Annotated in this window: 70 protein-coding genes, 1 tRNA gene and 1 other RNA gene (1 of these 72 only partly in view); 53 read left to right on the top strand and 19 right to left on the bottom strand. The window is 64.7% G+C overall.

The genetic code is table 11. From position 1 onward, the window contains the following. From BM052_RS09930 to BM052_RS09945, 4 genes are all read left to right on the top strand, one after another. Positions 1–424: the 3' portion of a phage major tail tube protein gene (locus tag BM052_RS09930; protein WP_091146200.1), read on the top strand. The gene continues 86 nt to the left of window position 1, outside the view; the window shows 424 of its 510 coding nt (coding positions 87–510); the start codon falls outside the window, past its left edge; it ends in the stop codon at positions 422–424. A 143-nt stretch (positions 425–567) separates the two neighbouring features. Further along, positions 568–858, top strand: coding sequence for a phage tail assembly protein (locus BM052_RS09935; protein ID WP_091146202.1), 291 nt, complete (start codon positions 568–570; stop codon positions 856–858). An 8-nt stretch (positions 859–866) separates the two neighbouring features. Beyond that, a complete protein-coding gene (locus BM052_RS20420; RefSeq protein ID WP_091146205.1) occupies positions 867–1,004 on the top strand; it encodes a GpE family phage tail protein in 138 nt (45 codons plus the stop codon). Further along, positions 941–3,292: a phage tail length tape measure family protein gene (locus tag BM052_RS09945; protein ID WP_143084801.1), complete on the top strand. Its 2,352-nt coding sequence runs from the start codon at positions 941–943 to the stop codon at positions 3,290–3,292. Before BM052_RS20420 ends, BM052_RS09945 begins: the two co-directional genes overlap by 64 nt. Here the strand turns inward: BM052_RS09945 and BM052_RS09950 are convergent. Both BM052_RS09950 and BM052_RS09955 read right to left on the bottom strand, forming a co-directional pair. Next, positions 3,289–4,125: a phage antirepressor N-terminal domain-containing protein gene (locus BM052_RS09950; RefSeq protein WP_091146211.1), complete on the bottom strand. Its 837-nt coding sequence runs from the start codon at positions 4,123–4,125 to the stop codon at positions 3,289–3,291. The two genes, BM052_RS09945 and BM052_RS09950, sit on opposite strands and share 4 nt — an antisense overlap. A 15-nt stretch (positions 4,126–4,140) precedes the next feature. Further along, positions 4,141–4,431, bottom strand: a complete 291-nt coding sequence (locus BM052_RS09955; protein ID WP_143084802.1) for a hypothetical protein — start codon at positions 4,429–4,431, stop codon at positions 4,141–4,143. 120 nt (positions 4,432–4,551) lie between these two features. On the opposite strand from BM052_RS09955, the gene BM052_RS19895 reads away from it, so the two are divergent. The 3 genes from BM052_RS19895 to BM052_RS09965 all read left to right on the top strand — a co-directional run bounded on the left by BM052_RS19895 (position 4,552) and on the right by BM052_RS09965 (position 6,221). Beyond that, positions 4,552–4,704, top strand: coding sequence for a hypothetical protein (locus BM052_RS19895; protein WP_177198418.1), 153 nt, complete (start codon positions 4,552–4,554; stop codon positions 4,702–4,704). A 73-nt stretch (positions 4,705–4,777) separates the two neighbouring features. After that, positions 4,778–5,179: a phage tail protein gene (locus BM052_RS09960; RefSeq protein WP_091146215.1), complete on the top strand. Its 402-nt coding sequence runs from the start codon at positions 4,778–4,780 to the stop codon at positions 5,177–5,179. 49 nt (positions 5,180–5,228) lie between these two features. Next, positions 5,229–6,221, top strand: coding sequence for a contractile injection system protein, VgrG/Pvc8 family (locus BM052_RS09965; RefSeq protein WP_091146217.1), 993 nt, complete (start codon positions 5,229–5,231; stop codon positions 6,219–6,221). A gap of 48 nt (positions 6,222–6,269) precedes the next feature. Here the strand turns inward: BM052_RS09965 and BM052_RS20260 are convergent, their stop codons facing one another. The 4 genes from BM052_RS20260 to BM052_RS09985 form a co-directional block, all read right to left on the bottom strand. Then, the gene (locus BM052_RS20260; protein ID WP_255406065.1) at positions 6,270–6,869 is read right to left on the bottom strand and encodes an excalibur calcium-binding domain-containing protein; all 600 of its coding nucleotides are present in this window, start codon (positions 6,867–6,869) and stop codon (positions 6,270–6,272) included. Further along, complete coding sequence (locus tag BM052_RS09975) at positions 6,845–7,174, bottom strand: hypothetical protein (RefSeq protein ID WP_091146220.1); 330 nt, start codon at positions 7,172–7,174, stop codon at positions 6,845–6,847. Before BM052_RS09975 ends, BM052_RS20260 begins: the two co-directional genes overlap by 25 nt. Positions 7,175–7,348: 174 nt before the next feature. After that, positions 7,349–7,813 (bottom strand): SHOCT domain-containing protein, encoded by a 465-nt coding sequence (locus BM052_RS09980; protein WP_091146222.1) that lies wholly within the window; start codon positions 7,811–7,813, stop codon positions 7,349–7,351. A 32-nt stretch (positions 7,814–7,845) separates the two neighbouring features. Further along, positions 7,846–8,547 (bottom strand): XRE family transcriptional regulator, encoded by a 702-nt coding sequence (locus BM052_RS09985; RefSeq protein ID WP_091146225.1) that lies wholly within the window; start codon positions 8,545–8,547, stop codon positions 7,846–7,848. A 47-nt stretch (positions 8,548–8,594) separates the two neighbouring features. Here BM052_RS09985 and BM052_RS09990 point away from each other — a divergent pair, with 47 nt between their 5' ends. The 26 genes from BM052_RS09990 (at position 8,595) to BM052_RS10100 (ending at position 21,612) form a co-directional block, all read left to right on the top strand. After that, positions 8,595–8,933, top strand: a complete 339-nt coding sequence (locus BM052_RS09990; protein ID WP_091146228.1) for a transcriptional regulator — start codon at positions 8,595–8,597, stop codon at positions 8,931–8,933. Continuing rightward, complete coding sequence (locus BM052_RS09995; RefSeq protein WP_091146230.1) at positions 8,930–9,385, top strand: hypothetical protein; 456 nt, start codon at positions 8,930–8,932, stop codon at positions 9,383–9,385. Before BM052_RS09990 ends, BM052_RS09995 begins: the two co-directional genes overlap by 4 nt. Further along, a complete protein-coding gene (locus tag BM052_RS10000; RefSeq protein ID WP_091146232.1) occupies positions 9,382–9,753 on the top strand; it encodes an ogr/Delta-like zinc finger family protein in 372 nt (123 codons plus the stop codon). Before BM052_RS09995 ends, BM052_RS10000 begins: the two co-directional genes overlap by 4 nt. A gap of 68 nt (positions 9,754–9,821) precedes the next feature. After that, on the top strand, positions 9,822–10,061 hold the full coding sequence (locus BM052_RS10005; protein ID WP_091146235.1) for a hypothetical protein: 240 nt from the start codon (positions 9,822–9,824) through the stop codon (positions 10,059–10,061). After that, positions 10,058–12,691 carry a toprim domain-containing protein gene (locus BM052_RS10010; RefSeq protein ID WP_091146237.1) on the top strand — a complete coding sequence of 878 codons (2,634 nt, stop codon included), beginning with the start codon at positions 10,058–10,060 and terminating at the stop codon, positions 12,689–12,691. The genes BM052_RS10005 and BM052_RS10010 overlap by 4 nt, the downstream gene beginning before the upstream one ends. Further along, complete coding sequence (locus BM052_RS10015; protein ID WP_091146240.1) at positions 12,688–13,254, top strand: hypothetical protein; 567 nt, start codon at positions 12,688–12,690, stop codon at positions 13,252–13,254. The genes BM052_RS10010 and BM052_RS10015 overlap by 4 nt, the downstream gene beginning before the upstream one ends. After that, on the top strand, positions 13,254–13,439 hold the full coding sequence (locus tag BM052_RS10020) for a hypothetical protein (protein ID WP_091146243.1): 186 nt from the start codon (positions 13,254–13,256) through the stop codon (positions 13,437–13,439). The genes BM052_RS10015 and BM052_RS10020 overlap by 1 nt, the downstream gene beginning before the upstream one ends. 271 nt (positions 13,440–13,710) lie before the next feature. Continuing rightward, on the top strand, positions 13,711–13,989 hold the full coding sequence (locus BM052_RS10025; RefSeq protein ID WP_091146245.1) for a hypothetical protein: 279 nt from the start codon (positions 13,711–13,713) through the stop codon (positions 13,987–13,989). After that, positions 13,986–14,165 carry a hypothetical protein gene (locus tag BM052_RS10030; protein ID WP_091146247.1) on the top strand — a complete coding sequence of 60 codons (180 nt, stop codon included), beginning with the start codon at positions 13,986–13,988 and terminating at the stop codon, positions 14,163–14,165. Before BM052_RS10025 ends, BM052_RS10030 begins: the two co-directional genes overlap by 4 nt. A gap of 3 nt (positions 14,166–14,168) precedes the next feature. Beyond that, positions 14,169–14,510: a hypothetical protein gene (locus tag BM052_RS19460; RefSeq protein WP_143084803.1), complete on the top strand. Its 342-nt coding sequence runs from the start codon at positions 14,169–14,171 to the stop codon at positions 14,508–14,510. A gap of 23 nt (positions 14,511–14,533) precedes the next feature. Further along, positions 14,534–14,785: a hypothetical protein gene (locus BM052_RS10035; protein ID WP_143084804.1), complete on the top strand. Its 252-nt coding sequence runs from the start codon at positions 14,534–14,536 to the stop codon at positions 14,783–14,785. After that, positions 14,782–15,096, top strand: a complete 315-nt coding sequence (locus BM052_RS10040; protein WP_143084805.1) for a hypothetical protein — start codon at positions 14,782–14,784, stop codon at positions 15,094–15,096. The genes BM052_RS10035 and BM052_RS10040 overlap by 4 nt, the downstream gene beginning before the upstream one ends. A 71-nt stretch (positions 15,097–15,167) precedes the next feature. After that, the gene (locus BM052_RS10045) at positions 15,168–15,455 is read left to right on the top strand and encodes a hypothetical protein (protein WP_143084806.1); all 288 of its coding nucleotides are present in this window, start codon (positions 15,168–15,170) and stop codon (positions 15,453–15,455) included. Then, positions 15,452–15,952 carry an ASCH domain-containing protein gene (locus tag BM052_RS10050; protein ID WP_091146254.1) on the top strand — a complete coding sequence of 167 codons (501 nt, stop codon included), beginning with the start codon at positions 15,452–15,454 and terminating at the stop codon, positions 15,950–15,952. The genes BM052_RS10045 and BM052_RS10050 overlap by 4 nt, the downstream gene beginning before the upstream one ends. Next, entirely contained in the window at positions 15,949–16,305 is a 357-nt protein-coding gene (locus tag BM052_RS10055; protein WP_091146255.1) for a hypothetical protein, read from the top strand. Before BM052_RS10050 ends, BM052_RS10055 begins: the two co-directional genes overlap by 4 nt. Next, positions 16,305–16,508, top strand: a complete 204-nt coding sequence (locus tag BM052_RS10060) for a hypothetical protein (RefSeq protein WP_091146257.1) — start codon at positions 16,305–16,307, stop codon at positions 16,506–16,508. The genes BM052_RS10055 and BM052_RS10060 overlap by 1 nt, the downstream gene beginning before the upstream one ends. Continuing rightward, on the top strand, positions 16,501–16,674 hold the full coding sequence (locus BM052_RS19900) for a hypothetical protein (RefSeq protein WP_177198419.1): 174 nt from the start codon (positions 16,501–16,503) through the stop codon (positions 16,672–16,674). Before BM052_RS10060 ends, BM052_RS19900 begins: the two co-directional genes overlap by 8 nt. Next, positions 16,667–17,275, top strand: a complete 609-nt coding sequence (locus BM052_RS10065; protein WP_091146258.1) for a DUF1643 domain-containing protein — start codon at positions 16,667–16,669, stop codon at positions 17,273–17,275. Before BM052_RS19900 ends, BM052_RS10065 begins: the two co-directional genes overlap by 8 nt. Then, positions 17,272–17,481, top strand: a complete 210-nt coding sequence (locus BM052_RS10070; protein ID WP_091146260.1) for a hypothetical protein — start codon at positions 17,272–17,274, stop codon at positions 17,479–17,481. Before BM052_RS10065 ends, BM052_RS10070 begins: the two co-directional genes overlap by 4 nt. Further along, the gene (locus BM052_RS10075; RefSeq protein WP_091146262.1) at positions 17,478–17,768 is read left to right on the top strand and encodes a DNA cytosine methyltransferase; all 291 of its coding nucleotides are present in this window, start codon (positions 17,478–17,480) and stop codon (positions 17,766–17,768) included. The genes BM052_RS10070 and BM052_RS10075 overlap by 4 nt, the downstream gene beginning before the upstream one ends. 77 nt (positions 17,769–17,845) lie before the next feature. After that, positions 17,846–18,646, top strand: coding sequence for a hypothetical protein (locus tag BM052_RS19905; protein WP_177198420.1), 801 nt, complete (start codon positions 17,846–17,848; stop codon positions 18,644–18,646). A gap of 10 nt (positions 18,647–18,656) precedes the next feature. After that, entirely contained in the window at positions 18,657–18,854 is a 198-nt protein-coding gene (locus BM052_RS10085) for a hypothetical protein (protein WP_091146263.1), read from the top strand. After that, positions 18,851–19,582 carry a DNA methyltransferase gene (locus BM052_RS10090; protein ID WP_091146265.1) on the top strand — a complete coding sequence of 244 codons (732 nt, stop codon included), beginning with the start codon at positions 18,851–18,853 and terminating at the stop codon, positions 19,580–19,582. Before BM052_RS10085 ends, BM052_RS10090 begins: the two co-directional genes overlap by 4 nt. Then, positions 19,579–20,430: a DNA adenine methylase gene (locus tag BM052_RS10095; protein ID WP_091146266.1), complete on the top strand. Its 852-nt coding sequence runs from the start codon at positions 19,579–19,581 to the stop codon at positions 20,428–20,430. The genes BM052_RS10090 and BM052_RS10095 overlap by 4 nt, the downstream gene beginning before the upstream one ends. Next, a complete protein-coding gene (locus BM052_RS19465; RefSeq protein ID WP_143084807.1) occupies positions 20,427–20,630 on the top strand; it encodes a hypothetical protein in 204 nt (67 codons plus the stop codon). The genes BM052_RS10095 and BM052_RS19465 overlap by 4 nt, the downstream gene beginning before the upstream one ends. Next, complete coding sequence (locus BM052_RS10100; RefSeq protein ID WP_255406066.1) at positions 20,605–21,612, top strand: tyrosine-type recombinase/integrase; 1,008 nt, start codon at positions 20,605–20,607, stop codon at positions 21,610–21,612. Before BM052_RS19465 ends, BM052_RS10100 begins: the two co-directional genes overlap by 26 nt. Before the next feature lie 90 nt (positions 21,613–21,702). Here the strand turns inward: BM052_RS10100 and BM052_RS10105 are convergent. From BM052_RS10105 to grxC, 4 genes are all read right to left on the bottom strand, one after another. Continuing rightward, positions 21,703–21,779, bottom strand: a tRNA-Arg gene (locus BM052_RS10105). 76 nt (positions 21,780–21,855) lie between these two features. After that, positions 21,856–22,374: a DUF1178 family protein gene (locus BM052_RS10110; RefSeq protein WP_091146270.1), complete on the bottom strand. Its 519-nt coding sequence runs from the start codon at positions 22,372–22,374 to the stop codon at positions 21,856–21,858. 8 nt (positions 22,375–22,382) lie between these two features. Continuing rightward, the gene (locus BM052_RS10115) at positions 22,383–23,198 is read right to left on the bottom strand and encodes a carbon-nitrogen hydrolase family protein (RefSeq protein WP_091146271.1); all 816 of its coding nucleotides are present in this window, start codon (positions 23,196–23,198) and stop codon (positions 22,383–22,385) included. A 5-nt stretch (positions 23,199–23,203) separates the two neighbouring features. Continuing rightward, entirely contained in the window at positions 23,204–23,467 is a 264-nt protein-coding gene (gene grxC, locus BM052_RS10120; RefSeq protein WP_091146273.1) for a glutaredoxin 3, read from the bottom strand. A gap of 195 nt (positions 23,468–23,662) precedes the next feature. Between grxC and BM052_RS10125 the strand changes: the two genes are divergently transcribed. The 3 genes from BM052_RS10125 (at position 23,663) to BM052_RS10135 (ending at position 26,651) form a co-directional block, all read left to right on the top strand. Further along, positions 23,663–24,133 carry an Hsp20 family protein gene (locus BM052_RS10125; protein ID WP_091146275.1) on the top strand — a complete coding sequence of 157 codons (471 nt, stop codon included), beginning with the start codon at positions 23,663–23,665 and terminating at the stop codon, positions 24,131–24,133. Between the two features lie 236 nt (positions 24,134–24,369). Continuing rightward, a complete protein-coding gene (locus BM052_RS10130; protein ID WP_091146276.1) occupies positions 24,370–26,247 on the top strand; it encodes a methyl-accepting chemotaxis protein in 1,878 nt (625 codons plus the stop codon). Positions 26,248–26,312: 65 nt separating this feature from the next. Further along, the gene (locus BM052_RS10135) at positions 26,313–26,651 is read left to right on the top strand and encodes an energy transducer TonB (protein WP_091146278.1); all 339 of its coding nucleotides are present in this window, start codon (positions 26,313–26,315) and stop codon (positions 26,649–26,651) included. 71 nt (positions 26,652–26,722) lie between these two features. Here BM052_RS10135 and BM052_RS10140 read toward each other — a convergent pair whose 3' ends face one another. The 3 genes from BM052_RS10140 to tpiA form a co-directional block, all read right to left on the bottom strand. Continuing rightward, entirely contained in the window at positions 26,723–28,351 is a 1,629-nt protein-coding gene (locus BM052_RS10140) for a CTP synthase (RefSeq protein WP_091146279.1), read from the bottom strand. A 130-nt stretch (positions 28,352–28,481) separates the two neighbouring features. Continuing rightward, positions 28,482–28,898, bottom strand: coding sequence for a preprotein translocase subunit SecG (gene secG / locus BM052_RS10145; RefSeq protein WP_091146281.1), 417 nt, complete (start codon positions 28,896–28,898; stop codon positions 28,482–28,484). Between the two features lie 156 nt (positions 28,899–29,054). After that, complete coding sequence (gene tpiA, locus BM052_RS10150; protein WP_091146282.1) at positions 29,055–29,813, bottom strand: triose-phosphate isomerase; 759 nt, start codon at positions 29,811–29,813, stop codon at positions 29,055–29,057. Between the two features lie 289 nt (positions 29,814–30,102). On the opposite strand from tpiA, the gene BM052_RS10155 reads away from it, so the two are divergent. From BM052_RS10155 to lexA, 9 genes are all read left to right on the top strand, one after another. After that, positions 30,103–32,046 (top strand): peptidylprolyl isomerase, encoded by a 1,944-nt coding sequence (locus BM052_RS10155; RefSeq protein WP_091146285.1) that lies wholly within the window; start codon positions 30,103–30,105, stop codon positions 32,044–32,046. 15 nt (positions 32,047–32,061) lie between these two features. Then, positions 32,062–33,573, top strand: coding sequence for an anthranilate synthase component I family protein (locus BM052_RS10160; protein ID WP_091146287.1), 1,512 nt, complete (start codon positions 32,062–32,064; stop codon positions 33,571–33,573). After that, positions 33,570–34,349 carry a phosphodiester glycosidase family protein gene (locus BM052_RS10165; RefSeq protein WP_255406067.1) on the top strand — a complete coding sequence of 260 codons (780 nt, stop codon included), beginning with the start codon at positions 33,570–33,572 and terminating at the stop codon, positions 34,347–34,349. Before BM052_RS10160 ends, BM052_RS10165 begins: the two co-directional genes overlap by 4 nt. Next, positions 34,346–34,942: an anthranilate synthase component II gene (locus BM052_RS10170; protein ID WP_091146288.1), complete on the top strand. Its 597-nt coding sequence runs from the start codon at positions 34,346–34,348 to the stop codon at positions 34,940–34,942. The genes BM052_RS10165 and BM052_RS10170 overlap by 4 nt, the downstream gene beginning before the upstream one ends. A 10-nt stretch (positions 34,943–34,952) precedes the next feature. Next, entirely contained in the window at positions 34,953–35,945 is a 993-nt protein-coding gene (gene trpD, locus BM052_RS10175) for an anthranilate phosphoribosyltransferase (RefSeq protein ID WP_091146290.1), read from the top strand. A 35-nt stretch (positions 35,946–35,980) separates the two neighbouring features. Further along, the gene (trpC, locus tag BM052_RS10180) at positions 35,981–36,769 is read left to right on the top strand and encodes an indole-3-glycerol phosphate synthase TrpC (protein ID WP_091146291.1); all 789 of its coding nucleotides are present in this window, start codon (positions 35,981–35,983) and stop codon (positions 36,767–36,769) included. A 94-nt stretch (positions 36,770–36,863) separates the two neighbouring features. Then, positions 36,864–37,346, top strand: a complete 483-nt coding sequence (gene moaC, locus BM052_RS10185; protein WP_091146520.1) for a cyclic pyranopterin monophosphate synthase MoaC — start codon at positions 36,864–36,866, stop codon at positions 37,344–37,346. Then, complete coding sequence (locus BM052_RS10190; protein WP_091146293.1) at positions 37,346–38,566, top strand: molybdopterin molybdotransferase MoeA; 1,221 nt, start codon at positions 37,346–37,348, stop codon at positions 38,564–38,566. The genes moaC and BM052_RS10190 overlap by 1 nt, the downstream gene beginning before the upstream one ends. Positions 38,567–38,650: 84 nt before the next feature. Further along, positions 38,651–39,334, top strand: a complete 684-nt coding sequence (lexA, locus tag BM052_RS10195; RefSeq protein WP_091146521.1) for a transcriptional repressor LexA — start codon at positions 38,651–38,653, stop codon at positions 39,332–39,334. 99 nt (positions 39,335–39,433) lie between these two features. Here the strand turns inward: lexA and BM052_RS19910 are convergent, their stop codons facing one another. Both BM052_RS19910 and BM052_RS10205 read right to left on the bottom strand, forming a co-directional pair. Then, entirely contained in the window at positions 39,434–39,601 is a 168-nt protein-coding gene (locus BM052_RS19910) for a hypothetical protein (protein ID WP_177198415.1), read from the bottom strand. 369 nt (positions 39,602–39,970) lie between these two features. Further along, the gene (locus BM052_RS10205; RefSeq protein ID WP_091146297.1) at positions 39,971–40,783 is read right to left on the bottom strand and encodes a transglutaminase-like domain-containing protein; all 813 of its coding nucleotides are present in this window, start codon (positions 40,781–40,783) and stop codon (positions 39,971–39,973) included. 305 nt (positions 40,784–41,088) lie between these two features. On the opposite strand from BM052_RS10205, the gene BM052_RS10210 reads away from it, so the two are divergent. Both BM052_RS10210 and BM052_RS10215 read left to right on the top strand, forming a co-directional pair. Further along, positions 41,089–41,295 carry a cold-shock protein gene (locus BM052_RS10210; protein WP_091146298.1) on the top strand — a complete coding sequence of 69 codons (207 nt, stop codon included), beginning with the start codon at positions 41,089–41,091 and terminating at the stop codon, positions 41,293–41,295. Between the two features lie 187 nt (positions 41,296–41,482). Then, the gene (locus BM052_RS10215) at positions 41,483–41,626 is read left to right on the top strand and encodes a hypothetical protein (protein ID WP_255406068.1); all 144 of its coding nucleotides are present in this window, start codon (positions 41,483–41,485) and stop codon (positions 41,624–41,626) included. A gap of 251 nt (positions 41,627–41,877) precedes the next feature. On the opposite strand, the gene rnpB is transcribed toward BM052_RS10215, so the two are convergent. The 4 genes from rnpB to BM052_RS10235 form a co-directional block, all read right to left on the bottom strand. Beyond that, an RNA gene (gene rnpB, locus BM052_RS10220) (RNase P RNA component class A) lies at positions 41,878–42,344 on the bottom strand. Between the two features lie 6 nt (positions 42,345–42,350). Then, the gene (locus BM052_RS10225) at positions 42,351–43,055 is read right to left on the bottom strand and encodes an N-acetylmuramoyl-L-alanine amidase (RefSeq protein WP_091146301.1); all 705 of its coding nucleotides are present in this window, start codon (positions 43,053–43,055) and stop codon (positions 42,351–42,353) included. 34 nt (positions 43,056–43,089) lie between these two features. Further along, the gene (locus BM052_RS10230; protein WP_091146302.1) at positions 43,090–43,731 is read right to left on the bottom strand and encodes a histidine phosphotransferase family protein; all 642 of its coding nucleotides are present in this window, start codon (positions 43,729–43,731) and stop codon (positions 43,090–43,092) included. A gap of 56 nt (positions 43,732–43,787) precedes the next feature. Further along, positions 43,788–44,216, bottom strand: coding sequence for a M67 family metallopeptidase (locus BM052_RS10235; protein WP_091146304.1), 429 nt, complete (start codon positions 44,214–44,216; stop codon positions 43,788–43,790). A gap of 18 nt (positions 44,217–44,234) precedes the next feature. Between BM052_RS10235 and BM052_RS10240 the strand changes: the two genes are divergently transcribed. From BM052_RS10240 to mtgA, 6 genes are all read left to right on the top strand, one after another. Further along, the gene (locus BM052_RS10240; RefSeq protein WP_091146307.1) at positions 44,235–45,179 is read left to right on the top strand and encodes an RluA family pseudouridine synthase; all 945 of its coding nucleotides are present in this window, start codon (positions 44,235–44,237) and stop codon (positions 45,177–45,179) included. Between the two features lie 96 nt (positions 45,180–45,275). Continuing rightward, positions 45,276–46,181: an RNA polymerase sigma factor RpoH gene (gene rpoH / locus BM052_RS10245; RefSeq protein ID WP_091146309.1), complete on the top strand. Its 906-nt coding sequence runs from the start codon at positions 45,276–45,278 to the stop codon at positions 46,179–46,181. Positions 46,182–46,477: 296 nt separating this feature from the next. Next, on the top strand, positions 46,478–48,904 hold the full coding sequence (locus tag BM052_RS10250) for a TonB-dependent receptor (protein ID WP_091146311.1): 2,427 nt from the start codon (positions 46,478–46,480) through the stop codon (positions 48,902–48,904). 417 nt (positions 48,905–49,321) lie between these two features. Further along, positions 49,322–51,481: a catalase/peroxidase HPI gene (gene katG, locus BM052_RS10255; RefSeq protein ID WP_255406078.1), complete on the top strand. Its 2,160-nt coding sequence runs from the start codon at positions 49,322–49,324 to the stop codon at positions 51,479–51,481. A 75-nt stretch (positions 51,482–51,556) separates the two neighbouring features. Then, positions 51,557–51,934: a c-type cytochrome gene (locus BM052_RS10260; RefSeq protein ID WP_255406069.1), complete on the top strand. Its 378-nt coding sequence runs from the start codon at positions 51,557–51,559 to the stop codon at positions 51,932–51,934. A 66-nt stretch (positions 51,935–52,000) separates the two neighbouring features. Continuing rightward, positions 52,001–52,666 carry a monofunctional biosynthetic peptidoglycan transglycosylase gene (gene mtgA, locus BM052_RS10265; RefSeq protein WP_091146314.1) on the top strand — a complete coding sequence of 222 codons (666 nt, stop codon included), beginning with the start codon at positions 52,001–52,003 and terminating at the stop codon, positions 52,664–52,666. The last annotated feature ends 73 nt before the right edge of the window (positions 52,667–52,739 follow it).

Raw genomic sequence — 52,739 nt, forward strand, 5'->3', positions numbered from 1 at the left:
CAAGCTTGCCTTCGCCAGCGAGGAATGGCGCGGCGGCGGCATGCTCGGCCCGGTCAAGCTGGACAAGGGCCTGGAAGCGATGGAGGCCACCATTACCATGGGCAGCCACACCGCCTACCTGATCCGCCAGTTCGGCACCACCGACGTCGAAGGCACGCGCCTGCGCCTGGTCGCCGCCTACCGCGCCGATGACGGCGGCGCCGCCCAGGCGGTGGAAATCTACCTGGGCGGCCGGTTCTCGGAAATCGACCTGGGCAAGTCCAAGCCGGGCGACGATACCGAGCACAAGTACACCGCCCAGCTCAACTACTACCGCCGCGTGGTCGACGGCAGGACAGAGGCGGAAATCGACATGCTCGGCGGCCTGTTCATGATCGACGGCGTCGATCGCTATGCGGAGATCATGTCCATCCTCACCGGCTGACATCCCACTGCGGCCACCCAACCCGGCGAGCGGTCCAAACGCGGGGCGCCGCCCGCCGTCCGGGCTGGGGAGGACGGTTTCTTACCTCGGCCGATCCTCCCCGGCCCATCATTCCCAGCCCCGCCACCAGAGGAGCCCCGCACATGACCGACCAGCCAGAAATCCCGCTAGACGAACCGATCAAGCGCGGTGAAACCGAAATCATATCCGTCAGGCTTCGTCGGCCCAGGAGTGGTGAACTGCGCGGCTTATCCATGCTTGATCTCATGCAGATGAAGGTCGATTCCGTGCACGAACTACTGCCGCGCATCACGGTGCCGCCACTGACCGAACTGGAAGTGCGGGACGTTTGCCTGGCGGATTTCCTGAAGCTTTCGACCGAGATCGCCAGTTTTTTTCTGCCGAAGGACAGCCCGGAATCCCCGGACGAATAGAAGATGCCATGGCCACGATCGCGGCTGTCTTTCACTGGGAGCCACAGGTCATGGATGACATGACGCTGTCCGAAATGATCGATTGGTATGGCTTGGCCGTCGATCGGTGGAACCAGATGTGGGGGCGACGATCGGAGGGGCCATGAGTGACCGCACTGTCAAGCTGACCGTCGCCTTCCAGGCCATCGACAAGCTCGGCGCCACCATCAAAAGGTTGGCGGCAGGTTCGAAGGGGCTTGCTCGCGATATGGTGGCACTGAAACGCGAGGCCAAAAGCCTTGAATACAGCCGGGATGCCATCGGCAAGGTCGGCCAACTCGGCGCCGGGATCAGTGAAAATCACAAGGCACTGGATGTGATGCGGCGGCGCATGCGCGAACTGAAGACGGAGATCGATCAGTCGAAGAAGCCGGTCGGCGCACTTTGGAGCGAATATAGAAAGCTGGAGAATCAGGAGATCAAACTTTCCACCACCACGTCGAAACAGGCGCAGAAACTGAAAGTCTACCAGGACCAGCTTCGATCTGCCGGTGTCGATGTGAACCGCCTCGCCGACGAAGAGCAGCGCCTCAATCGGGAAATCGCCGCTAACACCACGCGCCTGCAACAGAACGAACGCATGCTGAAGCGCAAGCAGCGTATGGAAACCATGCGCGACCGATCGAGCAAGGTGGCGGACTTCGCAGGCGGTGCCGCAACCAGGCTTTCCGTCGGCGTGACGGCACCAGTCCTCGCTTTTGCCGGTGCGTCCGTGAATGCCGCGCGGGAAAGCAATGCCGCAACCGCCCAGGTGCGCGCCGGCATCGAAAGCATGGGCAAGGCATCCGGGCACACTTTCAAGCAATTGCAGGACCAGGCGGGTGCGCTAATGCGCACGTCGCTTTTCGATGACGACGAAATCCTGGGCGGCGTCACCGCCAACCTCGTGACGTTCGGGAGCATCAGCGGCAAGGTATTCGATCGCGCGCAGCAAGCGGTGATCGATTATTCGGCGCGGACCGGGAAGGATCTTCAAGGCTCCACGATCATGTTCGGAAAGGCGCTTAACGATCCGATCAAAGGTCTTTCAGCCCTGAGCCGCGTGGGTATCCAGTTCACCACCCAGCAAAAGGCCATGATCAAATCCATGGTTGCCGCCGGGAATATTGCCGGCGCGCAGAATCTGGTACTCAATGAACTCGAACGCGAATATCGCGGGTCCGCCAAAGCTGCGCGCGACGCAGATCCCGGAAAGGCGATGGCGCTCAGCTTCGGCGAGTTCGAGGAAGCAATCGGCGGACGGCTGCTGCCCCGCCTGATTCCCTTGATCGACAAACTGACGGCTCTGATGGATGCCTTCGGCAATCTATCGCCGGGGATGCAGGATTTCATCATCAAGGGCGCGCTGATCGCAGCAGCGCTTGGCCCGGTTCTGGGCATAGTCAGCGGGCTTGCCACTGTCTTTTCGCTGGTCGCGGGGGCAGCAGCAGCCTTGGGCGTGGGCCTGCTGCCGATGATCGCGATCGTGGCCGCCGTTGCGGCTGTGGTAGGCGGCGCCGCCTACCTGATCTACAGCAACTGGGATACCATCAAGGCGAAATTCGAGCCCCTCATCGACGCCATCTCGGGCGCCTTCGCGAAACTCGCCGACTTCTTCGCCAACGGCAAGCTCGCCGGCCCGATCGCCGCGCTGGTGAACATCTTCAAGCAGGCGTTCGGCGGCGTGATGATGGCCGTGATCGATACTTTCGTCGGCGTCGTGACCGCCGCGTTCGGTATCATCGGCGGCGTCATCGACGTGGTCGCAGGCCTGCTCACCGGGAACTGGTCGCAGGCATGGAACGGCGTGAAGGCAATCTTCTCTGGCGGGGTCGCGGCGATCGTGGCGATCTTCACTGGCGGCGTCAGGGCTTTGTGGTCGATCCTGTCCGGGGCCGCCAACGCGCTCTCCGCCGTGGGCGCCGCCATCATGAACGGCATCTGGAACGGCATCATGGCAGGATGGGGCAAGGTGAAAAGCCTCGTCAGTTCGCTCGCCAGCTCGCTTCCCGAATGGCTCAAGGGACCGCTCGGCATCAAGAGTCCATCGCGCATTTTCATGGCGCTGGGCGGCCACATAGCCGATGGGCTCGGCGCCGGCATCGATAAGGGTCGCGCGCATCCCATCCGCGCGGTCGGGCGCATGGCGGCCGGCGTCATGGCCGCCGGCGCGGTCTCTCTCGCGCCCGTGCATGCGGCAGCGGCGGCTCCTCCTCCTCCTCCGCTTGCGCCGATGCAATCGGCGGCACTGGCGGGGCCATCGCGCATGCCGGGAATGCCTGCCGCCGGACCGATCACCATCAACATCTACCCTGCGCCGGGCATGGATGTGAAGGAACTTGCCCGCGAAGTCCGGCGAGAACTGGAGCGCACGCAGGCCAGTCAGGCACGTTCAAGCTTTTCGGACGGTCACTAGGCCGGATGAAATCCGGGCAGTTTGGCGCGGTCGAAGATCCAGCAGTGACGGAATTTATCGTCGCGGCAATTGACCGCGGTGGTTTCGAGATAGGCATGGTGCTTCGGCAGCGCCTTCCATAGCCGCCGGTTCGGCGGGACCTCTATCCCCGCATCGCGTAGCATCTTGCCAGTTTCGGGAAGCGAGATTGCCAGCAGGTCATCGCGCCGATGATGCTTGAACTCCACGCCACCCGCCTGCAATTCCAGCAGGGCCGCGAAGAACGCCTCGGCGATTTCCAAATCGTCTGGGGCCGGGGCACCGAAAGCCGGGAGGGGCGGAACCGGAAAATCGAACCGCGCTCCAAGCTGGCTCAGCAGCCTGTGAAACATTTCCCGGATTTCGGCCCGATCCTCTGCCTTGATGCAGGAAACAAGGCGCGTGATTTCATTCGTCGGCAGCATTGCCGGCGTCGCAAAGCGCGGATTAATCGCCGCGCCCTTTATCCAGTAGTCATGCAGCACCCGGTAGCATTCGCGCTGATAGACGATCAGCGACTCCATGACTTCTGGCTTGGTTCGCGAAGCGGTGATTCCAAACAGAAACCCATTCAGATGACTGATCGGCAGGGTCATAACCTCCCGATTTTGGATTTCACCGGGCACCTGCATGGTCGTTATGACCACGCAGGTCGACAGGATGGCGTCGCGCATGATCCGCTTGCGTTGAGATGACCAGTCTATCCCGATCGCCTCGCATACCGGTTTCAATGCTACATGTAATTCGCCATTGATTTCTACGGCCGTGAGATCAGTCCCATGAAACGGGATCATAAGATATCGGTTGTCGGTCATCGAATCGTCTCCGGCTCAGTCGTCACGCTTATGCGCCATGGCCTCGTTGGCGAAGGGTGTGCCGGAGAGCACCTGCTTGCCGAGGCGAGCGTAGGAGTAGGAGCGCAGAACGGCGGCGACCTGATCGCCGGAAAGGTCGAAGTTGGCAGTCCCGCCCTGATCCATGTCATAGGCAAAGGCGGTGGCCTCCATCGCGGCGAACAGGTCTTTGAGGACCATCTCCGCATTCTCGCTCAGCACATAGCCGCGCGTCTTGAATTGCGTGGCGGCATCGGGGCGGGTATTGTCAGTGGCAGCACGAGGCATGGCTTGCTCCATGGTTCGGGTTAGGGCCGGGAAGAGGTTGCCGCCTCTTCCCGGCCTGATATCACTGATATCATTATCGCTGGTTGCCGACAAGTGAAAAGTGATATAACTGATATCACCATGGCTGCCGAACCGAAATCAGAACGCTTCATTTTTTCCGCGTCCAAGGCCTTTTTTGAAAGGGTCGATCACTGGCGCGCAAAGCAACCCGATATCCCCTCCCGCGCCGAAGCTATCCGCCGTCTCGTGGAAAAATCCCTCGATCAACCCTGATCGCCTGTAACACCGGGCTCTACTCGTGGCCCCGGTTGACGGGCCCTGCGCTCTGCGCAGGATCGGCGGTGCCATGGCATCGATTCCCCCCAGCCCCACCCAGCTGCTGTCGCTCGGCATGTTCCTGTTCGCGATGGACAGCTTCCTCTATTCCGACCTCCAGCGCCGCATGGCCTGGCGGCACGAGCAGAGCGACCGGTTCGGCGCGCGGCCCGCCAGCCAGTTCGTCGGCCCGGGGGACGATACCGTGACGATCGCCGGTCTGATCGTGCCCGAAGTCGCCGGCTCTTATTCGGCCATCGATCGCCTGGTGGAAATGGCGAACACCGGGGACAACTGGCCGCTGGTGGACGGGCAGGGCCAGGTTCTCGGCCATTACCGGATAGAGGGGCTGGACAGCACCCATCGCGGCGTCATGGCCGGCGGCGTGCCCCGCGCGGTCGATTTCTCGATGGAGCTGAAGCGGGTGGACTGATGATGTTTGTTCATGGTTTCCCGACGCTTTCGGCCGCAAGGCCGCAACCATGACCGCGAATATCGCAGGCGTCCGCCTGACGCTCGACGGCAAGGACCTGGCGGACAAGGTCAACCCGCGCCTGCTCGAACTCACCCTGACGGAGAAGCGCGGCGGCGAGGCCGACGAGCTGAGCCTGACCCTGCAGAACGCGGACGGCAGCCTGGCCATGCCCGATCCCGGCAAGGTGATCGCCCTGGCGCTGGGCTGGGCCCAGGGCGACGATGTGACCGCCGGTCTCGTCGACAAGGGCCGCTACACCGTGGATGAGGTGGAGGCCTCCGGCCCGCCGGACCAGATCCAGATCCGCGCCCGCTCGGCCGATCTCTCCGGCTCCTACCGCAAGCGCCGCACCCATGCCTGGAAGGACACCACGCTGGGCGCCGTCCTGTCCGAAATCGCCGGCCGCAACGCCGTGTCGGCCCAGGTCCACCCCGATCTGGCGGGCAAGGAAATCAAGGCGCTGGACCAGCACGGCAAGAGCGACATGGCCCTGGTGCGGGATCTGGGCAGCCGGTACGATGCGCTGGCGACATGGAAGGACCGCAAGCTGATCTTCATGCCGGTGGGCAGCGCCACCACCGCCGGCGGCAAGGCGATCCCCGCGCTCACCCTCACCCGCACCCAGGGCTGGACCTGGCGCTTCACCCGCGCCGAGCGGGAAGAGAACGACGGGGTGGAGGCCGAATGGCACGATCAGCAGGCCGGACGCCGAAAAAAGCACAGCACCGGCGGCAAGAACCCGAAGAAACTGAAACGCGTCTACGCCAGCGAGGCCGACGCCAGGCAGGCCGCCGAGGCCGAAAAGAAGAAGCGAGCCCGCGGCGGCTACAAGTTCGAATACGAACTGGCCCTGGCCGATTGCACCATCCAGCCCAACCGGAAGGTCACGCTCTCCGGGTGGAACAGCAGGATAGACGCCATCAAATGGCTGGTCGAAAGCGTCGAAACCACGCTGGGCGCGAACGGCCTAAGACAGAGGGTGACGCTGGAAAGCGCATAGGCAGGCTCAGGATGAACTGCCGATCTTCGATCGACAGTCGAGACACCGCTACTCGCAGGCCACCCCGTCTCCATCGCGATCGAGCCGGGGTGCATAGCCAGGCTCGCCGCGCCGCAGCGGTGCCGCTCCGGCGGCGCGGGCTTCGCGGCAACTCGCGAAATGGGATGGCGCGGCCTTGCGCCGGGGCGGATTGGCGTGCGTGCGGGCCTTCCGGATGGGCGCGGCCCGTGCCGTCGGGGCAGCTTCCACCGCGACCTGTGCCGCCGGCACGATCGCCGCCAGCGCGGCCTGCCTGGCGTGTTCGCGGGCCATCTCTTCCCGCGCCTGGTCCTCCCGCGCCCTGGCGGCGGCTTCCTCCCGCGCCACTACCGCCGCACGGGCCTCCTCGGCCTGGCGCCGCTCTTCCGGAAAGGCCTTGGCGTGCATGCGCTGGATCTGCTCGCCCAGCGGCAAGCCGGAACACAGCGGCCGGCCCTGCAACGCGCTGGTATCGATATAGACCGCGCCGGAGCGAACTTCATCGCCGAACGCCTGCTCGATTTCCGCGTCGCTCAGGCATGCGGTCTTGGCCATGACGGCGGACGGCGCGATGGCCAGTGCGATAGCGATCAGGCCAGCGCGCATCAATCCGCCGCGACGCGGCTGCAAAACGCGCCCCCTTGTCGGGTCGTGCAATAATCGGCGATTATGTCATCGTTCGAAGGAGACCACCAGCCAAGGTCGGTTCCGCCGGCCAGGATCGCGTCGCCATCCATACCCATATGGACCGCATGCCGCAGCTCCATCGCGTCGTAGGAAAGGTGCATGACCCTGCCGTCTGTGGAGGCGTCGGCCTGGGCCCGTGGAGCGTAGACCATGAAGTTGATCGCCTTGAATGGTCCCTTCACCGGAGGACGTCCCCCGATCATGTCGGCGCCGACTTGTTTCACCGCAGCGCCGGCCGCCTCGATCAACCGTCCATCTCGGGCGTAACCATCGATCCTCACGGCTAGATTGAGCACGCTTTGCCCGCCAGGCGTGAAGGAACCCTCCGGCTTCACAGACCAGGAAGGTACGCCTTGCGAACCGCATCCTGAAAGCAGCATTGCCCCTACCAGCGCTATTCGCTTCATCCCCAATCCCTCACATCAAATCCGGCTGAGGAGTTCGGCCTTTTTGGCCTCGAACTCGCCCTCCGAAATCATGCCGGCTTCCCGCAATTCGCCTAGCTTCCTGATGGCAGTGAGCGGATCCGTGTCCGGTGCTGATGGGGTGATGCTCGACGATTGGCGACTGGCCGCAAGCCTGCTCTCGATTTCCCTCTGCACCATCTCGAATGCGCCAATCTGCTTCTTGGCGAACATCACCGTGTTCTCATCCTTGGTTGCATCAATGATGCCGCCGCGTCCCTCAATGCCGCCAGGAAGCGTGATCTGGAAATAGCCGGCCGTCAAAAGGCTCGGTCTGCGAAGCTGGATCGCCGCGATCGAGGTATAGGGAATACGTTTGTCTCCCTTGAAACCCTGCAAGATCAGCGTGCCCAGGCCTCGCTTGCGAATGACCAGCACCTGGTCGAACAGCTCGATTTCCCCATTTGTCCCAATCGCCTTCATGATCGCCCCCTTTTTGCACAGACATGGTCAGGTCACATCTTGCGCACAACCGCCACCACCCGGCCGAGTATGTGCAGTTCGTCGTCATAGGCCACTTCGTCTGACACTTCGACCTTATCCGACATGATTTTAATCCCGCCGTCCTTGGTTGGGCGCAGGCGTTTGACGCTGCCCATGCCGCAATATGAAACCGCCCATATCTGCTCCGCCATGCGCGGCGTGCGCTGGGCGGCGTCGATGATGAGAATATCGCTGTCGAGGATCGTGGGTGTCATCGAATCGCCCAGACCGCGTGCGCAGTAAATCTGCGAAGCCGGGCTATCCGTGAACATGCGCAGCCACGAACGTGAGAACTTCCGGCGCACCGTCTTGACCGGAACATCCTCTATGAACGTAAAGCCGAGGCCGAAAGCGAGATCAATTTCGTCGATCTCCACATCGTCGATATTCGGAAGCGGACGCGCGTCCTCGCCTTCCGAAGCTTGACGTTCCGGGCTTTCGACTTCGCCTTTGAGGTATTCCGCGGTCGTATCGAGCGCAGCGGCCATGACGTCCATAGCCCGCGTCGTCTTGGTTTCGCCGCGCAACAGTCGGGCGATAGATGGCTGCGTTACACCAATCTTTCCAGCAAGTTGCGACTGGTTGACCCCGGCCCGCCGCATTGCGGCTTGCAAGCGTGCTGGCACGATTTCCCACATGGGGCGCACGTTATACCTGCGCGTATATGCGTTCATCCAACTTTTCCGTTGATTAATATGTGGAAGAGTTTATACGGTCACGTATGAACACAATTACGCGTTACGAGGCGTTGCGCAAAGTGAGGTCCTGCTTTGAAACCGAGCAGGCGATGGCGGACGCTTTCGACATCTCTCAGCCGACTGTCTGGCGCTGGCTCAACCAGTCGAGGCAGATGCCGCCGCAGCACGTGCTGCTCGCGGAAAAATTGACCGGCGTCTCTCGTCATCTACTTCGCCCCGATATCTACCCAATCGAACCCGAGGCGTCCTCCCGCTGGTCCGGCGTCGATCGCTGCGCCGGTGTCCGCGCCAACGGGATAGACCGCCGCGCCGCGCCCGTCGCTTTCAATACATCGACCGGACCGAAGGGGGCGGCGGCATGACCAAGCGCCGCGAACCCCTGACCTACCACCGCACCCTCACCGATATCGCGCACCTGATCGGGTGGGATCGCTGCGCCGCGATCTGCGGCGTTTCGGAACGGGCGGTACGCTATTGGTCCGATCCCGACTGCGAGACCGAAATCCGCCTGATCGACGCCGAGCGGCTAGACCGCGCCTATCTGGAGCACGGCGGCGATCATGCGCCGTTCCACCGGCTCCACGCGCTGCGGCTCGATATCGCCGGGCGCGACGGGCCTGACCGCGACCTGGCGCGCGTCGCCGGCAAGGCGGCCAAGGAAACCGGCGAAGCCGTCGCCGCGCTGATCGGCGCCAGCGGCCGCCGCGATCCCCGCGCCATCCGCAAGGCGCGCGAGGAAGTCCACGAAGCGATCGAGAGCCTGACCGATGGCCTGGCCACCCTCGATCGCGCCGAGCAGGGGGAACAGTCATGAGCGGCGAAGGCCTGATCCACGGCGCGCGCCTGATAGAGGCGCCGCTGCAGTTCCAGCTCAAGTCCGGCCACGGCAAAAGCCTCAGCCGCGCGCTGGTGATCTGCCCCAAGTGCGACGGGCCCTGCTTCATCCGCGATTCGCAGCGGAAATCGGAACAGGTCAAGCACCTCATCTGTCATTGCACCAATACCGGGTGCGGCCATACATTTCTGGCCGAACTGGCCTTTGTCCATTCGTTCAACCCCGGCCTGATCGACCGGCCCGACCTGGGGCTGAAAGTCTGCCCGCGCGATCAGGTGCCGCACATCCTGCCGCCCTGCCGCGACGGGCCGGACGATGAAAACCAGATGAGCATGTTCGGCGGCTGAACGCCGCCGATCCCACCGCCAACCACAACCGAACTGAAAACGGCCGCGATCCGGCCGAGGGGGACGCTTTGCCTGACAAAAGCCCAACTATCGTCACCCATCTGCCCGAACGCTGCGATTGCTGCGGCCTGCCCTGGCGCATCCTGTTCACCGCCTTCGTCAACGGCGCGGGCTGGCGCCGCCTCTGCGGCCATTGCAGCGATCCCGATCGCGGGGCGCCGCGCGCGTATCTCGGACCATATCCGATCACCAGCCACCCGGCGAAAAAACCGCGGCTCCATATCGTCGGCGGAGCGGGCACCCGGTGAACCTCGAAGCCGAAATACTCAAGGGTCTCCAGGACAAGTTCGGTTTCCGCAAGACCGGGGGCGAGTGGTTGCAGGAAGGCAAGTGCCCTGACTGCAAGAACCTTTCCGTCTTCTGCGCCGCAAAGGACCCGAAAATCGTCCGCTGCGGCAAGGGCAAGTGCGGGTCCGAATGGACCGTCCGCGCGCTGCTGCCCAACCTGTTCGAGGACTGGTCCCGCCGCTTCCCCGCCACCGACCAGAACCCCAACGCCGCCGCCGACGGATATCTCAGCCACGAACGCGGGCTGGACCTGCAATTGCTGCGCGGCGCCTATACCCAGGAATTGTTCCGCGACGGCAAGACCGGCCACACGTCCGCCACCGTCCGCTTCAAGGTGGGCGACACCTGGTGGGAACGCATCATCGACAAGCCGGGCCGGTTCGCGAAGAAGGCCCATTTCCAGTACGGCGGCAAACCCGGCGGCCACTGCTGGATGCCGCCCAAATTGACGATCGAGGACTTCGGCGCCGCCGAGGATATCTGGATCGCGGAGGGTATCTTCAACGCCCAGGCGCTCCACCAGGGCGCCCGCCTGCTCGCCGTCTCGGCGATGTCCTGCAATTACTGGCCCGAACATTTCCTGGAATTGCTGCGCGCCGAGCTGCAGCGCATCAAGCGCCCCACCCGGCCCCGCCTGGTCTTCGCCTTCGATCCGGGCGAGGCCGGCCCCAAATGGGCCAGACGCTTCGTCCGGCAGGCGCGCGACGAAGGCTGGCCCGCCACCGCCGCCCAGGTCCGCCCCGATGGCGAGGGCACCAGCAAGGACTGGAACGACCTGCTGCTGGATCACCAATCGTGGAAGGGCGATGCGGAAAAGGCCCCGCTCGGCCCGGAAAAGCTGGAAGAATACTTGTGGAACGGCGCCGTCACCATCGCCGAAACGCGGCACGAAAAAGCCGAATTGATCTACCAGCGCAAGAAATTTCCCGCGTTCGACTTTCGTCACGGCAACCGGCTGTGGTGGTGCAAAGTCACATACGACGAAGACGTGCAGCCGAACTTCAACGTCGACGAGCTCGCCAACTGCGCCTTCCGCTTCCTCTATACCGAGCGGGACGAGGTGGAGGACATCACCAATTATTTCCTGCAAATCGATTTCCCGGCGCGCGCCACGGTCAAGGCGCGGTTCTCTTCCAATGCCATCGCCAAGGCGGGCGAGTTCGACAACCGCCTGCATGCCTTCACCGGGATGTGGCTGGGCACGCAGGAACAGCTCAACCGGATCAAGAAGCCGCAGATGGGCGGGCTCAAGGAAGTCACGCCGGTCAAGGCGACCGGATATTCGGAACCGCATCGGGCATGGCTGCTGGGTGATATCGCCGTCCGCGACGGGGAACTGAAAAAGCTCAACGCCGACAAGTTCTTCGATTTCGGCAAGCAGGCGGTCAAGCTCTACAGCGAAGAGCGGATGCTCTCCATCCACTACGATCCGGACAAGCTGGACTTCGATTGGCTGCCCGATCTCTGGACCGCCTATGGCCCCAAAGGCCTGGTCGCTCTGGCATTCTTCATGATGTCGCTGTTCGCGGTGCAAATCCGGGGTCGCGACGGATCGCTGGGTTTCCTGGAAATCACCGGCATGCCGGGATCGGGCAAGACGACCCTGGTTGTCTTCCTGTGGAAGCTGCTGGGCCGCAACAACCACGAAGGAAACGATCCGAACAACAATTCGGCCGCGTTCCTTCCCCGCATCATGATGCGCGTGTCTAACCTTCCGGTCGGCCTGATCGAAGGCAAGCGCGACGATGACAAGAACCGCTCGTACCGGTCCTTCGACTATAACGACCTGCTGACCCTCTACAACGGCCGCAACCCGCGCGGCACCGCCCGCAAGAGCACCGGCTTCGAAGTCTCCGAACCGCCGTTCAACGGCACGATCTACCTCATGCAGAACGAGCGGATCGACGCGCACGAGGCGGTGCTCGAGCGCCTGATGTCGATGCCGATCGATAAATCGCGCTTTTCGGAAACGGCGGCAGAGGCTGCCACCCGGCTCAAGCGCTGGCCGATCGATCGGCTCTCCGGAACCATCGTCCACGTGGTCCGCCAGGAAGCCGCCTACCTGCCGGCCTTCTTCGAACGGTTCGAGAAACACAACGCGGCGATGGGCAAGCGGGTAGACGGCCTGTTCAACGATCGCTGCATCCTCAACCATGCGCAGCTCGCCGCCGCGGTCGAGGCGCTGCCCCGTATTTTCCCGAATATGCGTCCGGAATGGACAGCCGAAACGCTCCAGCTGGTCGATGCCATGGCAATGGATCGCCAGAATTCATGCGGCGGCGATCATCCGCTGGTCTCGCGCTTCTGGGAACAGGTCGATTACTTGATCGACCGCGAAAAGCCCGACGATCACTTCGACGGCAAGTCGCTCAACCAGCACCGCGACCCGGCCCTGATCGCCGTCCGCCTGGTCGAGTACGAGGCCCGGTGCCGGGGCGCCGGCCTCACCCCGCCCGACATGGACAAGCTCAAGAAGGTCCTGCGCAATTCGAAATCGCGCAAGTGGCTGGCCACCAAGAACGTCAACAATCCGGCCGGCCAGATCGTGTCCTGCTGGATCTTCGAAATGCCGGCGAGGCTGCCGGTATGACCCGCGAAACCTTCCCCTACCGCGACGATCCCTGGCGCCCGGTGATGATCTGGCACAGCCCGGACTGGCGCCCGGACGGCACCGAGAACCTGCCGCCGCTGCGCCACGAGCATGAGGAGCTGCTGGCCCAATGCCGCTCCGCCGTGTCCCGCCGCGAACAAGCCTATCCCGCGCTGATAGAGCGCGGCGCCATCGATCGCGATGAGGCGCGGCGCGATCTCCTGGCCTGGCGCCTGCTGGCCGACGAATGGCACTGGATCGTCACCGGCCAGGGCGCGGCGCCCGGCCACCACACGCTCGCCGATCGCATCGCCGCGGTGGAAACCGCCCTGGTCCGCCTCGAGGCCGATCTGGCCCGCCGTCGCGACGACGCGCTGCTCTATCAGCGGCACCTGCTGATGGCCCTCGCCTGGCACCTGGGAGACGGCACCGCCGCCCCCGCCATCCACGCTTACGCCCGCCACCACCAGTCCCGTCCCGCTCGTCCTGAGCCTGTCGAAGGACCCGAGCCTGCCGAAGGACCTGAACTGAAAGATTCCGCCGAAAAGAGGAGTCCCGCCTGATGACCGGAAGCCACATCCACCCGGCCTATTGCCGCTGCCCCCAGTGCCAGCACCGCCACCCCGGCGCCGGCCAGATCGCCCCGACCCTCAAGGCCTCGCTCCTCGCCTTCGCGATCGGCGGCGCCTGGGCCCTGGTGCTCTGGCTGGCCGTTACCGTCGCCCACCAGCTCACCGCCCTGCTCTGATGTCCACCGCGATCAGGAGAACCATGATGCACACGTCAAAGGCAAAATCCCGATCCCGCCAGCGAGCCCGCACCTGGCCCGGTGACGCTGGGCATCCGCGAAGCGTCCCCTGCACTTTCACATGCACCGCCTGTGAAGCGATCGAGCACCGCCCCATGCCGGTCCTGCCCGATGGCTGGGCGATCGAGGAGATTCGCGGCGATTACTACGCCTATTGTCCCGAATGCGCGGTCGATCTTCCCGGCGGCGCGCGGCCCCAGGGATCGCGGCGATGACCGCCCCGTCCTGGTTCCACTCGGACCCCTCCTGGTTCCATTCGGACGACGTGGCCCCGGCCGAGCACCTGCGCGAATTGCAGGAGCAATGGGATGCGGAAGCCCAGGCGATCGAAGCCGCCCGGCCAGGAACCGGCGCCCCATCGCTCGTCGAAGCATGGTCCGCCCTCTGGCGCGAAACACCGGACCGGGACAAGCGCGATCTGCTCGCCCTGTTCCTGGCTGCCCCGGCGATCATGGCGGCCGGCGCGATGCTCTGGGCGATGCTGCCATGACCCGCTTCCAGCAGGTCGAGCGCGCCGCCCGGGACGCCGTGATCGCCGCCCGCTTCCACGGCGGCCCGCCCCCCGCCAATCCCTGGCGGAAGGACACGATCTCCCACATCCGTTGGAACATGGCCCAGCGCCGCGCCGAAAAGGCGGCGGCCGACCTCCTCCGGGTGGGAAGCTAAGCCATGGCCCGACACTACCCCTGCGACGTGCCCGGCTGCACCCGCACCCGCCGCCGCTGGCAGCGCCTCTGCGACCGCTGCTGGTCCGCCCTCCCGGGAGACATCCGCACCGGAATCAAGGAGGCACACCAGTCCGGCCGCAAGGCCCAATGGCGCCAAGAACGCAACCGCGCCGCCGAATTCCTCGCCCGGATTCCGTCCTCCCCCTCAGTTCGTGTCGAGCCCTTCGGCAGGCTCAGGATGAACTGCCGATCTTCGATCGACAGTCGAGACACCCGGGCGCGAACCACCACCCCCCAGCAAGCCTACGCCGCCCACCAGCGCCTGCTGAGCGAACACGACTGATTTTCAACCAAGGAGCCCCGCAAATGTCTCACGGACCAATCGACCCTCGCCACCGGGCCAATATGAACATGATGGCCAACGCCATCGACGATGTATTGAACGACGGAAAACAGCCAAAGAAGTTCGGCTTCTGCATGCTCGTGGCCGAATTCGGCAAAATTGATAACGGGCGCGTCAACTACATCTCGAACGGCAGCAGGGCCGACATGCTCACGATGATGAAGGAATTCATCGCACGCGCCGAGGGCCGCTACGCGGAGGGCGGTGCGGCATGACCACCCCACCCCCGTTCGTGTCGAGCGAAGTCGAGACACCCGAAGCCGATCGCCGCAACTCCGCGCTGATCGCCGCCCACCAGGCCAGCGAGGCCGTGACGGAGCTGCTCCGCTACCATCGCGAGGGTCCCCACGCTTACTCCGCGTTCGGCGACGTCGACATCGTGGAAAAGCTGGCCGAGACGGTCCTTCTCGCCGGCCGCATCGCAATCGATGAACTCGCCGATGACGGCTACTTGCGCGAATATCGCGACGAGCTCGGCCAACTCACGGCCGCCGCCGCGCGCTTCATCGACGGGTGGGCAGGCTGATGGGCGCGCCAAAGCCATGCCTCGGCTATCCGAGCCGGACCCAGGCGATCCATGCGCTTCGGGCTGAGGGTGTGAGCACCAGCCAGATCGCCGCGCGCATCGGTATTCCTATCAGCACCGTCAGTGCGCTTGAACTGGGTAGCGGAAGGGTGCGCGCGATTCGCCCGACCAGACCTTCAGAACAGCTCGGCCGAACGGTAGTCATGCCGATCGATGTCCTCGACGCACTCGGTCCGCATGCCGCGAAGCGCTGCATCAGCGTCAATCATCTCGCCCGCCTGATCGTCAGTACCGTCGTCGATGAAAATATGATCGACGCGGTCCTGGACGATGCAGATAGCTTGGAGGGCTGGGCATGAAAGCCCTCACCATATTCCAACCCTGGGCCTCGCTCGTGATCGCCGGCGCCAAGCCCTACGAGTTCCGGAAATGGCGCGCGCCGGCATCGATGATCGGCCAGCGCATCGTCATCCACGCCGCGGCGCGCAAGGTTGACATGATCGAGGCCGGCGACCTGTTCGCCCTGCTCTCGCTGCGCGAGAAATTCCCGACCCAGGCCGCTGAAACCTGTCTGATCGCGGAAAGGGCAATCCCGGTTCTCAATCGGCTTTTGCAGGATCGCCTCCCCATGGCCGCCGGCATCGGCACCGCCGTGATCGGCGAACCCCGCCTGGGCACCCGCATCGCCGAGGATTTCGGCGTCCCCCGCGCCAACGATTCCGACCGCGACCAGCACGCCAACTGGGGCTGGCCGATGCTCGAAATCGATCCCTGGCCCGAACCCATCCCCACGCGCGGCATGCAGGGCTTCTGGACCTGGCCCGAACCCGCCGAATTCATCGGAGCACCGTTATGACCATCATCGATCCCACCGCCCTGCCGGAGGGCGACTACGCCATCGTCGAGGTTCTCGGCCACCGCACTCTCGTCGGCCGCATCGCCGAGGTCGAGCGGTTCGGCACCAGGCTGTTGCAGGTGGAGCCGTTCTTCGCGGACGCGATGCTCGGCCCCATCCTGCTGGGCGGCGGCAACATCTACCAGTTCACTCCGGTCCCGCCCGAAACCGCATGGGCGCGCCGGCCGAAAGAGAAATACCAGATCCCCGCCAGCATCCTCGCCGCCGTCCCCCCGGCCGCGCTCCCCTCCAACGAGGAACTGCCCTCCTTCCTGATTGAGGAAGACGAACCAGACGACGGGATAACCTTCTGATGACCGTCCCCCTCCACGAACTCGCCACCGACTGGACCGGCCAAACTTACGAGGAACGCCTCCGCCTCTGCGCCGAGACGCTCTTCGTCCACGGCCTGCTGAAAGCCGGAACCTACCACCAGGCCACCGCCAAAATCCGCGCCCACGCCGATCTCCAGCGCGGCCAGCGCACACTGTTTGCCGAGGAGCCCGAGAATGGATGATGCCGCCGCCTTCCGACTAGCCCGCCAGATCGCCGAAAGCGATCCGGTCCTCTCGGTCTATGCCGCGTGCGAATGGGACGAGCTAAACGAGGACGGCCAGCGCTGGGTGGCCGAGATCGTCCGCCAGGCGTTCGCTCTCGCGATGGGAGGCGACCGCCATGGCTGATCATCAAACTTATCTGGAAAAAGGCGCCATCATCAGCGCCTGCGGCAATTATCGCTATCGCCTCTGGCGAGAGTGGAGGAATCACCCTGCGCCGGCCCGGTGGAATATGTGGACCGAGGATGATGGCAGCCCATGCCTAGACGGTGCCGGCGAGCAACTCGGTGAGCCGCTGTCGTGCGTCTTCGTCATGCTCAACCCATCAACTGCCGATGGCGAGCAGGATGACCCGACAATCAGACGCTGCGTTGGCTTCGCGCGGCGCGAAGGCTTCGACCGGCTCGAGGTTGTCAACCTTTTCGCCTGGCGGGCGACCAGCCCCAAAAACCTGCTCATGGTCAGCCCGGAGCGCGATCCGGTCGGATACCAGAACCAACGCCACGTCTGCCGGGCCCTGGATCACGCCGGCCTGATCGTCTGCGCATGGGGCGTTTACGGCGGCCATCTCGATCAAGACGAAACCATGTTGGGGTGGATTGACTGTAACAACTACAACGATGCGCCAGTCATGGCGCTGGGCATTACCAATCGCGGTTTTCCCGTCCACCCACTCTATCAGTCCAGTGACGCACCACTCGTCACCTATCGGGGCCGCGGAAAATGACCCGCCTCGCCATGATCCCCGTCGACGCGCGCGCGAAGGACGGCGCCTACCGCCTTGTCCAGGCCGGCGACGGGACCCGCCACTGCGCCGCCTGGACCGGAACCCACTGGGCCTATTCCAACGGCTGCCCCGTCCAGGGCGAAGTCACCCACTACATGGCCCGCCTCCCCGGTGGCGTCGATCGCGACGCGGTGCCGCACCGGTGACCGCCTCGCCCGCCTACTACAACGAACATGACCCCGAAAAGGCCCACGTCCTGCGCCATCTCATGCGCGAAGGCTGGATCGCACCGGGGGAGGTTGACGAAAGGGATATCCGCGATGTCGTTCCAGCAGAACTTTCTGGATTTGCTCAGTGCCACTTCTTCGCCGGGATCGGCCTGTGGAGCATCGCCGCCCGCGCCGCCGGTATCCCTGACCATTTCGGCCTGTGGTCGGGTTCCTGCCCATGCCAGCCTTTCAGCGAGGCGGGCGCTCGATTACCGATGGGATGACGGGCTCCTCGCTCACCCAGATGGCGCCGCTGGCCGGTTGGCCGACCGCGAGGGCGGAGGATGCGGAGAGCTGCGGCATGCGTCATTCCCGCGGGAAGGCGGACACGCTGACGGCGACGGCGCGGGGAACCCGATTGCAGGGCTGGACGACGCCGCTGGCGAGCAACGCCACCCAGGGCCCGGACTTCGCGGTGACGGATCGGGAGAACACGGGGGCCCTCAGCCTGCCGACGATGGCCGCCCTTGCCATGCTTGCGGCGGATCGGGAAGACACGGACCCTATTTCCCCGGCGGAATGTCCTTCCGCTGCGCCAACTGTGACGCTTGCGGGTTGGTCAACCCCGCAAGCTCGCGACCACAAGGGAGCCCCGCTGGACGGCCCGCAGGATCGCGGGACCAAGGCAGCCCCGGTCAACGAACAAGTGCGCCTCGCCACATGGCCGACTCCGCTGGCGGCGGACAACCGGGGCAGCGCGGGGGCGGAGCCCAGCAAGTTGAAGGAACTCCCGAATTGCGCGATGCTGGCGGGCTGGCAGGCCCCGACCGCGACGGATGCGAACCGGGGCGATTACCAGTACGACAACGGCAACCCGGACACGCCGCGCCTCTCGAACTCGGGAATGGCGAAGGCGGCATTGCAGGAACTGCCGACCGGCCCCTTCGCGATCCGCTGCGCGGTCCGACAAACGGCTTCTGGGCCGGTGCTGACTGGCTGCTGTGTAGAGACCCTGACGGACCGAAACTCCGGCCCGTTGAACCCGGCACATTCTGCCTGGCTGCAGGGTATCCCGGCCGAACTGGCGCGCTGCGTGGATACGGCGATGCGATCAATCTCCATGTCGCGACGGAATTCCTCCGCGCCGTCTGGCCCGAAATGAAGAGGCTGGCATGACCGAAAACACATCCTTCACCGCCAAGGCGATCGACAAGGTCCAGCGCCTCCCCCCGACATCGCCTTTCGCGGCGGCGATCTCCGAATACCTGATGCAACACAACCGCATTTTCTATGAACCTGCCCACGACGCGTTCTGGGTCGACCATCCCCGGCATGGATTCCAGGTGGCGGTCTGGATGGTGCTGCCATGACCCAACCCCTCTTCATCGGCTATGACACCGGCGCCCCCGGCGGCGATATCGGCGTGGTCCGGATCGGCCCCCACACGCTCTATCAGGCCGACGCCTACCACTTGCGCCCCAAGCTCGGCCATTTCGATGCGGAAGTCATGGACCCGCCGTATCGCTTCAACAACAGCGGCGGCGGCGCCTATCGCAAAGCGCGCATGGGCAGCGACCAGATCGTGGCCGAGGCGCTCGACCAGGGCTTCGATCATGCCATCATCAACCCTCTGCGCCACGGTTCGGTTGTGGTCTTCTGCCACAACGATCAGCTGCCCGATCTGCTCGCCTACCTGCGCCCGCGCTACCAACGCTTCTGCGTCCTGCCGTGGATCAAGCCGAACCCGCAGCCGGTGCGCAACAAGCACTACCTGCCGGATTTGGAATTCTACATCCACGCCTGGAACCCCGGCCATCACCCGGTCGGCGATCACCATGACATGCACCGCTGGATCACCGCCGGCACCATGCCGTTCAAGGTCTTCCGCCACGCCACGGTAAAGCCGCTCCCGGTCATGGCCAAGATCCTGCGCAACGTCGCCGGCCGCACCGTGATAGACCCCTTCATGGGCACCGGCAGCACCGGCATCGCCGCGATCCGCCAGGGCAAGACCTTCACCGGCATCGAACACAACCCCACCCACTTCGCCACCGCCGTGGAGCGCATCGCGGCCGCCTATCGGGAGCAGCAGGGGTGACCAAGCCCCGCCCGATCCTCCGCTGGCACGGCGGCAAGTGGCTGCTGGCGCCTTGGATCATATCCCACTTTCCGCCTCACCGCGTCTATATCGAGCCCTACGGCGGCGCATGGTCGGTCGGCTTCCGAAAGCCGCGGGCTTCCGCCGAGGTGTGGAACGATCTTGACGGAGAACTGGTCAATCTCTTCCGTGTGCTGCGCGATCCGGTCCATGCGGGCAATCTGGTTGCGGCCTTGCGGCTCACGCCGTTCGCGCGCGAAGAATTCATCGCTGCCTATGAACCATCTACATGCGCGATCGAGCGCGCGCGCCGCCTGATCGTCCGGTCTTTCATGGGCCACGGCAGCGACGGAGCGTCCGGCCAATACCGCACCGGCTTCCGCGCCAACTCTAATCGTGCCGGATCCACGCCGGCCGTCGATTGGACGAACCTGCCCGACAGCCTCCATCTCGCCGTTTCCCGGCTTCGCGGTGTCATCATCGAAAGCCGCCCGGCGCTCCAGGTCATGACCAGCCACGATGGGCCGGAGACGCTGCACTACGTGGACCCGCCTTACCTTCATGAAACCCGCGCCCGTACCCACCGCCGCGCGGATAACGGCGGCGTATACCGCCACGAGCTGACCGATGACGAGCACCTCGATCTGCTGGCTTTCCTGAATGGCCTCAAGGGGATGGTTGTCCTCTCGGGCTATCCGAGCCGGATTTACGACAACGCGCTGCCAGGGTGGACTCGCATTGATATCTCTGCTCGAGCTGACGGCGCACTGCCCCGAACCGAAAGTATCTGGCTAAATCCCGCATGCGCCGATCGCAGGCCATCGCCTGACTTGCTCGAGCTGGCATGACCACCCGCCGCCGCCTGGTTCCCGACAGCGAAGTGCGCCGCGTGATCGAGCTGTTCCGCAGCCATGGCCTGCCGATCGGCGCCGTTGACATCCGCGCGGACGGCGTGACTATCCATCCCCCGGCGCAGTCACCGGGAAACGCTTATGACGCCTGGAAGGCGCAGGACCAGAATCGTGAGCGGCCTGCACGTCGTAAGTAAGCTGCGCAAGGGTGGCCGCCGCTGGTATGTCTACGCCTGGCGCGGCGGCCCCTGCATCCACCAGCAGGACGGCGCGCGCCCCGTCATCACCCCGGAAATCCTGGCGCTGCAGCAGCAAGCTCTGCAGTCAAGCTTCGGCCCGGCGGGAGACGACGTGGATGCCCTGATCGCCGATTACGAGGCAAGCCCGGATTTCACCGGACGGCGGGAGAGTACCCGAAAGGGCTATCGCCTTTGGCTCACCCGCATATCCCAGCGATTCGGCAGCACGCCGATCGCCGCCTTCGAGGACAGGCGGATGCGCGGCGATATCATCGCCTGGCGCAACCAGTGGGCCCACCAGCCCCGCACCGCCGACACCGCCGCGGGGATGATCGCCATACTTCTCAACTGGGCGGTCGAGAACGGCCGCGTGGAAATCAACGTCGCCGCCGGCATCCGCCAGCTCCACGCCGTCAATCTCGCCGATCTGGTGTGGGAAGACCGCCACTGGCAAGCCGTGCGCGCGATCGAGCAATTCCCGGGCCACATCATGGATGCCCTCACCTTGGCCAGCCTCACGGGCCTGCGCATGGGCGACCTGGTCCGCCTCGATTGGTCGCAGGTGGGCGAAAAGGCGATCATCGTCGAAAAGACCCGCAAGCGCGGCGGACGCGCGGTGATCCCCATCTATCCTGAACTCCGCCAATGGCTCGACGCGCGATCAATCACGACGGGCACGGTCCTGCTCAACAGCCGCAAGCGCGCATGGACTGAAAACGGCCTGAAGACCGTGTGGCAACGCCACAAGCCCAAGGGATTCGACCGCCGGATCCACGACTTGCGCGGAACTTTCGTGACCATGCTCGCGGTCAAGGGCCTGACCGACGAAGAAATAGCCCGCATTGTCGGGTGGACCGCCAAGCGAATCGGCCAAATCCGCGCCCGCTACGTCGACGAAGCCCGCGTAATAGTCACCCTGGCAGACCGCCTTTCGGCGTGAAAGTTTACACCACTTTGTAAACCATCCAACGGCGACCCCAAAATCAGCAGCCCGACCGCTCCGGAAAACACCTATATCCCAAAGCCTTATTGGTGCGCCCGACAGGATTCGAACCTGTGGCCCCCAGATTAGGAATCTGATGCTCTATCCTGCTGAGCTACGGGCGCACGCAGGCGCGTCCTAGCTTGCGTACGGGGCCTTGGCAATCTGTCTGGCTGATGTGCCAAGGCAATCCGTCTTTCGTCAGTTCGCCTGATCGGGTGGTGTGACCGGGAATGGCAATGGCATGACGGCGATCCCTTCCTCCATCAGTTCCTCCGCCTCGGCAAGGGTTGCCTGGCCGTGGATCGTTTCGGTTTCACGTTCGCCGTAATGCATGGCCCGGGCATCCTCGGCGAAGTTTTCGCCCACGTAGCGCGAGACTTTCAGCGCTTCGGCCTGCATCCGCGCAAGCCTGTGCATGAGTTCGACCGCCTGGGGCGGCAGCGGCGCGTTGGCGACGGGGGCCGTGGCCGGACGGCCGGTCATAGGGACCGGGGCGGGCGGGACCGGCGCGGCGCGGCGCGGGGCAACCTCTTGCGGCAACTGGTTGCCCTTGCGCGCGAGACGGGGCGCCTGCACCGCCTTGTCCACCGCCATCGAGCCGCAGTGCGGACAGGCGACAAGCCCCATTTCCTGCTGGCGCGCGAAATCTTCCGAGGACTTGAACCAGCCCTCGAAGCGATGGGGTCCGTTGCGGCACTCCAGATCGTAGACAATCATGCGAGCGCCTATGTGGCAATCTCGCGGCGGTTGGCAAGGCTCGGCAACTGGCCACGCACGTCGGCGATGCGCGCCGGATCGATCTCGGCCAGGCCGAGGCCCGGCGCCTCTCCCCCCATGTCCAGCAGAACCTCGCCCCAGGGATCGATCGCCAGCGAATGGCCGTAAGTTTCGCGTCCGTCTTCATGTCGTCCGACTTGCGCCGCGCACAGGACATAGGCACTCGCCTCAACCGCCCGGGCGCGCTGCATCAGGTGCCAATGCGCCTTCCCGGTCGGTACGGTGAAGGCGGCGGGAATCGCGATGACATCGCATTTCGCCCGTCCAAGCGCCTCGAACAGGGCCGGAAACCGGATATCGTAGCAGATCGCCAGACCGAGGCGGCCGAGCGGCGTTTCCACCGTCACCACCGCATCGCCAGCGGCATAGGCGCTGGATTCGCGCCATGTCTCACCCGTTGCAAGGTCAACGTCGAACATATGCAGCTTGTCATAGCGGGCGCGGATCTCCCCCTTGTCGTCGATCACGAAAGCGCGGTTGGCCCACTTGCCGTCCGCGCGCTCGATCGCCAGCGAGCCGAGGTGAACCCAGATCCCCTCGCGCGCCGCCGCTTCGCGCACGGCCGCCAGCACCACGTCCTGCGCCTCGGTACGGATCGCCGCTTTCGCGCGTTCCCGCTTGCGGTCGAGCAGGCCGGACATCTCGGGCGTGAACAGCATCGCCGCGCCCTTGCTTCGCGCATCGACGATGGCGGCGACAAGCGTCGCGGCGTTGGCCGCGGGATCGACGCCGGTGGTCATCTGCAGGAGCGCGGCCAGCCCCATTCGTGTCAAAGCCCGAGAACCGCGTCGAGTCTGCCCTGCCGGTCAAGCGCGTTGATATCGTCGAATCCCCCATAAGGCGTATCGTCGACAAGCACTTGCGGAAGCGTGCGGGCGCCGGGCACCCGTTCTTCCATCTCGGCGCGCTTGGGGCCGCCCATGGTCACGTCATACTCCTCATAGGGAACCCCCTTGCGATCGAGCAGCGCCTTGGCGGCAACGCAATAAGGGCAACCCCACTTGGTGTAGATTTCGACCTTGGGCTGGTTCATTCGATACTTCTCCTTCAATTCGCCCTGGCAATTCGGCCTGGCAATTCACGCCGGTGCAATGCGGCCCTTGAAACGAGAGGCCGCTATCATATCTAGAGTAGCGAGTCATGGCCCGCCATGGGGATGGCTCATCGACAAGGCGCCGGATTTCCGGGCCTTGACACCACGAAGATTGCTCATTGGAGGATTTTTGTCATGAACCGTATCGATTTTTCACCCTATCGCCGCACCATGGTCGGCTTTGACCGCCTGTTCGACATGATCGAGAATCAGGGCCGTGCCAGCGCTGGCGACAAGTACCCTCCGTTCAACATTGAACGCCGTGGCCAGGATGCCTATCGCATCACGCTTGCGGTAGCCGGATTCAAGCCCGGTGATATCGACATCACCGCGCAGGCCAACCTGCTGATCGTCAAGGGCAGCAAGCCCGACGATACCCCCGAGGGCGAGTACCTCCACGTCGGCATTGCGCAGCGCGGCTTCGAGCGGCGCTTCGAACTGGCCGACTACGTGCGCGTCGACGGCGCCGACCTTGCCGACGGCCTGCTTGTGATCGACCTTGTGCGCGAAGTGCCCGAGGCCATGAAGCCGAAGAAGATCGCGGTCGGCGGCAACAAGCTGACAGTAGTGGAAAACGGTCCCGACGAAAACACCGCCGCCGCCTGATCACTGCAAAAAGCCAAACTTCATCAAACACCTGGAAGAAGGCGGTCTGGACAGCCGGGCCGCCTTCGGTGCGCGGATATTACCGCGCCGTACACCATCACTTGATAGATTTCGGCAAAAATGCCTAAATGTTTGCAGCCAGCTTACTAGGGTGAATACCACCCGAGCGGCTTAAATCGGACCAAACCAGTCTTGGCTATGTAGACACCTGTAGTTCGCAGGAGTCCGACAGGCCGATGAAACGTTTGAAGATCGCCCACCGGTTGGTGTTCGCCTTCAGCCTTTTGCTCGCCATCATGGCGGGCATGGGCGTGTTCGCGATCAAGCAGATCGGGGAAGTGAATTCCCTGACGAACGAACTGACCACGGACTCGCTGCCCGCCTCGCAGAACCTGGGCGATCTTCACGCCTATGCGTCCCAGTATCGGATCCACCAGGCCGATACCTTCAAGGCCGCCGGCACTGCGGCCTGGGAACGTCAGAACAAGGTCCTGCGCAACTCGCAGGCCGTCATCAACGAGGTGCTGGCGGAATACGGCAGGCACATTCACGATCCCGCGCAAGTCGAGGCTCTGACCAAGGTTCGCGAGGACTGGCGGGCCTATATCGCCCAGAGCGATTCGCTGCTGAACCTTGCCCAATCCGATATGGAAGCGGCGCACGAGCTGTTCGAAGGCGAATCCCTGGATAGCTTCTACAACCTGGAAGACCATCTGCTCGCGCTGGTGGACCTCAATACCAAGGTCGCCAACAACGCAGCCAAACGCGGCGAGACCATCTATTCCAAGGCACGCCAGGTCGTGATCGTCACCGCGCTTGCCGGTCTCGGCTGCGCGGTCGTCCTCCTGCTCGTCATGATGCGCTCGATCGCCAAGCCGGTGAAACGGCTGGACAGCGCCGTGCGCCGCCTGATCGACGGCGACACAAACGTCGCCATTCCCGGCGGCGAGCGCCAGGACGAGCTGGGCAGCCTCGCCCGCGCTCTCGAACGCTTCCAGGGACTGGCCCGGGCCGATCAGGACCGGGCTCTCGAGGAACAGGAACGCGCGCGGAACTTGCAGCTCACTGTCGAAGCCATCGGCAACGGCCTTGCCCAACTTGCCGAAGGAAACCTGGCGAACCGCCTGGAGGAAACCGGCGAAGGCGCGCTTGCCCGCCTGCCTCTTGACTACAACCTCGCGGTCGCGCGGCTTTCCGAAACCATGAGCCAGCTCATCGAGGGTTGCCATTCGATCCGCGTGGGCACCGACGAGATCGCGGCGGCCACGTCCGATCTGGCCGGCCGGACCGAGCAGCAGGCAAGTTCGCTCGCGGATACCTCGCGCACGCTCAGCGAGTTCACCAGCGTCGTGCAGGTCACCGCCGACAATGCGCGCCAGACCAGCACCCGCCTCAACGTGGCACGCGAAACCGCGGACAAGGTGGAAGGCATCGCGCACCAGGCCGTGAACGCCATGCGCGGCATCGAGACGACCTCGCGCGAGATGGCCGCGATCATCAACGTTATCGACGGCATTGCCTTCCAGACCAACCTTCTCGCGCTCAATGCCGGTGTCGAGGCCGCGCGCGCCGGCGAAGCCGGCAAGGGCTTCGCGGTTGTCGCCACCGAAGTGCGCGCGCTGGCCCAGCGCTCCGCCGACGCCGCCAACGACATCCGCAAGCTGATCGATCGCAGCGCGCGCCAGGTCGGCGACGGCGTTTCCCTGGTGGAAAGCAGCGGCGATGCCCTGCGCAAGATCGTCGGCGAAGTGGTCACGGTCTCGACGCTTGTAGAGGAGATCGCCGGCGCCGCCGAGAAGCAGGCCGAAGGCATCACCGAGATTTCGACAATGGTCGCCGGCATGGACACCTTTACCCAGCAGAACGCCGCAATGGTGGAAGAGAGTTCCGCCGGCAGTCGCAACCTCTCGCACGAGACGCAGCGCCTGATGTCGCAGATGTCGAGCTTCAGGCTGGATGACGCGGGTGCGATGCAGGCGGCGTCCTTCGGCCATTCGCCCATGCCGATCCACCACGAGGCGGACATTCGCCCGGCGGAGCAGGTCAGATACGCCCCGGCACCGGCGGTCTCCGGCGCCAATGCTCTCGCCCTGGATGACTGGAGCGAATTCTAGAGTGTGAATAAAACAACCAAAAAGATCGGCGCCAAGCCGTCACCCCCATGAAAACGGAGAGTACAATGAAGACGATACTGAAGATTTCGGCCGTATTTTCCATAATGGCCCTGACCGCGAGCCCGAGCTTTGCCGACGACTGGTTGTCCAACGTGAAGCGCACGATCGCGTCCAAGCAGACTTATCCCCGCACCGCGCAGATGCGCGGCGAGGAAGGAACCGTGAAGGTCAAGGTCTATGTCTCGACCTCGGGCAAAGTGGAGAAAGCCGAACTGATCGGCTCCTCGGGGTCGAACACCCTCGACAAGGAGGCGATTGCCCTGGTTTCGCGGGTCGGCTCCCTTCCCGCACCGCCGGCCGGAACCAATTCTGTGGTGCTGCCGCTCACCTGGAAACTGCTCTGACCTGAACGTCGCACTGTCACGCGCTGGAGCGATGGCGATGGAATCAGCCTCCATGGAGGAGGCCGATCAAGTCAGACCAGGCGGGCCTGCCTGAGCGCGGCGGCAACGAAGCCGGAGAACAGCGGGTGCGGGTCGAAAGGCTTGGACTTGAGTTCCGGGTGGAATTGCACGCCGACGAACCAGGGGTGATCGGGCCGTTCCACGATTTCGGGCAGCAGGCCGTCAGGCGACATGCCCGAGAAGATCAGTCCGTTTCCTTCGAGCGCCTCGCGGTAGGCGCCGTTGACTTCGTAGCGGTGGCGGTGACGCTCGCTGATCTGGTTCGAGCCATAGATCGCCGCAGCATGGCTGTTCGATGAAAGTATGGCCGGATAGGCCCCCAGGCGCATGGTGCCGCCCAGGTCCCCGCCCTCGGCGCGCTTCTGGAGGCCGTCCTTGCTCATCCACTCGGTGATGATGCCGACCACCGGTTCCTCGGTGGCGCCGAATTCGGTCGAGCTGGCTTTCTCGATGCCGGCCGCGCGGGCACCTTCGATGCAGGCCATCTGCATGCCCAGGCAAATGCCCAGGAACGGCACGTCCCGTTCCCGAGCGAAGCGTACCGCCGCGATCTTCCCCTCGGTGCCGCGCTCGCCGAAGCCGCCGGGCACGAGGATGCCATGCATCGGTTCCAGCGCCGCGGCGATTTCCGAATCCTCCTTCTCGAAGATCTCGGCATCTATCCAGCGGATGTTGACCTTGACCCGGTTCGCCATGCCGCCGTGGACCAGCGCCTCGTTCAGCGATTTGTAGGCGTCCTGCAAGCCGACGTACTTGCCCACCACGCCGATCGTCACCTCGCCCTCCGGGTTCTGGTAGCGGTCGGTAATGTCGTCCCAGCGCCCCAGATCCGGTGCGGGAGATGACATTCCGAAGTGGTGCAGAACCTCCGCGTCCAGACCCTCGCGATGGTACTGCAGCGGAACCGCGTAGATATTGGGCGCATCGAGCGCCTGGATCACCGCCTGCTGGCGCACGTTGCAGAACAACGCGATCTTGCGGCGCTCGCCTTCGGGCAGTTCGCGGTCGCAGCGGCACAGCAGGATGTCGGGCTGGATGCCCAGGCCCGTCAGTTCCCGCACCGAGTGCTGCGTGGGCTTGGTCTTCAGCTCCCCCGCCGCCGCGATATAGGGGACCAGCGTGACATGGACGAAGCAGGTCTGTTCGCGGCCCAGCTCGTTGCGCAGCTGGCGCATGGCCTCGACGAAGGGCAGGCCCTCGATATCGCCGACAGTGCCGCCGATCTCGCAGAGGACGAAGTCGAGATCCTCGGTCTCGGCCAGCGCGAATTCCTTGATCGCGTCGGTGACGTGGGGGATCACCTGGACGGTGGCGCCCAGATAGGCCCCGCGCCGTTCCTTGGCGATGATGTCCCGGTAGATGCGGCCAGAGGTGATATTGTCCGCCTGCCGTGCCGAAACACCGGTGAAACGCTCATAATGGCCCAGGTCGAGGTCGGTCTCGGCGCCATCGTCGGTGACGTAGACCTCGCCGTGCTGATACGGACTCATCGTGCCCGGATCGACGTTCAGGTAAGGATCGAACTTGCGGATCCGCACCTTGAACCCGCGCGCCTGCAGCAGCGCCGCGAGGCTTGCCGCCATCAGCCCCTTGCCCAGCGAGGAAACCACGCCGCCGGTGATGAAAATATGCCGCGCCATGGGAGTCGGGCCTTAAATTGCATGGGGGCACGAGGGCAAGCGCCCTGTGCCTGAATCCACAGGTCAAATTGAATGAACCGCCGTCTGCATGAGCAAAACGGCAGTTCGGTTACGTTGGAATGCCGAACGGCTACTGCTTGGCGGCGCCCGAAAGCGGATCGTCGGCAGGCGCCTGCCCGGCAGGAGTGCCGGCGCCCGCGCCGTTCGTGGCGGGGGCAGGAGCAGTACCGGGATTGGCCGCTCCGCCAAGCGGATCGGCGGGCTGCGCGGGGGCCGGGGTGATGGTGCCGCGTTCAAGCGAGGTATCGATGTCGCGGCCAGTGGTCTGGTCAACGGCCAGAGCCGCCAAAACGATGCTGAGAACCACGAACAGGGTGGCCAGGACCGCCGTCGACCGGGTCAGGAAATCGGCCGCCCCGCGCGCGGACATCAAGCTCGAAGGGCTGGCGCCGACTCCAAGGCCGCCACCTTCCGACTTCTGCACCAGGATCACGCCGACAAGCGCTGCCGCAACCAGCGCCTGGACCACGGTCAGGAAAAGGAACATCTTCGTTTCAACCTTCCGGCGGGCGCCCAGTCCGCATTACCTTGCCCGCGTCATTCGCCGCGCAGATAGGCGCGAAGCGGCCATCGCGCAACCCGCCAGCCTGTTCGATCAGGCCGGGAGCGGGCGAAACGCCGATTTCCCGCCCCCGCGATTCGTTCAATCGTCGGCCAGCGAGGCCGCCGCGCCGACGATGGCCAGGAAACTTTCCGCCGTAAGGCTGGCGCCGCCCACCAGCGCGCCGCCGACATCGGGGATGGAAAGCAGTTCGGCGGCATTGTCCGCCTTTACCGAGCCGCCGTAGAGGATGCGCACATCCGCGCCGCCGGCGCCGTAGATCGCCACCAGCTTGTCGCGGATCGACTTGTGCATGGCGGCCACGTCCTCGACCGAAGGTACGCGGCCGGTGCCGATGGCCCAGACCGGTTCGTAAGCCACCGAGAGCTTTTCGGGTGCCCCGTCGATGCGCGGACACGATCCCTCCAGCTGGCCGCCGACGACCTCTTCGGCCCGTCCGGCATCGCGCTCCGCTTCCGTCTCCCCGACGCAGAGGATCGCCGCGAGGCCCGCCGCCAGCGCCGCCTCGGCCTTGCTCCTGACGTCCGCGTCGCTTTCACCGTGGAGCGTGCGGCGTTCGGAATGACCGACGATGGTGAAGTCCGCGCCGGCATCCTTGAGCATCGGCGCGGAAATATCCCCAGTGAAGGCGCCGCTGTCCTTGGCATGGCAGTCCTGGCCGCCGATGCCGATGACTTCCACGGCGTCGCGAACGCGGTAGAGCAGCGTGGCGGGCGGCGCGACCGCAACCTGCACCTTGGGAAAGCGTGCGGCCGACCGGTCGATCGCGCGTACTTCGCTGAGCATCGCGCGAGTGCCGTTCATTTTCCAGTTTCCGACGATGTAAGGCAATCCAGCCATTTCAAACCCTTGATAAATCCATGGCGCGCACCGGCGATTCCCGCCCGTCCGGGGAATCAGGCCATCGCCCTCGCGGCGCTGCTAGGCCAGCCCTGCCCGACTTGTCAAAATTCATCGGCCATTCCCATCCGCAATAACCGAATTCGTCATCCAAGAACCCGCGACGGGCGGAATTCCCGCATATCGTGCGAGTCGGCATTGCAGGATGCCACAAGGCCCCCTAAAGCCTGCGCCCGTTTACTGCGAAGCCGGCAGGTTTCGCGCAGGCAATCGCTGATCGGCACGGTCCATGCTCTCTTTCTTTCGTTCCCTTCTGAAGTCCAAGGTCGGTGCCGGTATCGCACTGGCAATGCTGGCAATCATCGCCGTCGCCTTCGCCAGCGGCGATATCGCCGGTTTTGGCAGTTCCACTGGACTGAGCAGCGGCGGCGTCGCCACCGTCGGCAGCGAAACCATATCGGGCGTCGACCTGGCCCAGGGCGCGAACCAGGCGCTGAGCCGCGTCAAGCAGCAGCAGCCCAGCGCGACGATGAAGCTGCTGGTCGCGCAAGGGGGCCTGGAGCAGGTGCTCGGCGACCTGATCGACCGCGCCGCGTTCTACGCCTTCGGCAAGGAAAGCCGGATCGTCGTCAGCGAACGCCTGGTCGACAGCGAAATCGCGCAGATTCCCGCCTTCCAGGGAGTCGACGGCAAGTTCGACCAGAACACCTTCCGGCAGGCGCTGGCACAGCAGGGCATGTCCGAGGAGAACCTGCGCAAGACTTTCGCCCAAAGCCTTTCGGCGCAGCAACTGCTGGCTCCGGCCCAGTTCGGCACGATCATGCCCGAATATGCCGCCAGACGCTATGCAGAGCTGCTGAACGAGGTTCGTTCCGGCTCCGTCGTCGTCCTGCCCTCCGTGCTGTTCGCGCCCGAAACGGCGCCGACCGATGCCCAGCTCGCCGCCTTCTACAAGGCACACACCGAACAGTTCATCCTGCCCGAACGGCGCGTGGTACGCTATGCCGCCTTCGGTGAGGAAGCCCTCAAGAATCCGCCGGCGCCGACCGACGCTGAAATCGCGGCGCGCTACAAGGCGGACACGGCGCTTTACGCCGCGCAGGACGATCGCAAGATCACGCAGTTGATCGTCCCCACCGAAGCCGCCGCCCGTGCGGTCGCCGCCGAAGTCGCGGGCGGCAAGTCGCTGGAGACGGCAGCCAAGGAAAAGGGCCTCTCGGCCGCGCCGCTTGAATTCTTCAGCAGACAGCAGCTTTCCAGCCAATTCTCGCCGGAAATCGCCGAAGCCGTGTTCGCCGCCCCGGTGGGCAAGATCGCCGCCCCGAAGAAGAGCCCGCTGGGCTGGCACGTGGTGCGCGTCGACGAAGAGCGGAAGACGCCGGCCCGCCCGCTCGCCGAGGTGAAGGACGAACTGGTCAAGCAGCTCACCGAGGAAAAGCGCCGCAAGGCCTTCAGCGACATGCTCGCCAATATCGAGGACCAGTTCACCAACGGCGCCAACCTGGTCGAGGTAGCCAAGGCGATCGGGGTGGAAGCCAGCCAGACCGACCCGCTCGTCGCCGACGGCCGCGTCTACATGAAGCCCGGCCAAACCGCGCCGGATGTGCTCAAGCCGGTGCTGGCGACCGCGTTCACGATGGAACAGGAAGAACCGCAGGTCGCCGAAGTCGAACGCGGCAAGACTTTCGTGATCTATGACGTAACCAATATCGCCGCCTCCGCCCCTGCCCCGCTCGCGCAGATCAAGGACGACGTGACGCAGGCCTGGAAGATCGACGCCGGCTCGCAGGCGGCGAAGGCCGCCGCGCTCAGGATGCTGGATACTATCCGCAAGGGCAAGTCGCTGGAGCAGGCCATGGCGGATGTCGGCAAGCCGCTGCCCCCGGTCGAGCAGGTATCGATGTCCCGCCCCACGCTGGCCGCCGCGCTGCGTGCCGGCAAGCAGGTGCCGCCGCCGGTCTCCCTGATGTTCCACATGGCCAAGGGCACGGTGAAAGTGCAGTCGGCGGCGCAGGAGCGAGGATGGTTCGTGGTCCTGCTCAAGGATATCGTGCCCGGCAAGGTGGAATCCGGCGAACTGGTCTTCGGCGCCCAGAAGGAACTCGGGCAGCAGCTGGGCCAGGCCTATGGCGACGCGCTAGCGAAAGCCATCCGCAAGGACGTGGGCGTGACCCGCAATGCCGCCGCGATCAAGGCCGTGCGGGACCAGCTTTCCGGCGCCGCCGCGAACTGATCGGCGGGCGGAGGCATGCAGCGCGAATCGGATCGTTCGGCGGCGCTGAAGCGCCTGTCACGGGGTGAGCCGGCGCTACTGTGGCGCAAGCTCGTCGCCGATACCGAGACACCGGTCGGCGCCGCGCTCAAGCTGTTCGAGCCGGAACGCGGCGATTTCCTGCTCGAATCGGTGGAGGGCGGGGAAACGCGCGGGCGCTACAGCCTGATCGGCCTCGATCCCGACCTGGTGTTCCGCGCCAGCGCCGCCGCGTGCGAAATCAACCGGCAATGGCAGCGCGATCGCACGGCCTTCACGGCCATGGCGGGCGACAGTCTTTCCGAGCTGCGCGGCCTGGTCAACGCCTGCCGGATCGATGTACCGGCCGAGCTGCCGGGGGCGCTGGCCTGCCTGGTCGGCTACTTCGGCTACGAGACCATCGGCCTGGTGGAGAAGCTCCCGCGCGCGCCCCAAAGCCCGCTCGACCTGCCCGACATGCTGTTCGTGCGCCCTTCGCTGATCCTGGTATTCGATCGGCTGGGCGACGAGCTGTTCTGCGTCGCCCCGCTCTGGCCCGATGCAGGCGCACCCGAACACGTGGTGGATATCGCCGCCGAGCGCATCGACGAAGCGCTGCGCCGCCTTGCCGCGCCGGTCCCCGCCTCGCCGGTGAGCGCCGGCCTTCCCGAGCCCGTGCCGAGCCCGGTCATGGCGGCGGGCGACTACGAGGCGATGGTCCTCAAGGCGAAGGACTACATCGAAGCCGGGGACATCTTCCAGGTGGTGCTGGCCCAGCGCTTCACCTGCGAATTCACCCTGCCGCCACTGGCGCTCTACCGCTCGCTGCGCCGTGTGAACCCCTCGCCGTTCCTCTACTTCCTCGACCTGCCCGGCTTCGCCCTGATCGGGTCCAGCCCGGAAATCCTGGTGCGGGTGCGCGAAGGCGAAGTGACGATCCGCCCGATCGCCGGCACGCGCCCGCGCGGCGGCACCCCGGCGGAGGACAGGGCCAACGAGGCCAGCCTGCTCGCCGATCCCAAGGAACGCGCCGAGCACCTGATGCTGCTCGACCTCGGCCGCAACGACGTCGGCCGCGTCGCCCGGGCCGGTACTGTCGAGGTGACGGACAGCTATACGATCGAGCGCTACAGCCACGTCATGCACATCGTCTCGAACGTAATCGGCAAGCTGGACACGGCCAGGCACGACGCCATCGACGCGGTTTTCGCAGGCTTTCCCGCCGGCACCGTCTCAGGCGCGCCCAAAGTGCGCGCCTGCGAAATCATCGCCGAACTCGAGCCGGAGACGCGCGGCGCCTATGCCGGCGGCGTCGGTTACTTCGCGCCGGACGGATCGGTGGATTCGTGCATCGTCCTGCGCACCGGCGTGCTCAAGGACGGCGTGCTCCACGTCCAGGCCGGTGCCGGCATCGTCGCCGACAGCGACCCGGCCTACGAACAGCGCGAATGCGAGGCCAAGAGCGGCGCCCTGTTCGCAGCGGCGCGCGAAGCGGTAAGAGTGGCCGGGGAACCGGGCTTCGGGCAGTGAAACGCGGGGCCTTGGCCGCGCTGCTGCTCGTCGTCGCCTGCTCCTCCGGCAAGGCCGAGAAACGCCGCGAGGCCCCGCCCCCGCCCCCATGCGGGAGCGCCACGTTCGAAGGCTCCGCCCTTACCCACTGCACAGCCGTGCCGGGCCGCCACACCGTCCACATGGTGCTCGGCCCAATGGACGGCGCGCCTTATCGGAGCCTTTCGCAGCTTGCCGTCGGCCGGCCGGACAAGGCGCACGAAGTCGCCTTCGCCATGAACGGCGGCATGTTCGACGACGCGGGACAGCCCATCGGCTACTACGTCGAGGAGGGCGAGCGGCGGCACAAGCTCAACCGCAACGAGGGCCAGGGCAACTTCCACATGCTGCCCAACGGCGTGTTCTACGGCGATGCCGGCGGCCACTGGGCAGTGCTCGCCAGCGACGATTTCGCGGCGAAGGTTTCGAAGCGCCCCGACTTCGGCACCCAGTCCGGCCCGATGCTGGTGATTGCCGGCAAGCTGCATCCCAGGATCGATGCGGACGGGCAGTCGCTCAAGCTGCGCAACGGCGTCGGCGTCGACGCGCAGGGCCGTGCGCATTTCGTGATTTCCGACGAGCCGATTTCGTTCGGCAAGCTCGCCCGCTATTTCCGCGATGCGCTCCACTGCCCCAACGCGCTGTTCCTGGATGGCAGCGTGTCCTCGCTGTGGGACCCGCACATGGGCCGCGTCGATGGCGGGCCGCCGCTCGGCCCCTTGATCGTCGTCGAGAAAAGGGCAAAGGCGAAACCATGATCCTCGTCATCGACAATTACGACAGCTTCACCTGGAACCTGGTCCATTACCTGATGGAACTGGGCGCCGAAGTGGAAGTCGTGCGCAACGACGCGCTTTCGGCTGGACAAGCGATCACCAGCGGTGCGCGCGGCTTCCTGATCTCGCCCGGCCCCTGCACCCCCAACGAGGCCGGGATCAGCCTCGATCTCGTCGGCGCGGCCGCCGATGCCGGCAAGCCGCTGCTCGGCGTATGCCTGGGCCACCAGTCGATCGGCCAGTACTTCGGCGGCAAGGTGGTGCGCGGCGGGCTGATGCACGGCAAGACCTCGCCCGTCACCCATGACGATACCGGCGTCTTCGCGGGCGTGCCCTCCCCCTTCACCGCCACGCGTTATCACTCGCTGATCGTCGAGGACATTCCCGGAGCGCTCAAGGTCAATGCCCGCTCGGACGACGGCCATGTCATGGGCTTCCGGCACGAGAGCCTGCCGATCCACGGCGTGCAGTTCCACCCGGAAAGCATCGCCACCGAGCACGGCCACGCGATGCTGGCAAATTTCCTGAGACTGTGCGGCATCGACGCCAGCATGCCCGAACGGCTTTCGGCGTGAATTCGGCCGCATGACCCTGCCCGATCCACTCCACCCGATCGGCGAGGCAGAGGCAGAGGCCGCGTTCGGCGCGATCCTGGATGCCAGGGTGCCCGAAAGCGCGATCGCCGCCTTCCTCGTCGCCCTGTCCGACCGGGGCGAGACCGCCAGCGAGATCGCCGGCGCCGCACGGGCCATGCGCGCGCGGATGATCCCGATCTCCGCGCCGGAAAACGCCATCGACGTCTGCGGCACCGGAGGCGACGGCCACCACACGCTCAACGTCTCGACCGCCGTTTCGCTGGTGGTGGCAGCTTGCGGCGTACCGGTCGCCAAACATGGCAACCGCGCGGCCAGTTCCAAGGCCGGCGCGGCCGATACGCTGGAAGCGCTCGGCCTCGACCTCGATCGCGCGGTGGAAACGGCCGAGGCGACGCTGAACCAGATCGGCATCTGCTTCCTGTTCGCCGCGAAGCACCACCCGGCGATGGGCCGGCTGATGCCGCTCCGGAAGTCGTTGGGGCGGCGCACGATCTTCAACCTGATGGGGCCGCTGGCCAATCCCGCACAGGTCACGCGCCAGCTCGTCGGCATCGCCCGGCCGGCCTACATACCGATCTATGCCGAAGCCATCATGCGCCTGGGCACCGATCACGCGCTGGTCGTATCGGGCGATGAAGGGCTTGACGAACTGAGCCTGGCGGGCGGCAACGAAGTGGCGGAAGTGACCGGCGGCGACCTCGCCATGCGCCGCGTCTACCCCGCCGACGCCGGCTTGCCGATCGCCCCGATCGAAGCGATCCGGGGCGGCGAAGCACCCTACAATGCCGAGGCCCTGCGCCGCCTGCTCGCGGGTGAGCCAGGTGCCTATCGCGACGCCGTGCTGTTCAACGCGGCCGGCGCACTGATCGTGGCGGGCGAAGTCGAAGACTGGGCGCGGGGCGTCGGGAAGGCAGCCGAAGCGATCGATTCCGGCCTCGCCAAGGCCTTGCTAGACCGCTGGATCGCGGCGGCGCGGGCCTGAGGCTGCCCGAACTGACTGGCCGAACTGAGGAAATCATGTCCGACAAGCTCACCGAGATCTGCGAGAGCAAGCGCAAGGAAGTAGAGGCGCGCAAGGCCGTCGCCACCGTGGGCGATCTTGACGCCCATGCCGCCTGCCAGAGCGCCCCGCGCGGCTTCGAGTCGGCGCTGCGCCGCAAGGCCGAGGCCGGTTACGCGCTGATCGCCGAAATCAAGAAGGCCAGCCCATCCAAGGGCCTGATCCGCCCCGATTTCCGTCCGGCCGAACATGCCTCGGCCTATGAGCGCGGCGGTGCCGCCTGCCTCTCGGTGCTGACCGACGCGCCCTATTTCCAAGGGCACGAGGACTTCCTGGTGGACGCTCGCGCGGCCGTCTCCATCCCGGTGATCCGCAAGGATTTCATGATCGATCCCTGGCAGGTGGCCGAAGCCCGCGCGATCGGCGCCGACGCGATCCTCATCATCGTCGCCGCGCTGGACGACGGCGCCATGGCCGAGATCGAGGCTGCCGCGCGCGAACGCGGGATGGACTGCCTCGTCGAAGTCCACGACGAAGCGGAGATGGAGCGCGCCGCGCGGCTCAAGTCGCGGCTGATCGGTGTCAACAACCGCGACCTCAAGCGCTTCGTCACCGACATCGCCGTGACCGAACGCCTCGCCCCGCTCGCTCCCGAAGGCACCCTGCTGGTGAGCGAAAGCGGCATCAACGCGCACGCCGACCTGGACCGCCTTTCCCGATGCGGCGCGCGCACTTTCCTCGTCGGCGAAAGCCTCATGCGCCAAGCCGATGTCGAGGCGGCGACGCGGGCGCTGCTTCACGGTTGACGCTCGACGCGGTTTGCCCTGTCCTGCCGCGCGCAAATCTGCCATCGAAATGGCTCGGCATCGTTTCGCGCGCCATTTTTTTTTGAAGAACGAGATGAGCAAGAGCCTGACCCATATCGATTCGGATGGAACCGCCCGCATGGTGGACGTGGGCCCCAAGGCCGAAACCCAGCGCCTCGCGGTCGCATCGGGCCGGATCACCATGACCGCCGAAGCGCTCGCCGCGATCCGCGCCGGCAATGCCCCGAAGGGCGACGTGCTGGGAACCGCGCGAGTGGCCGGAATCATGGCCGCCAAGAAGACTGCCGACCTGATCCCGATGTGCCACCCGCTCATGATCGATGCGGTGAACCTGGATTTCGCCTTCGAAGAAAATGCCGTCCGCGCCACCGCGACAGCCTCCCTCACCGGCAGGACTGGCGTTGAAATGGAAGCAATCACAGCGACTTCTATCGCACTCCTGACAATCTATGACATGGCCAAGGCGCTCGACAAGGGCATGGTCATCAGCAATATCCGGCTGATCGAGAAGCGCGGCGGCAAGTCCGGGCACTGGAAGGCGGAAGGGCTGGACTGATGGCGAAAGTACCGCCGATTCCGCTGGAGGAAGCACAGGCGCGCCTGCTTGCCCTGGTCGAGCCGCTGCCGATCGAGCACGTAGACATCGAGGGTGCGCTGAACCGCTACCTCGCCGAGCCGCTCCAGGCCCGCCGCACCCAGCCCGCCGCCGACCTCTCGGCCATGGATGGTTACGCCGTGACCGGCGATGACCTCGCCGGTCCCTGGCACGTGGTGGGCGAAAGCGCGGCCGGACATCCTTTCACCGGGACGGTCGCCAGCGGCCAGGCCGTGCGGATTTCCACCGGCGCGATCCTTCCGGCCGGCGCCGAGGCGGTGATCCTCCAGGAAGACCTCGCGCGCGATAACCACCACATCGCCCTCACCGGCGAAGCGCCCGAGCCCAGGCACAAGCATATCCGCCGCTGCGGCCTGGACTTCTCCGAAGGGCTGGAAGTGCTTGTGGCCGGCACCCGGATCGGCCCGGCGCAGGCGGCCCTGGCCATCGCCGCCGGCCACAAGCACTTGCCGGTCTCCCGCAAGCCGCGCATCGCGGTGATCGACAGCGGCGATGAACTCGCGAGCGATCCCGAGACGTGCGAGCCACATCAGATTCCCGCCAGCAACGGCGCCATGTTGATGGCCATGGCCGGCGCTCTGCCGGTCGAGGCGAGGCGGATCGGTCCCGTCGCCGATACGCTGGAGGCGCTGATGGCCGCCTTCGACGCCGCGCGCGAGGCCGACGTCATCGTCACCAGCGGCGGTGCCTCGGTGGGAGATCACGATCTCGTCCGTCCGGCGCTGGAGGCCTGGGGCGCGACCATCGACTTCTGGCGGGTGGCGATCAAGCCTGGCAAGCCGATCCTGGTCGCCCGGCGCGAACGCACGTCGGGTCCGCAGATCGTGATCGGCCTTCCCGGCAATCCGGTGTCGAGCTTCGTCACCGCCTATCATTTCCTGCTGCCGCTGCTGCGCCGGATGCTCGGCGCGCGGGATGCCCTGCCGATGCAGATCCGCACGCGGCTCGGCGCGCCGGTTCGCGCGAACGGTGGCAGGCGCGAATTCCTGCGCGGCTCTTGGGATGGCGAATCCGTCGTCCCGCACACGATCCAGGACAGCGGCGCGCTGGCCGCGCTGGCCGCCAGCAACGTCCTGATCGACCGGGCGGCCTTCGCGCCGGAAGGAAGCATCGGGGACGAGGCGCGGGTGTTCCTGCTTCAAAATGGTGGTATTGCTTGACGTTACAAATTTTGTTGCTTAATTGTTCCCTCAATGTTCGCAACCGGAACGATCCGGACGGACGTCAGGCAAGAGGCAACGAAGATGTTGACGCGCAAGCAGCACGAATTGCTCCGGTTCATTCAGATCCGGCTTGAGGAGAGCGGCATCTCTCCCAGTTTCGAGGAGATGAAGGAGGCGCTCGACCTCAAATCGAAATCGGGCGTTCACCGCCTGATTTCCGCCTTGGAAGAACGCGGCTTCATCCGCCGCCTGCCCAACCGTGCCCGCGCGCTCGAAGTGCTGCGCCAGCCTGACGATGTCGGCGGCAAGCCGGCACGGCCCGTTCCCGCCAAGGCGGGAGAAGCGCTCACCCCGCCGCGCCGCGCGCCGGAACCCGCGAACGACGTCATCGAAATTCCCCTGCATGGCCGCATCGCCGCCGGCGTTCCGATCGAGGCGCTGGAAGGCCAGTCAATGCTGCCGGTGCCCGCCGCGCTGCTCGGTGCCGGCGAACACTATGCGCTGGAAGTTTCGGGCGATTCAATGATCGAGGCCGGCATTCTCGACGGCGACTTCGCCTTGGTGAAGCGCACCAATACCGCCCGCGACGGAGAGATCGTGGTCGCCCTGGTCCGCGGCGAGGAAGCGACGCTCAAGTACTTGCGGCGCGAAAACGGCATGGTCCGGCTCGATCCCGCCAATGCCGCCTACGAACCGCAGATCTACGGGCCGAGCGAAGTCGAAGTGCAGGGCAAGCTCGCCGGCCTGCTGCGCCGCTATCACTGAGCGGGATGGCGCGACACCGCGCGCCATCCTCCTGCCCGATCCGGGTCGAAAGTATCGGGCAGTTCGTGCCACGACTGCCTCTCCGACCCTATCCTCGCCTCAGAGCTTGGCTGTCGGCTTGCGCATGGCCGCAATGACCGGGGAAGCTTCGGAGATGGCAATGGGCACCGGCGGCTTGGCCTTGGATGCCTTGGGCTTGCGGACCTCGCGGTTGCTGCGTTTTTGTGATTTGGCCATATCAGAAAGCTCCCCCTTCTGCACCCGCATGCGGCGGCTTGGCCACCGATCGGTCCGCCCCGACGGCGGCAATGGCTTCATGACCGCTGCGCCAGGCGTAGGGACGATGGGGATAGGGATACGATCGGAACGACGCCAACAAATGGCCAAGTTCGCGTTGGCAAGACGCAATCTCGTGCGCATTGGCCGCCCCGGAATATTGCATCAAGGCAAGTTGTTCATCTTTGAAAATCTGATTGAGGCACATCTCGCGCGCTCCTGCATCAAGCGGGGGCGCATTCCATCCCTCAGGCGCGAGAAGCTCGGATCAAAGTCTCACGATGGATCCCATATAGCACTGATCGCGGATTATCCTGCATCAAATCGCGGGGAGCATGCGCGCTCGGCCAGTACCACCGATCAGCCCAGGCGATCCTCGTCGGTGTAGATATCGAAGCGTGACAAAGTCACCGGCCCGAAGGTCGTCGTCAGCGCCGCATCGGCGGCGTCACGCCCGCGCGCCATCAGAATGCGGCCGCAACGAGGACGGTTGTGTCGGGCATCGAAAACATACCATCGACCATCGAGATAGGCTTCGAACCACGCGGAAAAGTCCATGACGCCAACCACCGCTGGCAAGTCCATGTCGCCCAGATAGCCGGTGCAATAACGCGCGGGAATGTTCATGCAGCGGCACAAGGTGATCGCCAGATGGGCAAAGTCGCGGCAAACCCCGGCGCGCTCATGAAAGACATCCCATGCCGTCTTGGTCGGGCGCGCGGCCATGTAGTCGAAACGGATATGGCCGTGAACATAGGCCACGATGGCCTGAACCAGCGACCAGCCCTGCGGCACATGGCCGAACAGGCCCCAAGCCACTTCGGTCAACCGATCCGTCTCGCAATAGCGGCTGCCCAGCAGGTAGAGCAGGACTTCATCGGGCAAGTCGGCCAGCGCCATCTGGCGGGCACCGGGCACTACCGGATCGGGCTCGAACGGATCCTCGATAACGAAGCCGGACGAAACGGTGATCCCGCCCGCAGGCATCGTCAGGCGCGTGCAGATGTTCCCGAAGCTGTCGACATAATCATAGAGCGGCACGTCCGGCGTCGTGAAAATCCGCTGGGCGGTGCGCAGATCCTTGTTGCGCGAGGCGTGAACGCTCAAATTCGCGAGCATCGGCACGGATTGCTCCGAGATCAAACCAATATCGTATCCTGCTCGGATCAGCATGGGATGGGCGCTTTCATGCGAGGGACAGCCCCGCCCCCAGCGTTCTACGCTGCGGATGCTGCTACACGGGGCATCGGCTTGGTGGCGCAATCCTACACTGCAAACCCGGGATGACAAAGAAGCATCTCGCCGCCATTCGCGCGTCGGCCGCGCGATTGCAAATTCTGCGGGACAGCTTATATAAGCGGGGCTTTCGTCGCATGTGACGGATCTCGGGTACGCCCTTTTTCCCATCCCAGCCTCTTAGAGCCGGAATGCGCCGCTGTTGGCGCATGACCGCCACACATGGGATAAAGGACACCCATATGACTATCGGAACCGTAAAATTCTTCAATCCTGACAAGGGCTTTGGCTTCATCGCGCCGGAAGGCGGCGGAAACGACGCCTTCGTGCACATCTCGGCCGTCGAGCGTGCCGGCATGGGCACGCTCGAGAAGGACCAGCGCGTCACCTACGATCTTGAAAAGGATCAACGCGGCAAGATGTCGGCCGTGAATCTCCAGGCCGCCTAACAATACCGGCATTGCGGACGGCCGACCGGTCGTCCGCAATGCCGCCGCCTGGCCTTTCGGAACGCGCCTTCTTCCCGCGCCGGAAGTTCACTTTCATCGCCCAGTCCCTAGGAGACCGACAATCGCCGACAACCCGCTTCGCCCGTTCCTGATAAACAAGGATGCAGAGGGAAATTTTCGCCTTACGGTGCGAACCACGCGGTACAATTCGCAAGGGTATCCACTGGTCGACGTCGAACTCCAGGAACAGCTCTTCAAGACGGCAACGGCGGCCAAGGCCTTTGCCCGCGACAATTTCAGAGCGCAGCCCGGCGAATACGCCATGAAGTAGCGTGAGCGCCAAAACCTGGCGCGCATTGCGAACGGCTCGGCTGGGCTGCTCCTCGGGAGGCGTCCAGCTTATCTGTGAAATATCTTCACGACATGAAATTTGCCCCCCGGGTCCCCGACCGAGAGGATACCCCCGTCACGGGCCGGCGCCAGCTTGCTGGCCGCCCTCCCCACTTTCCGCCTGGCGAAGCGCGCGGCAACGACATCACCAAATGTGGTCAGGGCATTCGCGCCATTCCCTACAACCAGAAGTATGCCGGGGAGCCTGTAAGCCGGGTTCTGTACCTGGCGTGGTCTCCCTAACGAGGGACCTTACGCCGCGGCGGCAGCCATTCCTCTCGGCGATGCGTTGCCGCATCGCTCCAGCGACCAACCCGGGCTGCCTGGGTCCGAAACCGACCCCCCCGGGCCAAGTCGTTGGACTCGTCCGGGACGCAGCCCCTATTCGGTCTTGCTCCGGGTGGGGTTTGCCATGCCGCTGCCGTTACCGGAAGCGCGGTGCGCTCTTGCCGCACCCTTTCACCCTTGCTGCCCCACCCGATCCTTCGACAAGCTCGGGACGAGCGGGGTTAGCGGTCTGCTCTCTGTGGCACTTTCCCTGAGCTTCGAAGGGCCTGAAAGCCCTCCTCACCCGGCGGGCGTTACCCGCCACCCTTGTTTCGTGGAGCCCGGACTTTCCTCGACATTCTTGCGAACGGCGCGGCTGCCCAGCTCCCCGGCGCGGCTCACCTAGCACGGCCGATGTCGCGCTCCAACAGGAGTTCGAACAGAATGCCGCCGATCTCGCCATCGATCTCGCCGTCGATGATCTCGGGACGCCACCGGCGCTGGAACGCCCGCACGGCGGCGCGGCCATTGGCGATATCGTAGCCAAAGCGCTCCATCGCGAGGTAGAAGGCGCCCGGATTGTCGTAGTACAGGTTCATCTTCGCCGCCGGAATATCTAGCGAAAGCCCGAGTTCGCCAAGCCGTTGCCAGTCGAAATACTCGCCGGGATCCTGCTTGCGTGCCGGCGCGACGTCAGAATGGCCCACCACGTTGGCGCGCGGAATGTCGTGGCGGTCCATGATGTCGGCCAGGAGCGGCATCAGCGCGTCCATCTGCGGCTCGGGAAACGGCCGGTAGCCCCATTCGTGGCCCGGATTGGCCAGTTCGATGCCGATGCTGGCGGAATTCACGTCGGTCACTCCGCGCCAGTACGATTGCCCGGCATGCCAGGCCCGCTTCTCCTCGGGCACCAGCGAGGTGACGATGCCCTCCTCATCGATCATGTAGTGCGCCGAAACCTGCGCCTCGGGATCGCACATGCGCGCCATCGCCTCCTCGGCGGTCTTCATGCCGGTATAATGGAGCACGACCATCGTCACCGGCAGCTTGCGCTCGTTCCAGTTGGGGGATTGGACGATGCGGTTGACCAGCCAGCGGTTCATCGCGCCCGTCCTTCATCCATGGGGTCCGTCCCTCTCAGGCTCCCGGAAGCACCGCGCCGAGCACCAGCGCGTCTTCCGCAAGGGCATATTGCAGCTTTCCACCCTGTTCCTGCGCCAGCAGGTGGATCATCGCGGCGGGCGCCGTCCGGCTTGAAAGCTCCCCGTCCGGCAGGGAACCGTCCAGCGCGCGGCCGATGTCGCGGTCAAAGGCGATGCGCTGGCCCGCCGCGCGCACGACGATCTCGCTGATGCCGTCGCGGAACTCCGCCGCGATGTCCAGCGCGCCGCCGCGCGGCAGCGCCTCGATGCCGATCAATGCGAAGTTGAGCAGGGTCTTGATCGCCAGCTTGGGCAGCGAATCGCTCGACAGCGCCCAGTTCACCATGATCCGGGCGTTGTTCGCCACCAATGCGTCAACCAGCACGCGCGCCTCGCTGACAGGCACGAGTTCGCCGAAACCACCGGCGGCGCCGAAGGCGAGGCGGAAGAATTTCAGCTTGTCGGTGGATATCCGCGCGCTTTGGTCCAGCAGTTCGAAGCAGCGCTGGCGCATGCCCGGATCCCTCTCGTCCGCCAGCAGTTCCAGTCCGTTCGACAGGGCGCCGACGGGGCTCAACATATCATGGCACAGGCGCGAACACAGGAGGCTGGCAAGTTCGAGCGAGCTCGTGGTCATGGATTGGGGTACTTTCCGTTCTCTCTTCCGATCCATGCCGGCGACCGATGCCGGCATCAGATATGGTCCGCACGGTCCTCTCCAACCATGCGGCAGGTCAGTTCGGAAAAACCTTTCCCGCTATCGCGCCAGAAAGCAACCTGCCCGCTGGCGATGATCGCCCAAATGCGCAAATCGCCAGTGGAATGTTCGCAGTCGATCGCCGATGGGACGGGGTGCCCGGTGGGATGCGAGTGATAATAGCCCAGCACGCGCGGCCCGCCCGCCCTTGCCGCCTTGTGCGCGGCCAGCAGCGCGGCGGGATCGATTTCGAAGCGCAGGCGCGGCCGATCGGAGACATTCGCGGCGGGCAGCGCCATCTCGATCCGTCCCTCCCCGCCCGGCCCGCCGCGCCCCAGCAGCAGGCCGCAGCATTCCTCCGGCGCGGCACGATCCGCTTCGGCGCAAAGTGTGGCCATGACACCACTTGTCACCTCGATATGCATCCCCAAATCCTAGCCGAGATGGGGGCAAACGAAAACATCATCCTGGGCATGATCGGCGCGGAAGGCGGACGGATCGACAAGGCGCTGGCCGAAGCGAGCGGCCTCTCGCGCGAGCGGGTGAAGGCGCTGATGGGCGAGGGACGCGTCAGCCTTTCCGGCAGGCCCGTCTCACAGGCCTCGCTCAAGGTCGAACCCGGCACCCCATTCGCGATCACTGTGCCCGAAGCCGCACCGGCCGAAGCGGCGGCGCAGGACATTCCGCTCAGCGTGGTGTTCGAGGACGAGCACCTGATCGTCATCGACAAGCCGGCCGGTCTTGTCGTCCATCCGGCGGCGGGCAATCTCGACGGGACGCTGGTCAATGCCCTGCTGCACCACTGCCGGGGGCAGCTTTCCGGGATCGGCGGCGTCGCCCGGCCGGGAATCGTCCACCGCATCGACAAGGACACCTCGGGCCTGCTGGTCGTCGCCAAGACAGACCGCGCGCACGAAGGCCTCGCCGCCCAGTTCGCCGACCATTCGATCACGCGCGCCTACCTTGCCGTGGTCGCCGGCCGGCCGGTCCCAGCCGCCGGGACCGTGACCGGCGCGATCGCCCGTTCGCATACCAACCGCAAGAAAATGGCACTGGTCGAGGATGGGCGCGGGAAGCATGCCGTGACCCACTATCGCAGCCTGGAACCGCTGAAGGGCGCGACATTGGTCGAGTGCCGGCTGGAGACCGGGCGCACGCACCAGGTGCGCGTTCACATGTCGTCAATCGGCCATTCGCTATTGGGTGATCCTGCCTATGGACGTACACCTTCAGCCATTCGCCCGACCCTCCAACGGCTCGATTTTTCTCGCCAGGCGCTCCACGCCGCGGAACTCGGCTTCGTTCATCCCGTTAAGGGGGAGACGGTCCATTTCGTCAGTCCGCTTCCCGACGACATGCGGACCCTGATCGACGAATTGCGACACTGAAATCGGATTTATATGCTATCATGAACAGGTGGCGACAAGCTAAGACGCCTCTTAAGGGTCTTTGACCGTCGGCCGACCTAGAAAGGACGGAAGATAGTGAGCAATAACGAACGCAACCTCCCCGCGGTGCCGTCACTGGGCGGTGAGCAGAGCCTTAACCGCTACCTGTCCGAAATCCGCAAGTTTCCCGTGCTTGCGCCCGAGCAGGAATACATGCTCGCGAAGCGCTACAAGGAACATGAGGATCCGGAAGCCGCCGCGCAACTGGTGACCAGCCACCTGCGCCTCGTCGCGAAGATCGCGATGGGCTATCGCGGCTATGGCCTGCCCGTTTCGGAGCTGATTTCCGAGGGCAATATCGGCCTGATGCAGGGCGTGAAGAAATTCGAGCCCGATCGCGGCTTCCGACTCGCGACTTATGCGATGTGGTGGATCAAGGCCTCGATCCAGGAGTTCATCCTGCGCTCGTGGAGCCTGGTCAAGATGGGCACCACCGCCGCGCAGAAGAAGCTGTTCTTCAACCTGCGGCGCATGAAGAAGAACCTCGACGCCTACGAGGATACCGACCTCCACCCGGACGACGTCGCCAAGATCGCGACCACGCTGGGCGTTTCCGAACAGGAAGTCGTCAACATGAACCGGCGCATGATGATGGGCGGCGATGCCTCGCTCAACGTCTCGCTGCGTGAGGAAGGCGAAGGCCAGTGGATGGACATCCTGGCCGACGAAGGCCCGTTGCAGGATGAAGTCGTTGCCGAAGCCGAAGAGAAGACCGTGCGCCATGACATGCTGGTCGAGGCGATGGACAGTCTCAACGAACGTGAGCGCGACATCCTCAAGGAACGCCGCCTGACCGACGATCCCAAGACGCTGGAGGAACTGAGCCAAGTCTATCACGTCAGCCGCGAACGCGTCCGCCAGATCGAAGTGCGGGCCTTCGAGAAGCTGCAAAAGGCCATGAACCGTATCGCCAGCGACAAGAAGCTGCTGCCTGCGAACTGACGCCGCGCGTCGCGTTGAAACAATCAGAACCGGGCTGTCCGAACGGGACGGCCCGGTTTTTATGTGACTCTGGCTTTTGTGACGATGCAACCCGTCAAGTCATGCCAACCGCTTCAAACTTTGACTTCTTTTTCATCATAGGCGCCGTTGGCATGGCACTGCGGGAATCCCGACGATGGTTGCTTGTGGCCGCCAGACACGATTTGACATGCATTGATGCGAATTGAGCCATGAACTGCTTCGAATCCGGTACTATCATTCCGCCCCACTAAAAGAAAAACGGGGGAGAGATCACCATGACGCGACGAGCGATTTACGGCTCGGCGAGCCTTGTGGCCATGGTCGTCGCCAACCAGATTGCCGTGCCGCATGCCCAGGCGCAGACCGTTGGTGCCGAAACCTCCACGCCAGATCGACAGGCACAGGATCGACTGGCCCAGGCAAGTTCAGGCGCCATCGAAGAAATCGTCGTGACCGCACGCCGCCGCGAGGAAAACGCGCAGAACGTTCCGATATCGATCATCGCGCTCGGCTCCGGCCAACTGGAACGCAAGCAGATCAATCAGGTGACCGACCTGCAGCGCATCGCTCCCGGCCTGACGGTCGACGTCGTCAACAACAAGCCATCGACCGTCCAGGTGGGGATTCGCGGGCAGCGCATGAACGCGATCTTCGCGACGCAGGACCCGCCCACGGCGATCTATTTCGCGGAGGCGATGATGGCTCCGCTGCAAGGGCTCAACAGCGCCTTCTACGATCTTCAATCGGTCCAGGTGCTGAAGGGGCCGCAAGGCACTCTGTTCGGCCGCAACACCACCGGCGGCGCGGTGGTGGTGACGCCGGCACGGCCGGTGCACCAGTTCGAAGGCTATATCCGCGGCAAGATCGGCAATCGCGAAACCTACGGCATCGAAGCGGTTCTGAACGCACCACTGACCGGCACCCTGGCCGTGCGCGGTTCGGTGAAATACGAGGAGCACGGTCCCTACCAGCACTATATCGCCCCGGTGCCCGCCGGGCGGGATCCGTGGCAGGAGCGCTATGTCGACGCGCGCATTTCGACGCTGTGGGACCCCACCGATTCCTTCAGCAACTATTCGATCGCCTATTACTCGCGCAACAAGAACGGCGCGATCGGTGCCAACCTGGTCGCGATCAATCCGCTGAGCCCGGCGGCAGCCTTCAACGGCACCGGCGCCAAGGCTGCTTATCCCGACATATACGATGATCTCCTGCCCGGCAGCGACCGCGATCCGCTGAATGTCGCTTCAAGCACGCCCCAGTTCGACGACACCGAAACCTGGGGCATCATCAATACCACCACGCTGGACGTGGGCGCCGTCAAGTTCAAGAACATCGCCGCCTATCGCAACGTGACGAACGAAAGCCGCATGAACATCGCCGGTTCGCGCGCGCCGATCCTGCTCACCTATCAGGACGCCCACCACAAGAGCTTCTCCGAGGAATTGCAGATGAGCGGCTCGGCCCTGGACGATCGGCTCGATTTCATCGCCGGCCTCTATTACTATCGCCAGACCGGTTTCGACCTGCAGAGCGCCCCGGCCTTCTATGGACCGCCGTTGCCGCAAACGGTCTCCACCTTCCTCACCTACATCAGGAACCAGAGCACCGCCGCCTACCTTTCCGCCGACTTCAAGATCACCGACCGGCTGACGGCCTCCGCCGGATTGCGGTACAGCATCGACAAGCGGCGGGCGAACTGGCGGCATCAGGCGGTCGATCTTTGGAGCAGCATCGGCGTACCCTTCGTTCCCGGCTGCATCCTGCGCGATTCGACAGGCGCCGTGCTGCCGGTCAGCCAGTGCGACATCAGCAACAGCAAGACTTTCAAGGAGCCGACCTGGAACCTCAGCCTGAACTATGAATTCGCGCAGGGCTCGATGATCTACCTGTCGCAGCGCCGCGGCTACCGTTCCGGCGGGTTCAACTCGCGCGCCGTCACCGCGCCGCAGCGCCAACCGTTCCAGCCTGAGACGGTCATGGACTACGAGGCCGGCATCAAGACCGATTTCGAGCTGGGCGACTGGGCCATCCGCCTGAACGCCGACGTCTACCGCGCCAACTACAAGGGCCTGCAACGGACGGTCACGATCAACATCGGCGGCAACAACTTCACCAATTCGCTGGTCAATGCCGCCAGCGCGAAAGTCGAAGGCTTCGAACTCGACCTCACCGTGCGGCCGACGCCCAACCTCACGCTCGGCGCCACTTACGCCTACACCAAGCCCAAATACAATCAGTTCTCGCAGTTCGTCGGCGGTATCCTGCGCGACTTTTCGGACCGCGACCTGGCCGGCGTGCCGCGCAACGAACTGGCTGCATCGATCGAGTACAAGGTGCCGATGGATCCGTCGCTGGGCGAACTCGATCTCTCGCTGAACTACAGCTACACCGACAAGACGGTGATGTCCGACACCTACCAGAGCAAGCAGCAGCTCGCCTATCTCTATACGCCGGCGCAGCTCGCCCTGATCCCGGACGACACCGTGTTCCAGACCCCCGCCTATTCGCTGGTCAACGCCAGCATCGGCTGGTTGAACGTCCGGGGCGCACCGCTGGACCTCAGCTTCTACATGAAGAACGTCTTCGACAAGCGCTATCCGATCAACGGCAGCGGCCTGTACGAATCGCTGGGCGTGAACATGATTACATACGGCGCGCCGCGAACCTTCGGCCTGATCGCGACTTATCGCTTCCGCTGAAGCATCGAGCGGAACAGAACCGTTCATCGCCATCCCACCTCGACGAGATTGGCGGAGCGAAGCCGTCGAAGAATCCGGGGTGGCGCCAAACCGCGTGGCTGACGTCCCGTCGTGGTCAACGCTCTGGATTGCCGCGCCGCTTTCAGCGGCTCGCAATCGGAGGAGAGACAGGGAACAAGCGTTCGGATCAATGGAATCTGGCACCAAGACCTTGCCGGCACACATCGCGATTGCGACCGATTTGGCGTCTCTGATCGGAAATCCCGATATCTGTGAGAAAGTCCGTCCGTTTTTCGTGGAAGTCGCAGGGGTGTAACCCCCGATTGCCAAATAAGGCGTGGCAACAGAGAGGAACGAAAGGTGCTCAAGATTTCCATTTCGACGCTGGCCGCCATGGCCGCGACGTTGACCCCGGTAATGGTCGCCGCTCCCGCCCAGGCGCAGGAACAGGCGATGTCCACACGCAACTGGTGGCCCAACCACCTCGACCTGAGCGCGCTGCGCCGGAACGATCCAGGATCGAACCCTTACGGCGCCGACTTCAACTATGCACAGGAGTTCGCAACGCTCGACCTTGCCGCAGTCAAGGCCGATATTCGCAAGGTGCTGACCACCTCTCAGCCATGGTGGCCGGCCGATTACGGCAACTACGGCCCCTTCTTCATCCGCATGGCCTGGCACAGCGCCGGCACATATCGCGTGGGCGACGGACGCGGCGGCTCGAATGGCGGCGAACAACGCTTCGAACCGCTCAATTCCTGGCCCGACAACGTCAGCCTCGACAAGGCCCGCCGCCTCGTCTGGCCGATCAAGCAGAAATACGGCCGCAAACTCTCCTGGGGTGACCTGATGGTTCTGACCGGCAACGTTGCGCTTGAGGACATGGGCTTCAAGACCATCGGCTTCGCTGGCGGGCGTGTCGACGCCTGGGAGCCGGACCTGGTGTTCTGGGGGCCGGAGAAGAAATGGCTCGGCGACGAACGGCGTGATGGCAAGGGCGGTCTCAAGGGCCCCCTGGCGGCAACGCAGATGGGCCTCATCTACGTCAATCCCGAAGGCCCCAACGGCAACCCTGATCCGATCGCGGCGGCGGCCGACATCCGCCTCGCCTTCGGCAACATGGCCATGACCGACGAGGAGACCGTAGCCCTGATCGCTGGTGGCCACACGTTCGGCAAGGCCCACGGTGCGCACAAGCCCGACGAATGCGTCGGCGCCGATCCTTCAGCGGCGCCCGTCGAACAGCAGGGCCTGGGCTGGGTCAACAAGTGCGGCAAGGGCAATGCCCAGGACACCGTCACCAGCGGCCTGGAAGGCGCCTGGTCGGCCAGCCCGATCGCCTTCACCACGCAGTACCTGGACAACCTGTTCGGTTTCGACTGGGTCAAGACCCGCAGCCCGGCGGGCGCGATCCAATGGGTGCCCAGCGACACCAGCGCCGCCCAGCTCGTGCCGGACGCGCATGTCGAAGGCAAGCGCCATGCGCCGATCATGTTCACCACCGATCTCTCGCTGAAGGAAGACCCCGGCTTCAGGGCGATCGCCAAACGTTTCCACGATGATCCCGACCAGTTCGCCCAGGCCTTCGCCCGCGCCTGGTTCAAGCTTACCCATCGCGACATGGGCCCGAGCGCGCGCTATCTCGGCGGCGAAGTGCCCAAGGAAACTTTTAGCTGGCAGGACCCGCTGCCCAAGGCCGATTACGCGATGATCGACGATCAGGACGCGGCCAAGCTGAAATCGATGGTGCTGGCTTCCGGCCTGTCCGGCCGCGAATTGGTCAAGGCCGCCTGGGCCTCTGCCGCCAGCTTCCGCGCCACCGACATGCGCGGCGGCACCAACGGCGCGCGCATCCGGCTCGATCCGGCCAAAGGCTGGGAAGCGAACGATCCGGCGGAACTGGCCAAAGTGCTTGGCAAGCTGGAGAAAGTGCGGGCGGATTTCAACCGTTCGGCGACTGGCGGCAAGCAGGTCTCAATGGCCGACCTGATCGTGCTGAGCGGAAATGCCGCGATCGAGCAGGCCGCCAGGCAGGCCGGCCATGACGTGGCCGTGCCCTTCACCCCGGGGCGCGTCGATGCATCCCAGGCGCAGACCGACGTCAAGTCCTACGATTACCTGCGCCCCCGTGCCGATGGCTTCCGCAACTACTACGGCGCGGACAGCGACCGCTCTCCGGCGGAGATGCTGGTGGACAAGGCGGCCATGCTGGACCTGACCGTGCCCGAAATGACCGTGCTGGTCGGCGGCATGCGCGTACTTGATGCCAATGCCGGGCATTCGCCGAACGGCGTGCTGACCACTCGTCCGGGCACGCTGTCGAACGACTTCTTCGTCAATCTGCTCGACATGGGCACCAGATGGTCGAAGTCGGACACCTCGCCCGGCCTCTATCAAGGCTATGACCGGGAGACCGGAAAGCCCAAGTGGACAGCCACTCCGGTCGACCTGGTGTTCGGCTCCAACTCCGAACTGCGCGCGGTTTCCGAAGCCTATGCCTCCGACGATGCCCGCGACATGTTCGTGAAGGACTTCGTGGCGGCCTGGGCGAAAGTGATGGACGCCGACCGCTTCTGACGCGGGTCCAGTTCGAAGCGAGATGGCGACGCATCCCTGCCGAGGCGTCGCCATCGAGCCTTCCGGAGCGCTGATGTGAAATCGATCGTGATCGCGGCGGCATGCGCGGGCGGCGTCCTGGCACTGGCGGCCAATGCTCCGGCCGATACCGGTGCGGCGCCCCCAGCGCCCCCCGCCTTCTCCCCCTGCACGGCCTGCCATTCGGTCGAACCTGGCAGGAAGACCTTCGGCCCCAGCCTGGCTGGCGTGGCCGGGCGCAAGGCCGCCAGCCTGCCGGGCTATGCCTATAGCCCGGCGCTCAGGACTTCGGGGCTGACCTGGGACGCGCGAAGCCTGGACAAGTGGCTGGCCTCGCCGCAAAAGGCCGTGCCCGGCACCAGAATGCCGTTTCCGGGGATCGCCGATCCCGCGAAGCGCAGGCAGGTCGTCGATTACCTCATGACGCTCAGGTAATTCCACCGGCGGGAAAAATGGTCTAGAAGGCGGGCCAGACCCCAGCTTCGGATCAATCCATCCTTCATGCGTTTCATTGCCAAGTTTATCGTCTGGTTCGTCGCGATCAGCGTGGGGATCACTGTACTCTACCGTTTCGTGCCGCCGCCGGTGACAGTGACGATGCTGGTCGACGGCAACGGAATCACCAAGGACTGGGAGCCGCTGAGCCGGATCGATCGCAACATGGTGGCCGCCGTGGTCGCGGCGGAGGATGGCAAGTTCTGTAGCCACAACGGCTTCGACACCGAGGCGATCGAAAAAGCGATGACCCGCAATGCCAACGGCGGCCGCCTGCGCGGCGGCTCCACGATCAGCCAGCAGACCGCCAAGAACGTGTTCCTGTGGCAGGGCGAGGGCTGGACCCGTTATGCGCGCAAGGGGCTGGAAGTGTGGTTCACTTTCCTGATCGAGAACCTGTGGGACAAGCGGCGGATCATGGAAGTCTATCTCAACGTCGCGGAGACCGGCATCGGCACTTACGGGGTAGAGGCCGGTGCGCAGCGCTACTTCGGCAAGTCGTCGGCTAGGCTGACCCCCGTCGAAGCCGCGCGGATAGCCGCCGCCCTGCCCAGCCCCAAGACCCGCAGCGTCAAGAACCCGTCGGGCTTCACCCGGCGCTACGGCAACACCATCGCCGCGCGAATCGGGACGGTGAAGCGGGATGGGTACGATGCGTGCGTTTACGAGTGATCCCGAATTCCATTGATCGGAACTCTTGTACCCCGTCTCCTCACCAATGCCCCGGATTACCGCGTTGCCTTCA

It is taken from the genome of Novosphingobium sp. CF614 (genome assembly GCF_900113255.1).
Taxonomy (GTDB): domain Bacteria; phylum Pseudomonadota; class Alphaproteobacteria; order Sphingomonadales; family Sphingomonadaceae; genus Novosphingobium.

Coding starts and splice junctions, on each gene's coding strand:
- BM052_RS10160 (WP_091146287.1), top strand. CDS start 32,062: ATGCAGCGCGAATCGGATCGTTCGGCGGCGCTGAAGCGCCTGTCACGG.
- BM052_RS09935 (WP_091146202.1), top strand. CDS start 568: ATGACCGACCAGCCAGAAATCCCGCTAGACGAACCGATCAAGCGCGGT.
- BM052_RS10230 (WP_091146302.1), bottom strand. CDS start 43,731: ATGACCACGAGCTCGCTCGAACTTGCCAGCCTCCTGTGTTCGCGCCTG.
- BM052_RS19910 (WP_177198415.1), bottom strand. CDS start 39,601: ATGCGGGTGCAGAAGGGGGAGCTTTCTGATATGGCCAAATCACAAAAA.
- BM052_RS10190 (WP_091146293.1), top strand. CDS start 37,346: ATGGCGAAAGTACCGCCGATTCCGCTGGAGGAAGCACAGGCGCGCCTG.
- trpC (WP_091146291.1), top strand. CDS start 35,981: ATGTCCGACAAGCTCACCGAGATCTGCGAGAGCAAGCGCAAGGAAGTA.
- BM052_RS10020 (WP_091146243.1), top strand. CDS start 13,254: ATGACCGGAAGCCACATCCACCCGGCCTATTGCCGCTGCCCCCAGTGC.
- BM052_RS10135 (WP_091146278.1), top strand. CDS start 26,313: ATGAAGACGATACTGAAGATTTCGGCCGTATTTTCCATAATGGCCCTG.
- BM052_RS10035 (WP_143084804.1), top strand. CDS start 14,534: ATGTCTCACGGACCAATCGACCCTCGCCACCGGGCCAATATGAACATG.
- BM052_RS10065 (WP_091146258.1), top strand. CDS start 16,667: ATGGCTGATCATCAAACTTATCTGGAAAAAGGCGCCATCATCAGCGCC.
- moaC (WP_091146520.1), top strand. CDS start 36,864: ATGAGCAAGAGCCTGACCCATATCGATTCGGATGGAACCGCCCGCATG.
- BM052_RS10015 (WP_091146240.1), top strand. CDS start 12,688: ATGACCCGCGAAACCTTCCCCTACCGCGACGATCCCTGGCGCCCGGTG.
- BM052_RS09960 (WP_091146215.1), top strand. CDS start 4,778: ATGGCATCGATTCCCCCCAGCCCCACCCAGCTGCTGTCGCTCGGCATG.
- BM052_RS19900 (WP_177198419.1), top strand. CDS start 16,501: ATGGATGATGCCGCCGCCTTCCGACTAGCCCGCCAGATCGCCGAAAGC.
- BM052_RS10060 (WP_091146257.1), top strand. CDS start 16,305: ATGACCGTCCCCCTCCACGAACTCGCCACCGACTGGACCGGCCAAACT.
- grxC (WP_091146273.1), bottom strand. CDS start 23,467: ATGAACCAGCCCAAGGTCGAAATCTACACCAAGTGGGGTTGCCCTTAT.
- BM052_RS10000 (WP_091146232.1), top strand. CDS start 9,382: ATGAGCGGCGAAGGCCTGATCCACGGCGCGCGCCTGATAGAGGCGCCG.
- tpiA (WP_091146282.1), bottom strand. CDS start 29,813: ATGGCTGGATTGCCTTACATCGTCGGAAACTGGAAAATGAACGGCACT.
- katG (WP_255406078.1), top strand. CDS start 49,322: ATGGTCGCCGCTCCCGCCCAGGCGCAGGAACAGGCGATGTCCACACGC.
- BM052_RS10030 (WP_091146247.1), top strand. CDS start 13,986: ATGACCCGCTTCCAGCAGGTCGAGCGCGCCGCCCGGGACGCCGTGATC.
- BM052_RS10240 (WP_091146307.1), top strand. CDS start 44,235: ATGGGGGCAAACGAAAACATCATCCTGGGCATGATCGGCGCGGAAGGC.
- BM052_RS10170 (WP_091146288.1), top strand. CDS start 34,346: ATGATCCTCGTCATCGACAATTACGACAGCTTCACCTGGAACCTGGTC.
- BM052_RS09980 (WP_091146222.1), bottom strand. CDS start 7,813: ATGAAGGCGATTGGGACAAATGGGGAAATCGAGCTGTTCGACCAGGTG.
- BM052_RS10085 (WP_091146263.1), top strand. CDS start 18,657: ATGACCGAAAACACATCCTTCACCGCCAAGGCGATCGACAAGGTCCAG.
- BM052_RS09995 (WP_091146230.1), top strand. CDS start 8,930: ATGACCAAGCGCCGCGAACCCCTGACCTACCACCGCACCCTCACCGAT.
- lexA (WP_091146521.1), top strand. CDS start 38,651: ATGTTGACGCGCAAGCAGCACGAATTGCTCCGGTTCATTCAGATCCGG.
- BM052_RS09990 (WP_091146228.1), top strand. CDS start 8,595: ATGAACACAATTACGCGTTACGAGGCGTTGCGCAAAGTGAGGTCCTGC.
- BM052_RS10110 (WP_091146270.1), bottom strand. CDS start 22,374: ATGATTGTCTACGATCTGGAGTGCCGCAACGGACCCCATCGCTTCGAG.
- BM052_RS09955 (WP_143084802.1), bottom strand. CDS start 4,431: ATGCCTCGTGCTGCCACTGACAATACCCGCCCCGATGCCGCCACGCAA.
- BM052_RS19465 (WP_143084807.1), top strand. CDS start 20,427: ATGACCACCCGCCGCCGCCTGGTTCCCGACAGCGAAGTGCGCCGCGTG.
- BM052_RS10205 (WP_091146297.1), bottom strand. CDS start 40,783: ATGCTGATCCGAGCAGGATACGATATTGGTTTGATCTCGGAGCAATCC.
- trpD (WP_091146290.1), top strand. CDS start 34,953: ATGACCCTGCCCGATCCACTCCACCCGATCGGCGAGGCAGAGGCAGAG.
- BM052_RS10055 (WP_091146255.1), top strand. CDS start 15,949: ATGACCATCATCGATCCCACCGCCCTGCCGGAGGGCGACTACGCCATC.
- mtgA (WP_091146314.1), top strand. CDS start 52,001: ATGCGTTTCATTGCCAAGTTTATCGTCTGGTTCGTCGCGATCAGCGTG.
- BM052_RS10090 (WP_091146265.1), top strand. CDS start 18,851: ATGACCCAACCCCTCTTCATCGGCTATGACACCGGCGCCCCCGGCGGC.
- BM052_RS20420 (WP_091146205.1), top strand. CDS start 867: ATGGCCACGATCGCGGCTGTCTTTCACTGGGAGCCACAGGTCATGGAT.
- BM052_RS10155 (WP_091146285.1), top strand. CDS start 30,103: ATGCTCTCTTTCTTTCGTTCCCTTCTGAAGTCCAAGGTCGGTGCCGGT.
- BM052_RS10130 (WP_091146276.1), top strand. CDS start 24,370: ATGAAACGTTTGAAGATCGCCCACCGGTTGGTGTTCGCCTTCAGCCTT.
- BM052_RS10025 (WP_091146245.1), top strand. CDS start 13,711: ATGACCGCCCCGTCCTGGTTCCACTCGGACCCCTCCTGGTTCCATTCG.
- BM052_RS09985 (WP_091146225.1), bottom strand. CDS start 8,547: ATGAACGCATATACGCGCAGGTATAACGTGCGCCCCATGTGGGAAATC.
- BM052_RS19895 (WP_177198418.1), top strand. CDS start 4,552: ATGGCTGCCGAACCGAAATCAGAACGCTTCATTTTTTCCGCGTCCAAG.
- BM052_RS19905 (WP_177198420.1), top strand. CDS start 17,846: ATGCGTCATTCCCGCGGGAAGGCGGACACGCTGACGGCGACGGCGCGG.
- BM052_RS10040 (WP_143084805.1), top strand. CDS start 14,782: ATGACCACCCCACCCCCGTTCGTGTCGAGCGAAGTCGAGACACCCGAA.
- BM052_RS10140 (WP_091146279.1), bottom strand. CDS start 28,351: ATGGCGCGGCATATTTTCATCACCGGCGGCGTGGTTTCCTCGCTGGGC.
- BM052_RS10050 (WP_091146254.1), top strand. CDS start 15,452: ATGAAAGCCCTCACCATATTCCAACCCTGGGCCTCGCTCGTGATCGCC.
- BM052_RS10125 (WP_091146275.1), top strand. CDS start 23,663: ATGAACCGTATCGATTTTTCACCCTATCGCCGCACCATGGTCGGCTTT.
- BM052_RS09965 (WP_091146217.1), top strand. CDS start 5,229: ATGACCGCGAATATCGCAGGCGTCCGCCTGACGCTCGACGGCAAGGAC.
- BM052_RS10070 (WP_091146260.1), top strand. CDS start 17,272: ATGACCCGCCTCGCCATGATCCCCGTCGACGCGCGCGCGAAGGACGGC.
- BM052_RS10250 (WP_091146311.1), top strand. CDS start 46,478: ATGACGCGACGAGCGATTTACGGCTCGGCGAGCCTTGTGGCCATGGTC.
- BM052_RS19460 (WP_143084803.1), top strand. CDS start 14,169: ATGGCCCGACACTACCCCTGCGACGTGCCCGGCTGCACCCGCACCCGC.
- secG (WP_091146281.1), bottom strand. CDS start 28,898: ATGTTCCTTTTCCTGACCGTGGTCCAGGCGCTGGTTGCGGCAGCGCTT.
- BM052_RS09950 (WP_091146211.1), bottom strand. CDS start 4,125: ATGACCGACAACCGATATCTTATGATCCCGTTTCATGGGACTGATCTC.
- BM052_RS10115 (WP_091146271.1), bottom strand. CDS start 23,198: ATGGGGCTGGCCGCGCTCCTGCAGATGACCACCGGCGTCGATCCCGCG.
- BM052_RS10225 (WP_091146301.1), bottom strand. CDS start 43,055: ATGAACCGCTGGCTGGTCAACCGCATCGTCCAATCCCCCAACTGGAAC.
- BM052_RS10210 (WP_091146298.1), top strand. CDS start 41,089: ATGACTATCGGAACCGTAAAATTCTTCAATCCTGACAAGGGCTTTGGC.
- BM052_RS10235 (WP_091146304.1), bottom strand. CDS start 44,216: ATGCATATCGAGGTGACAAGTGGTGTCATGGCCACACTTTGCGCCGAA.